We start from the raw sequence: 46,479 nt of genomic DNA on the forward strand, positions 1-46,479 counted from the left end.
GAATTGAAATAAGTCATTGTTTTAAATGGATTTTTGCAGGAATTGCTACGTTGCAGGGTCCTGTAGTTAGGATGACACTTTATTTTCCTCCCACAGCTGGCATTGGCCGGCGTGTGGGATCACTCCAATTTTCGCCAGGACCTGCTCGGTCGCCTGCGACGCACTGGGCAATTCATTTCCGGCACCACCTATGGTTCGCGCGCCGATGCCGAGTGGCTGATCGAAAAGGTCAAGACCATCCATCTCAAGGTTACCGGCAACGCCGCAGATGGCCGCCCTTACGCAGCCAGCGACCCGGCGTTACTGACTTGGGTGCATGTGGCCGAAGTCCACAGTTTTCTTCAGGCCCATCTGCGTTACCGCAACCCGCACCTCAGCGCCGCCGATCAAGACCGCTACTACGCCGAGATTGCCTTGATAGCCGAACGCCTGGGGGCCACCCATGTGCCTCGATCGCGCGCCGAAGTTGCCACTTATCTGCACGCAGTCCGCGCGGAACTGAGTTGCGATGAGCGCTCGCTGGAGATTCTGCGCATTCTGCTCGCCGCCCCCGCGCCAAGCGCCCTGGCGGTACCGGCAGGTAAATGGATGATGCAAGCCGGTATCGACCTGCTACCCGACTGGGCGCAGCACATGCTTGGCCAGACAGTGAGCCCGGCGCGCAGCCGGATCATCCAGGCCGGCGTACACAGCCTTGCGCCCACGCTGCGCTGGGCAGTGCGTGGCGGTGCGGTCAGTTGCGCCCGCCGACGGTTAAATCTGCCACCGTTGCAGTGACCGAGCAGTTCACACGCTGGCCGCCAGCAAAGCCGCTGTGCCACCATAGCGAACTTTCGCGGCCTGCCGCGCCTGTCATTTTGTGAGGATCGCGTTATGCAAGAGGTTGTCATCGTTGCCGCCACCCGCACCGCCATCGGCAGTTTTCAGGGTGCACTGGCTGCCATCCCGGCCCCTGAACTGGGCGCTGCGGTAATCCGCCAGTTATTGGCGCAAACAGGCTTGGACGGCGCACAGGTTGATGAAGTGATCCTCGGCCAGGTACTCACTGCAGGCAGCGGGCAGAATCCGGCGCGCCAAGCGGTGATTCTTGCCGGTTTGCCGCATGCCGTACCCGCACTGACCCTGAACAAAGTCTGCGGCTCAGGCCTCAAAGCTTTGCACCTGGCCGCCCAAGCGATTCGCTGCGGCGACGCCGACGTGGTCATTGCCGGCGGCATGGAAAACATGAGCTTGTCCCCCTACGTGATGCCCGGCGCACGCACTGGCCTGCGCATGGGCCATGCCAAGCTGATTGACAGCATGATCACTGACGGCCTGTGGGATGCCTTCAACGATTACCACATGGGCATCACCGCCGAAAACCTAGTGGACAAGTACGGCATCAGCCGTGAAGGACAAGATGCCTTTGCCGCTGCCTCGCAACAGAAAGCCGTAGCGGCCATCGAAGCCGGACGCTTCGCGGCTGAAATCACCCCAATCCTCATTCCCCAGCGCAAAGGCGACCCCGTGGCCTTCGTCACCGACGAGCAACCGCGCGCTGGCACCACCGCCGAATCGCTGGGTAAACTCAAGCCCGCGTTTAAAAAAGAGGGCAGCGTTACTGCCGGCAACGCCTCTAGCCTGAACGACGGTGCAGCAGCGGTGCTGATGATGAGCGCAGAGAAAGCCAAGGCACTCGGTCTGCCGGTATTGGCCAAAATCGCCAGCTACGCCAGTGCCGGTGTCGACCCGGCGATCATGGGCATCGGCCCGGTCGGCGCGACCCAGCGCTGCCTGGTCAAAGCCGGCTGGCAGCTGGATGAGTTGGACCTGATCGAAGCCAACGAAGCCTTCGCCGCACAAGCCTTGGCAGTCGGGAAAGAACTGGGCTGGGATGCCAGCAAGGTCAACGTCAACGGCGGCGCCATCGCCCTCGGCCACCCGATTGGCGCTTCGGGCTGCCGCGTGCTGGTCAGCCTGTTGCACGAGATGATCAAACGTGACGCCAAAAAAGGCCTCGCCACCCTGTGCATCGGTGGCGGCCAAGGCGTAGCGCTGGCCATTGAAAGGAACTGATAAGTAGGCCGGGTCACGCCTCACCGCTGTGGTGGATGTAAATAGCAACATCCGCCTTACGCGCTGAGGCTTTTGATCTTGCCGGAGGGGCTTTAGCCGCGCGCTTTAAAATCGTAAGCATCGCGGCTAAAGCTGCTCCCCTCGAAAAGCGCAGTGGTAAACTGCGCGCCCTTCTTTTTCGAGTCGCCGCGCATGCCCTCTCTCGATCAGGCGCTGCGCGCCGCACTGCATAACCGCCAAGACCTGATAACTGAACTGCATCAGCAAGGCACCGACTGCTATCGCCTGTTCCATGGCAGCCAGGAAGGCGCGGGCGGTCTGACCATCGACCGTTACGGTGAGCAATTACTGGTACAGACCTTTCACCAGCCACTCAGCCGTGATGACTTACTGGCCGCCCACGCGCTGATCTGCAGCCACCTGAATCAGCCGTTATTGCTGGTGTACAACGACCGCAGCCAAGGCAACTCGCGTATCGACCGCACGGACCCGGTCTACCAAGCCGAACCAGCCGCACTGGCCGATCTGGTCGGTCATGAATGGGGCCTCAATTACCGCGTACGTGGGCGTCATGCGGGACAAGACCCGCTGTTATTTCTCGACCTGCGCAACGCCCGTGGCTGGATCAAAGCGCACAGTGCGGGTCAATCCGTGCTCAATCTATTTGCTTACACCTGCGGTGTTGGCCTGAGCGCCGCAGCGGGCGGAGCCCGTGAAGTCGTTAACCTGGATTTTGCCGAAGGCAACCTGGCCGTCGGCCGCGAAAATGGCGCGCTCAACCCGCAGCTCGCACCCATGCAGTTCGTCCAATCCGACTACTTCCCAGCCATTCGCCAACTGGCCGGGCTGCCCATCACTGCGCGCCGCGGGCACAAACTGCCGCCGTATCCGCGCCTTGAACAACGCCAGTTTGACCTCGTACTGCTCGACCCGCCGGCCTGGGCCAAGAGCGCGTTCGGCACCGTCGACCTGCTGCGCGATTATCAAAGCCTGCTCAAGCCAGCGATTCTCGCCACCGCTGACAATGGTGTACTGATCTGCTGCAACAACTTGGCTAAAGTCGCCATGGCGGACTGGCGCGAACAGGTGCTGCGTTGCGCTGACAAACTCGGCCGCCCGGTGCGCGACTGCCAGGTGCTGCCACCCGCCGCTGACTTCCCGTCGCACGACGGCCAACCACCGCTGAAAACGCTGATTTTGCAGTTCTAAAGCACTGTACCGAACACAGAATCCGCTGCGGAGGTTCTGCGAAGCCGCGCGTGCATGCCATACTCCCAAGCACTTCTCGTCGGGAAAGATGACGTAATTATGCTTAAAGGAATAAAGCGCGCGGCCAGCGCAATGGCCATCGCCGTGACCCTCTACAGCCTGCTGGGCTTTCTGATTTTGCCGGGCATCGCCCTGCGCATTGCCAACCAGCAACTGGCCCAGTACGCGACCGTACCCGCCAGCCTGCAGCGTTTACAACTCAACCCGTTCAGCCTGGAGCTCAGCCTCTGGGGCCTGCGGATCGGCGAAGCTGACCAGCAGCAGATCGCTTTTGAGCGCCTGTATGCCAACCTGCAACTCGACAGCCTGTGGAACGGCGTTTTGCACCTGGCCGACATTGAATTGGACAAACCGCAAGGCGAAGTCCTGTTTGGCAAGGACGGACGGCTCAACCTGACCCAATTGTTCAACATACCGCCAAGTCCGCAACCGGCGGTCGATGAGCCAAGCGGCGAGCCGTTCCCGTTACGCATCGCACGGATCAAATTGAGCAGCGGTAACGTCCACTTTCAGGATCTGCGGCCCAGCGAGCCAATCGAGTTCCTTTACGACGACCTCAACCTTGAACTGTTCAACCTCAGCACCCTGCCCGACGACAATGCCGACATGAGCCTAGTGGCCACCGGGCCTACTGGCGGGCGGATTGACTGGACTGGGCGCATCAGCCTGGTGCCGATCAGCTCCAGCGGTAATTTAAAAATCACCGACGGCAAGCTGAAAGCCTTCTGGCCCTACGTGCGCGATGCGCTGCCTCTGGTCCTTGAAGACGGCACGGTCAACCTGAGCAGCGACTACAACCTAAACCTCGCCAATGGTACTGAACTGCTGTTGAGCAATACCCAACTGAGCGTCAGCCGTTTTGCCATCAAGAGCCCAGCGGACAAACCGCTGCTGCGCCTGGAAAGCCTGGATATCAGCGAAACCAGCGTTGACCTGGCCAAACAGCAGGTCATCATCGGCAAAATCAGAAGCCAAACGCTCGAAACTTGGGCGGCACGCGAAGCCGATGGTCAGCTCGACTGGCAAAAATTACTGGCCAGCCAACCTGCAAAACCAGCTCCAGCTCCAGCTCCAGTTGAGGCTGGGGCGGATCCCAGCAAGGCAACAGAAACTGAGGCGGTGAACGCGCCGACCACCGCAGAGCAATCTGCTGAGCTGGAAACCACCACGCAAGATCTGCCACAAACGTCTGATAAACCATGGCAAGTCATCCTGCGCGACATGCAACTGCGTAACTATCAGGTGCACCTGAGCGACCGCGCTGGCGGCGCAGAAGTCAAACTGGAGCTCGCGCCGCTCAACCTCGACCTGAGCGATTTTGACAGCCTGGGCACCTCGCCTTTCACGCTTAAACTCGACACCGGCGTCAATAAAACCGGGCAAATCAACGTCGCCGGCCAGGTGCAACTGACACCCACCACGGCCAAGCTACAAGTGGCCACCCGCGATATCGACCTGCGTCTGGCACAGAAGTACCTGACCCCCTTCGTGCGCCTGGAACTGCGCAGTGGGCGGCTTGGCAGTGATCTGGCAGTTGATCTGCAAAGCATCGAGCCGCTGGCATTTCGCATCGATGGTCAGGCCGAAATTAACCAACTGCACACCCTCGATACTCTCAAAGACCGCGACTTGCTCAAATGGCAGCGCGTGCTGGTGGAAGGGATCGACTATCAACACGGCAAGGGCCTTGCGATCGGCCAAGTCAAGCTGCAACAGCCCTATGTACGCTTCATCATCAACGAAGACCTGACCACCAACGTCAACGAGCTGCTGGTGCCTCAACCCGCTAGCTCCGAACAGAGCAAAGCAACAACCGAGAAACCGCTGCCTATCCGTATCGGAGGCATCAGCATTCAGGACGGCTCGGCCAATTTCGCTGACTTCAGCTTGCGTCCCAACTTTGCCACCGCCATTGGCCAACTTAACGGCAAGATCGGCACCCTGAATAATCAAAGCCCGAATGCTGCCAGCATTGATATCACCGGCAAGGTCGATAAATACGCACCGGTCAGCATCAAAGGCCAGCTCACACCGTTCGATCCGATGAACCGTCTGGATATCACGACCCGCTTCAAGAACGTCGAGCTGACAACCCTGACGCCCTACTCTGGCAAGTTCGCCGGCTTCCGCATCCGCAAAGGCCGCCTCAATCTCGATCTGCATTACAAAATCGAGAAAGGCAACCTCAATGCCGAAAACAAACTGCTGCTGGAAGACCTGCAACTGGGCGAGAAGGTCGACAGCAAAAACGCCATGGACCTGCCGATTCGCCTGGCCGTGGCTCTGCTTAAAGACACAGAAGGCAATATCGAGATCCAGCTACCCGTGCAGGGCAATCTAAACAGTCCTGAATTCAGCGTTATGCCCATCGTCTGGCAGACCCTGCGTAATCTGGTATTGCGCGCCGCGCAGGCACCGTTCAAGTTTATCGGCGGCCTGGTCAGTGGCGGTAGCGATGTTGACCTCAGTACGGTGCGCTTCGCCGCGGGTGATAGCTCGCTCGACGCGGACGCGCAAAAGGCCTTGGACATGCTGGCCAGCGCACTTAAAGAACGCCCGACGCTGCACCTGGAAATCGAAGGCATGAGCGCCCTGAGCAGCGACGGCCCACCATTGGCCGAGAACCGCTTGGAGCGTGAATACCAGGCCACGTGGTACAAAATCCTGCAACGGCGCGGCGACGAAGTTCCCGCACAACCCAGCGACCTGATCATTGATGACGACGACAAAGCGGTTCTCCTCGAGGGCATTTATCGCGTGCGCCTCAAACAGCAACCGCCGGCTGAATGGCGCGAACTGCCCGAACAAGAACGCCATAACAAGATGCGCGATGCAGTCCTGCAGTCCTGGGCGCAGAGCGAACTGTTACAGCGCCAACTGGCCCAGGCGCGAGCCGGTGAAATTAAGGACTACCTGGTTGACCGTGGCGGCCTGGCCGACGAACGAATTCACTTGTTGGATGTCAACAGTGTCCAGGCCGACACCGATGGTCGCGTCGCCTCCACACTGCACCTTGGCAGCCCATGAGCCTTGTACCTATGCGCACGTTATCCCGCATGCTATTACTCACCTTGCTAATCACACCGCTCATGGCGCAGGCCGACACCTTGCGCTGCGGCAGCCAACTGGTGAGCCTGGATGACCGACGTTTCGAGGTACTACAAAAGTGCGGCGAACCCGCCTTTCGTGACCTGGTCGGTTATTCACTCGGCCCTAACGAGCGCCGTGAATACCAGATTGAGGAATGGGTCTACGGCCCGGATAACGGCATGCTGAGCATTTTGACGTTCGAGGGCACGCGCTTGCGCGCTATCGAGCGCCGTCGTAGTCGTTAAAACAAGGAGCGTCGATTGAAAGCACTTATCTGCAGCCTATTAATTTTGCTGCCTACCGTGGCACAGGCCTCGTCGACCCTGCGCTGTGACAGCGGCCTGATCAGCGTGACGGACTCCTCCAGCGTGGTCGCCAGTAAATGTGGCGAGCCGATGAGCCGCGAGTTTGTCGGCTACCGCGAAGTGCTTGATGCCTATGGTTTTCGCAATGAAGTAGCCGTTGAAGAATGGGTCTACGGGCCACGCAATGGCATGTACCAATTCCTGCGTTTTGAAGGCAATCGCCTGGTCAAAATCGACAGCAAGCGCGGTCTTTGAGCGGCGTTTCGATACGCCAGTAAAACTCGGCAGCCACTCGTGTAAGCATCACATTCCGCGTGTCACCCCGCGATGCACACCCCACCGACAGCCAAGCTAAAAACCACTAGGTCTGACGCATAAAAAAGCCCCGCTGGCAAAACCAGCGGGGCTTTTAATTAACGAGTACAGCCGCTTGGGCTGCACTCAATCAAGGCATACCGGGGTGATTAAACGCCCGACACCTTGGCTGCAGCTACGTCTTTGATGGACAGCTTGATGCGGCCGCGGTTGTCCACGTCCAGTACCAACACTTCCACTTCCTGACCTTCTTTCAGAATGTCAGTCACCTTCTCAACACGCGCATCGCTGAGCATGGAGATGTGCACCAGACCGTCTTTGCCCGGCAGGATGTTAACGAAGGCACCGAAATCGACGATGCGCTCAACCTTACCGATGTAGATCTTGCCGATCTCGGCTTCCGCGGTGATGCCCAGAACGCGCTGACGCGCTGCTTCTGCGGCTTCCTTGGTTTCGCCGAAGATCTTGATCGAGCCATCGTCTTCGATGTCGATCGACGCTTTGGTTTCTTCGCAGATAGCGCGGATGGTTGCACCACCTTTGCCGATCACGTCGCGAATTTTGTCCTGGTCGATCTTCATCGCGATCATGGTTGGGGCGTTAGCCGACAACTCGGTGCGCGAGGTTGCGATGATCTTGTTCATCTGACCGAGAATATTCAGGCGCGCTTCCAGGGCTTGGCCCAGAGCGATTTCCATGATTTCTTCGGTGATGCCCTGGATCTTGATGTCCATCTGCAGTGCGGTTACGCCCTTGGCGGTACCAGCTACTTTGAAGTCCATGTCGCCCAGGTGATCTTCGTCGCCGAGGATGTCGGTCAGAACGGCAAATTTCTCGCCTTCTTTAACCAGACCCATGGCGATACCGGCTACCGGTGCCTTCATCGGCACACCGGCGTCCATCAGTGCCAGGGAAGCACCGCAAACGGATGCCATCGAAGACGAACCGTTGGACTCGGTGATTTCCGATACTACGCGGATGGTGTACGGGAACACGTCAGCGGCTGGCAGCATGGCCTGAACCGAACGACGGGCCAGACGGCCGTGACCGATTTCGCGACGGCCAGTAGCACCCATGCGACCACACTCGCCCACCGAGTACGGCGGGAAGTTGTAGTGCAGCATGAAGGGGTCTTTCTTCTCGCCTTCCAGGGTGTCGAGCAGTTGCGCGTCACGGGCGGTACCGAGGGTCGCTACAACCAGAGCCTGGGTTTCGCCACGGGTGAACAGGGCCGAACCGTGGGTTTTGTCCAGCACACCGACTTCGATGTTCAGACCTCGCACAGTGCGGGTATCACGGCCGTCGATACGCGGCTTACCGTTAACGATGTTCTCGCGCACGGTGCGGTATTCGATTTCACCAAAGGCTTCTTTGACTTCACCAGCAGAAGGCTGACCTTCAGCACCGGAAAGCTTGGCGACTACCTGATCTTTCAGCTCACCCAGGCGCGCGTAGCGGTCTTGCTTGATGATGATGGTGTAGGCCTGAGAAATCGCTTCACCGAATTCGCTGCGAATGGCATTGAGCAGTGCGGTGTTTTCCGCTTTCGGCTGCCAGTCCCACGTCGGCTTGGCGGCTTCAGCAGCCAGCTCGGTAACGGCCTGGATCACGGCCTGGAACTCGTCGTGAGCAAACAGTACAGCGCCCAGCATCTGGTCTTCGGTCAGCTCTTTGGCTTCCGATTCAACCATCAGCACGGCATCTTTAGTACCGGCTACAACCATGTCCAGGCTCGAAGCCTTGAGTTGCTCGTAAGTCGGGTTGAGCAGGTAGCCGGTTTCCGGGTGGAAGGCTACGCGCGCAGCACCGATCGGGCCGTTGAACGGGATGCCGGAGATGGCCAGTGCAGCGGAAGTACCGATCATCGCAGCGATGTCCGGATCAGTCTTCTTGCTGGTGGAGATCACGGTGCAGATAACCTGCACTTCGTTCTGGAAACCTTCCGGGAACAGCGGACGGATCGGACGGTCGATCAGACGCGAGGTCAGGGTTTCTTTTTCGCTTGGGCGCGCTTCACGCTTGAAGAAACCGCCGGGGATCTTGCCGGCTGCGTAGGTTTTTTCCTGGTAGTGCACGGACAGCGGGAAAAAGCCTTTGCTTGGGTCGGCAGTCTTGGCGCCGGTTACGGCGACCAGTACGGCGACGTCGTCGTCAACGGTGACCAGCACTGCGCCGGAGGCTTGACGGGCGATACGGCCTGTCTCGAGGGTAACGGTCGATTGACCGAACTGGAACTTCTTGATTACCGGGTTCACGGTGTTTTCCTTCTCTTTGTTGCCCTTGGGGAAAGCGGTTCTTGCACCGTTCTATCACGTCAACGTGAACAAACGGGTCTTGCAGAATGTGTGGGCGGTTACGGGAATCGGACCCGCTATCGTCCAAAACAGCTAAAGCAGAAAAGCAAAAGCTGGAAGCAGGGGCAAACCCCACTTCCAGCTTCGGCAGTCAGCTACGCGTAAGCATTGCTTAGCGACGCAGACCCAGGCGACCGATCAGGGCGCTGTAACGACTAACATCCTTGCCCTTCAGGTAATCCAGCAGCTTACGACGCTGGTTAACCATACGGATCAGGCCACGACGCGAGTGGTGATCTTTACCGTTGGCCTTGAAGTGGCCTTGCAGCTTGTTGATGTTGGCGGACAGCAGTGCAACTTGCACTTCCGGGCTACCGGTGTCGCCAGCAGCTTGCTGGTAGTCAGTTACGATTTGGGCTTTTTCTTCAACGCTGAGTGCCATGGGGCAATCCTCTCAGTTAGGCAACTGCCGAAACAGTCGCAATAGGCCGGGAATCGCTTCCCGTGTTTTTAAGTGAGGTATGACCGCGCCTATTAACAGCCACCCTCGATACACGCAGGCCAGAGCCGAAACCCTTTACCTGCGCTACGGCCAAACTGACCGAATCATCTACCACCGAACAGTGTTCAGCGGCTGCAACCCTGGCTATGCCTTGGTTGAAATCAAACGACGCGGCGCAATACGCCCGTCTTCGCTCACTTCACCGATACCGATAAAGCGACCGTTGTGGTCTTGCACCCGAACCATGCCGAACTTTGGCGCTTCGGGGGCGCGTACCGGCTGCCCTTGCAGCCAGTAAAACGAACTGTGCTCAGAGAACTGCAGCAATGGCCAATGTTGCAGGCCGCTGTCGGACGGCTGCAAAAACTGATCAACCGCTTCGTTGCCCCCTTCAGCATGCACCCGCTCCAGTTCTTCGAGCGTTACGGTACGGCTTAAATCAAAAGGGCCAGCTTTGGTTCTGCGCAACTCAGCAACGTGCGCACCACATCCCAACTGGTGGCCGATATCTTCGACCAGCGTACGAATATAGGTGCCCTTGCTGCAATCAACCGCCAGGCGCGCTTGCTCCGCCTCGCAGCTCAGTAATTCCAGGCGCGCAATAGTAACAGAACGCGGCTCGCGCTCCACTACTTCGCCAGCACGAGCGAGCTTGTAAAGCGGCTGCCCATCACGCTTGAGCGCCGAGTACATCGGCGGTATCTGGCTGATTTCGCCGCGAAATTGGGGAAGAACCGCTTCGATATCGGCGCGACCAACGGTCACTGGGCGACGTTCCAGCACTTCACCTTCAGCATCGGCTGTGGTGGTGGTAACGCCCAACTGCATCAGCGTTTCGTAGCCTTTATCGGCATCCAGCAGGTACTGGGAAAACTTTGTGGCCTCACCGAAGCACAATGGCAGCACGCCAGTAGCCAACGGATCAAGGCTGCCGGTATGCCCGGCCTTCTCGGCGTTGAGCAGCCAGCGTACCTTCTGCAGAGCGGCGTTGGAGCTAAAGCCTTTGGGCTTATCGAGCAGGATAATGCCATCAACGGCACGACGAATACGTTTGACCTGGGCCACGCGCTTACTCCTTAGCCTCAGGTTCGTCGTCGTGCTGACGGTCTTCGCTGACTGCACGCTCGATCAGGGCCGACAACTGCGCACCACGGATAACGCTTTCGTCGTAATGGAAACGCAGGTTAGGCACGCTGCGTAGCTTCATCGCCCGCCCCAACTGCATGCGCAGGAAGCCGCTGGCATCGTTGAGCACCTTGATGCTCTGCACCACGGGATCAACGCCTTCTTCCGGCTCGCCACCCATGATGGTGACAAACACCTTGGCATGACTGGAGTCGCGACTGACTTCTACGGCGGTGATGGTCACCAGACCGCCGAGACGCGGGTCCTTGATTTCCATGCGGATCAACTGCGCCAGTTCGCGCTGTATTTGGTCGCCGATGCGCTGGGCCCGGCTAAATTCTTTGGCCATTTCTACTACCTTCACTCGTCACGCGGCTCGAAAAAGCAGCGGACCTAAAAGCGGCAAACGCCCGGCCGCGCAAAAGCGGGGCCGGGCGCTGCGTGTTGCGGCTCGTGCTTACAGGCTACGGGCCACTTGGACTTTCTCGAACACTTCGATTTTGTCGCCGACCTTGACGTCGTTGTAGCTCTTCACGCCGATACCGCACTCCATGCCATTACGCACTTCGGAGGCATCGTCTTTAAAGCGACGCAGGGATTCCAGCTCGCCTTCGAAGATCACCACGTCGTCGCGCAGTACGCGGATCGGACGGTTACGGTAAACCGTACCTTCAACCACCATACAACCGGCAATGGCACCAAACTTCGGCGAACGGAACACGTCACGCACCTCAGCGATACCCAGGATGTTCTCGCGAACATCACTGCCGAGCATGCCGGTCAGCGCTTTCTTCACGTCTTCGATGATGTCGTAGATCACGTTGTAGTAACGCATATCCAGACCTTCCTGCTCGACGATCTTGCGCGCACCGGCATCGGCACGCACGTTGAAGCCGAACAGTACAGCGTTGGAGGCCAGCGCCAGGTTAGCATCGGATTCGGTGATACCACCGACACCGCCGCCGACCACACGCACTTGCACTTCATCGTTACCCAGGCCGCTGAGCGAGCCTTGCAGCGCTTCCAGAGAACCACGGACGTCGGATTTGAGGACGATGTTGAGCGTCTTTTTCTCTTCCTGACCCATGTTCTCGAAGATATTTTCCAGCTTGCCGGCGTGAGCACGGGCCAGCTTAACTTCACGGAACTTGCCTTGGCGGAACAGTGCGACTTCGCGGGCTTTCTTCTCGTCAGCCAATACGCTCATGTCATCGCCAGCATCCGGCGTGCCGTCCAGGCCAAGAATCTCGACCGGAATCGACGGACCAGCTTCTTTGATTGGCTTGCCATTCTCGTCGAGCATGGCGCGGATACGACCGAAGTTGGAACCGATCAGCACCATATCGCCTTGACGCAGCGTACCGTCCTGAACCAATACGGTGGCAACCGGACCGCGACCTTTATCAAGGCGCGACTCGACCACAACACCACGACCTGGGGCCGATGGCGTGGCTTTCAGCTCAAGAATCTCGGCCTGCAGCAGTACAGCTTCAAGCAGCTCGTCAACACCAGTACCGACCTTGGCCGAGACAGAAACGAACGGCGTATCACCGCCCCACTCTTCCGACGTCACGCCATGCACGGACAACTCGCTGCGAATGCGGTCGAGGTCAGCGCCAGGCTTGTCGATCTTATTCACTGCCACTACCAGCGGAACACCGGCGGCCTTGGCGTGCTGAACGGCTTCAATGGTCTGCGGCATCACGCCGTCGTCCGCTGCAACCACCAGGATCACAATATCTGTCGCCTTGGCACCACGGGCACGCATCGCGGTGAACGCGGCGTGGCCCGGGGTATCAAGGAAGGTGACCATGCCGCGCTCGGTTTCTACGTGGTAGGCACCGATATGCTGGGTAATACCACCGGCTTCGCCAGCAGCTACCTTGGCGCGACGAATATAGTCGAGCAGCGAGGTTTTACCGTGGTCAACGTGACCCATGACCGTCACAACCGGCGCACGGGAGAAGGTCTCACCTTCGAATTTCAAAGACTCAGCCAAAGAATCTTCCAAGGCCGTGTCGCTGACCAGGATGACTTTGTGGCCCAGTTCTTCAGCAACCAGCTGGGCAGTTTCCTGATCCAGGACCTGGTTAATGGTCGCCGGAGTACCCAGTTTGAACATGAACTTGATGATTTCAGCGGCTTTAACCGACATCTGCTGAGCAAGATCGCCCACAGTGATGGTTTCGCCGATCTTCACTTCACGCACGATTGGACCGGTCGGGCTCTGGAAGCCATGGGCATTACGCTTCTTCAGCTTGCCCTTGCCACGACCACCGCGACGGAAGCTGTCGCTTTCTTCGTCAATAGAGCGTGGTGCAACACGTGGCGCCGGGGCTTTTTCCTTAACGCTCGGACGATGCTGGGTGGTCTTACGATCACCACCACGACGCTCGGCATCATCGTTGCGTGCTTTATCTGGGCGGCGCGGCTCTTCCTTCTTGCGCTCCTCAACCACTGCAGCAACAACAGGCAACTCAACAGCTACTGCTGCAACCGGCGCTTCTGCTGCGGGTGCTTCAGGCTGAGCAGGAGCTGAAGCCGCGCGTTGCGGTTCAGCAACCGCACGCTGCTTGGCTTCTTCTTCAGCTTTCAAGCGAGCGGCTTCGGCAGCTGCGCGATGCTCTGCGAGCTCACGCTGCTTCTCGGCTTCAATTTCTTCGGCGCTGCGTTTAACGAAGGTTTTCTTCTTACGTACCTCAACGCTGATGGTCTTGCTACCGGCAGCACGAAGGGTGCTAGTGGTTTTGCGCTGCAAGGTAATCTTACGCGGCTCTTCCACTTTGTCGCCGTGGCTGCTTTTGAGATAAGCCAACAGGGCTTGCTTCTCACTGTCGGTCACCGCTTGCTCGGCACTTTTGTGCGGCAAACCTGCCTCACTCATTTGCTGCAGCAGGCGTTCAACCGGCGTATTGACCACTTGGGCCAGTTCTTTAACCGTGACTTGCGTCATGCATTTCTCTCCTCAGGCCGCAACTGCTTACTCGAACCAATGGGCTCGGGCGGCCATGATCAACTTGCCGGCTCGCTCAGCGTCGATACCGTCGATGTCGAGCAGGTCATCAATCGACTGCTCGGCCAGGTCTTCGCGGTTAACAACGCCGCGCACTGCCAGTTCATGCGCAAGCGCCTTATCCATCCCCTCTAGCGAGAGCAAGTCTTCGGCTGGGTGGGCATCTGCCAGCTTTTCCTCGTTGGCAATGGCTTTGGTCAGCAAGCGATCTTTGGCGCGAGCGCGAAGCTCGTTGACGATTTCCTCGTCAAAACCATTGATGCTGAGCATCTCTTCCATCGGTACGTAGGCAATTTCTTCAAGGCTGGTGAAGCCCTCTTCGACCAACACCTGAGCAAGCTCTTCATCGACTTCAAGATCGTCAATAAAGCGCTGCAGGATGTCGCCTGTTTCAGCCTGTTGCTTGGCTTGAATATCCGCTTCAGTCATGACGTTTAGCGTCCAACCAGTCAACTGACTGGCCAAGCGCACGTTCTGACCGCCACGACCAATGGCCTGAGCAAGGTTGTCAGCGGCAACGGCGATATCCATGGCATGGGCATCTTCGTCGACGATAATGGCGGCGACTTCAGCAGGCGACATGGCATTGATGACGAACTGAGCAGGATTGTCATCCCACAGCACGATATCAACACGCTCACCCGCCAGTTCACCGGAAACGGCTTGCACGCGCGAACCGCGCATGCCGATACAGGCACCTTGCGGGTCGATGCGCTTGTCTTTGGAACGCACAGCCAACTTGGCGCGCGAACCCGGATCACGGGAAGCACCCATGACTTCAATCAGCTCTTCGGCAATTTCTGGCACTTCAATGCGGAACAGCTCAATCAACATCTCAGGCGCAGTACGCGAGAGGATAAGCTGCGGGCCGCGGTTCTCGGTGCGGATTTCCTTGAGCAGGGCGCGCAGACGCACACCGACACGGAAAGTCTCACGAGAGATAATGTCTTCGCGAGCCAACATGGCTTCTGCGTTGTTACCCAGGTCAACAATGACGCTGTCGCGGGTCACTTTTTTAACGGTGCCAGAGATGATTTCGCCCAATCGCTCACGATAGGCTTCAACCACCTGGGCGCGTTCAGCTTCGCGAACTTTCTGGACAATCACCTGCTTGGCGGTTTGCGCAGCGATACGGCCGAACTCGATGGACTCGATTTTCTCCTCGAGCACATCACCCACTTTTGCGTTGGCTTCGACGGCGCGCGGCATATCGGTCGTGACCTGGTGCGCAGGGTCATCGAAGTCCGCTTCTTCAACCACTGTCCAGCAGCGGAACGTCTCGTAGCTGCCTGTTTGACGATTAATCGCCACACGCAGTTCAACTTCGTCCTCAAAACGTTTTTTTGTTGCAGTCGCCAGAGCCAACTCCAACGCTTCAAAAATCACGCTGGCCGGAACGCCCTTTTCGTTGGACACCGACTCAACAACCAGCAGTACTTCTTTGCTCATCGTACGCCTCGCCTTTCGCAATCCATTGGACACTGCGCAATCCGCGCAGCTCTCGCGGGATCCGCGCTTCAATCAAACCTGGGGATAATGTTGGCCTTGTCGATCATTTCAATCGGCAACAGGAACTCGTGGTCATCCACCAGCACCACCACATCCTGTTCTTCTACACCGCGCAGAAGGCCCTGAAAGTTGCGTCGCCCTTCAAAAGGCGAGCGCAGCTTGATTTTTACTTGCTCACCGGCATGACTGGCGAACTGCTCAATCGTGAACAACGGCCGATCCATACCTGGTGATGACACCTCAAGGGTGTACTCAGCAGTGATTGGATCCTCGACATCGAGGACACCGCTGATCTGCCGACTGACAATTTCGCAGTCTTCGATAACAACGCCATCAGGCTGCTTATCAATATAAATTCGCAGCAAAGAATGCCGCCCTTGTGACAGGAACTCGACACCCCAGCATTGATAGCCAAGAGCCTCGACTACCGGAGCCACCAAGGCCTGCAACTGTTCTAGCTTGCTCGACACCTGAACCCCTCGCGCATGCTGTAAAAATAAAAAATGGGCGAATCGCCCATCATCAAACCGCCCTATAAAGGCCGGCAAAGCTGTCGTCCAGCTAGCAAAAAGCCCCTTTCAAGGGGCTCCTCTGCAATTCAATGCGGGGGCTGGTTAACCCAGCCAGCGTCGGGGTTTAATCCGAGGAGCGACTTTACTGCTCAATCCCACATCAAAGCTGGGGCCGGATTATACGACCGAACCTCATCCAGGGTCAATCGACACTCCAGCAACAAAAAGGCCCGCATTTAGCGGGCCTTTTTGAAAATTGGTACCGAGGAGGGGACTCGAACCCCTACAGCCTATGGCCACTACCACCTCAAGGTAGCGTGTCTACCAATTCCACCACCTCGGCAAAATCGTTTACAACATAAAGCGTGTTGCTATTACTGCTGCTCAGGAGCTTGAGGTACGTCCACCGCATCAACCGCCGGCTTAGTTGCTTCCAGAACAGGTACATCTTCAACAGCTGGCTTAGCCTGTTGCACTTCTAGCACAGCTGGATCAGGCAAACCAACCTGAGCCAAGCCGTCAGCTTTATCTTTAGCAAAGAACGCTAAACCCAAGCTAGTCATGAAAAAACCGGCTGCAAGTATAGCAGTAACTCGACTCAAAAAGGTAGCACTTCCTTGACTGCCGAATACGGTAGTGGACGCACCACCACCAAAAGATGCGCCTGCATCAGCACCCTTACCTTGCTGCAAGAGAACCAGAACAACAACGGCAATAGCGCCCAGCAGATGAAGTACAACGATGACTGTTTCCAGCATTTTCTTAACTTCCTGCGGCGCGACAGATCGCACCGAACTCATCCGCATTCAGAGAGGCTCCACCCACAAGCCCTCCATCTATATCAGGCATACCGAAAAGCTCGGTAGCAGTTACGGCCTTAACACTGCCGCCATACAAAATTCTTACTTTGCTCGCCAGTACCGCATCGCACTTGGCAAGCTGCTCACGAATAGCCGCATGAACTTCTTGCGCCTGCTCAGGCGAAGCAGTCAGACCCGTACCAATCGCCCAAACCGGCTCATAGGCAATAACAGCACAATCAAACACTTCCACACCCAAAGCACCAATCACTGCAGAAACTTGCGAAGCAACAACAGCTAGGGTTTCGCCAGCCTGACGCTGCGCAAGCGTCTCACCCACACACAGCACCGGAATAAGACCTGAAGACTGTGCAGCGGCAAACTTGCGCACCACAAGCTCATCAGACTCACCCAGCAAAATCCTTCGCTCCGAGTGACCGACCAGCACGAGCACACATCGAGCATCTTGCAACTGACTCGAAGCCACCTCACCGGTCAACGCACCCTGCTGTGATTCAACGGCACAATCTTGCGCACCGACCATCACAACACCTCCCGACAACCCCTCAACTGCCTGAGAGACATGCAGCATGGAAGGGAAAACCGCTACATCCACACCTGCAGGAAACACCTGCTTGCAAAGACCGTCGATCAGCTCTGCGACGCTAGCGCGGGTACCGTGCATTTTCCAGTTACCAGCAACCATTGGGCGACGCATGCTTTACCTCGTCGGTCAAAGAGGGCGCAGATGTTACCCAACAGTTTTCAGACTGGCAAGCCAAATCAAGCACATACGTGCGCAACAACATCAGCCAATTCATTGGCATAGCTACGGACCTGCGCCTCATCCTCACCTTCAACCATCACACGCACCAGCGGCTCAGTGCCAGACTTGCGCAACAGCACACGCCCGCGCCCCGCCATTTGCGCTGTGACGCGCGAACTTGCCTCTTGCACTAAGGGATGCTCAAGCGGATCCAACCCACCCGCAAAGCGAACATTGATCAACACCTGCGGACACTTCTGCATGCCCAGCCGCGCTTCAGCTAATGTTTGCCCACGACGCTTTAATGCCATCAACACCTGCAACGCCGCAATGATGGCATCCCCTGTGGTCGTATGCTGGAAGCAGACCAGATGCCCTGAACCCTCGCCACCTAACTGCCATTCCCGCGCCAACAACTCTGCGATGACATAACGGTCACCGACCTTGGCCCGCACAAACGGAATACCCAGATCTGCCAGCGCCAACTCCATGCCCAAGTTGCTCATCAAGGTGCCAACCACTCCACCCTGCAACTTGCCGCGCTCCTGCAGATCACGGGCGATAATGAACAACAGCTCATCGCCATCCACCACGACGCCTGCGTGATCAATCATCAACACCCGATCAGCATCACCATCAAATGCGATACCCAGATCAGCCTTCTGCGCCAAAACCTCAGCCTGCAAGGCCTCAACATGGGTCGAGCCACAACCGTCATTGATATTCAAACCATTAGGCTGCGCAGACAACACGGTTACCTGCGCCCCTAGCTCGCGAAAAACACTCGGCGCAACCTTATAGGCGGCACCATGAGCGCAATCGACTACAACCTTCAAACCCGCAAAACTTGTACTGCTAGGCACACTGCTCTTACAGAACTCGATGTAGCGCCCCGCCGCGTCATTGATACGCGAAACTTTACCAAGCTGATCCGACTCCACCACGGTCATGGGCTGATCAAGCAGCTCTTCAATCATCATCTCAATCTCATCCGGCAACTTAGTGCCCTGACCTGAGAAGAATTTGATGCCGTTGTCATGATGTGGATTATGCGACGCACTGATGACAATACCTGCCTCGGCCTGAAAGGTTCGCGTGAGATAGGCAATGGCCGGCGTAGGCATCGGCCCGAGCAGCATAACGTCAGCACCCGCCGCAGAAAGCCCAGCCTCAAGCGCTGACTCAAACATGTAACCGGAAATGCGCGTGTCTTTGCCAATCAAAATGCGGCATTTGCCTTGCTTACGAAACGCCATACCGGCCGCCCAACCGAGCTTGAGCATAAAGTCAGGAGTAATTGGGAAATCGCCCACACGACCCCGAATACCATCGGTGCCAAAAAATTTTCTACTCATTGCGCAAATCCTTCTAACTTATTCAGCCGCTTCAACCGCAGCTATCATGCGAACAACATCAACCGTTTCCGCAACATCGTGAACTCGCAGTATGCGAGCTCCCTTGCTAATACCTAATGCAGCCAACGCCAGACTGCCAGAAAGACGACCACCCACCTCACGCCCGAGCGCTTGCCCAATCATGCTCTTGCGCGATACCCCAACCAGCAGTGGACGCCCGAGCACATGCAGTTTTGCTAAATGTTTAAACAGCGAGAGGTTGTGCTGAAGATTTTTTGCAAAGCCGAAGCCCGGGTCGAGAATGATGCGGTCACGTGCAATCCCTTCGGACTCACACGCGATCATGCGCTCAAGCAAAAAATCACTGACTTGCGCGACTACATCGGCGTATTGAGGACTGTCCTGCATGCTGCCGGGCTCGCCACGCATGTGCATGAGGCATACAGGCAATCCTGTATCGCGCACTGCATCAAGTGCGCCGTCGCGCTGCAGGGCGCGAACGTCATTGATTAATCCAGCACCTAAGCGAGCCGCCTCACGCATAACCGCTGGCGTCGAGGTATCTACCGAAATAATGACATCAAGCTCCGCCGCAATAGCTTCAACAACAGGCGCAACCCGCTCAAGCTCTTCAGTCGTCGACACCGCACGCGCACCTGGACGCGTTGACTCGCCACCCACATCAATGAGCGTGGCACCTGCAAGCAGCATGGCTTCGGCATGTCGCAAAGCCATGTCACGCTGACCAAAACGCCCCCCATCAGAAAACGAGTCGGGCGTGACATTAAGAATGCCCATCACATGCGGACGGCTTAAATCAAGAAGCCGGCTACCACAAGGTAGCCGGCCGAAAGGTGACACATCAGACATGAAGAACCTTAGAGCTCAGCGGCCGGACCACCGATGGGTTTTTCCACAGACTCGACCACGGCTACAGGCGCAGTCGGCGTGCCACCACCGCTGTCATTACCCTGCCAGCCTTTGGGATCACGAGGGTCTAGGCCATTCATGATGTCGTCGATTTGTTCGGCATCAATGGTTTCATACTTCATCAGTGCTTCTGCCATGGCGTCGAGCTTGTCACGGTTTGCTTGAAGCAACTGCTTGGCAGTGCCGTAGCACTCATCAATGATGCTGCGCACTTCCTGATCGATCAACTTGGCGGTTTCAGAAGAAACGTTGCTCTGGTTGCTACCCATACTGCGACCAAGGAAGACTTCACCCTCCTCCTCCGCATACATGAGCGGGCCAAGCTTCTCGGACAGCCCCCACTTGGTCACCATGTTCTTGGCAAGCTGCGTGGCACGCATGATGTCGTTGGATGCGCCAGTGGTCACACCATCAAAACCCAACGTCATTTCTTCAGCGATACGGCCGCCGAACAACGAGCAAATCTGGCTGATCAGCGCGCGCTTGGAGAGACTGTAACGGTCCTCCTCAGGCAGAAACATCGTTACGCCCAGCGCACGACCACGGGGGATGATCGACACTTTGTAGACGGGATCATGCTCAGGCACCAGACGACCCACGATGGCGTGACCCGCCTCGTGATAAGCCGTGTTCAGTTTCTCTTTGTCGGACATGACCATTGTTTTACGCTCAGCGCCCATCATGATCTTGTCTTTGGCCAGTTCGAACTCTTTCATTTCGACTACGCGCTTACCAGCACGCGCAGCAAACAGTGACGCCTCGTTGACCAGGTTAGCCAGATCAGCACCAGAGAAACCTGGCGTACCACGAGCAATAACGGCAGGAGCAACGTCTTCGCCCATAGGCACTTTGCGCATGTGGACTTTGAGAATCTGCTCGCGACCGCGAATGTCAGGCAAGCCAACCACAACCTGACGGTCGAAGCGACCCGGGCGCAGCAACGCAGGGTCGAGCACATCCGGACGGTTAGTGGCGGCGATCACGATGATGCCGTCATTCATTTCAAAGCCATCCATCTCAACCAGCAACTGGTTGAGTGTTTGCTCACGCTCGTCGTGACCACCGCCCATACCTGCGCCACGATGACGACCTACAGCGTCGATCTCATCGATAAAGATGATGCAGGGTGCGTGCTTCTTGGCCTGCTCGAACATGTCACGCACACGGGACGCACCGACACCGACGAACATCTCGACAAAGTCCGAACCCGAAATGGTGAAGAACGGCACTTTGGCTTCGCCGGCAACAGCCTTGGCAAGCAATGTTTTACCGGTACCTGGCGAGCCAACCATCAACACGCCACGCGGTATGCGACCACCGAGACGCTGGAATTTGCCAGGATCACGCAGGAACTCAACCAACTCACTGACTTCTTCTTTAGCCTCGTCGCAACCGGCAACGTCAGCAAAAGTTGTCTTGACCTGATCTTCGGAGAGCAAACGCGCCTTAGATTTACCGAAGCTCATCGGCCCACCCTTGCCGCCCGCACCACCTTGCATCTGACGCATGAAGAACATAAAGACAGCAATAATCACCAGAATCGGGAAGCTGGCTACCAGCAACTGCGTCCAAATGCTCTGTTGCTCAGGCTGCTTGCCGACGATCTCGACGTTATTGTCCATCAGATCCTTGATCAGGCCATTGTCCTGAATCGCAGGCCGTACGGTTTCGAATGACGAGCCGTCAATGCGTGTGCCGCTGATAATGAAACCATCGACGGTGACTCGCTTGACACCGCCATCCTGCACCTGCTGGATGAACTGCGAGTAATTGAGTTTGTTCGTCTCACTCGGGCTGGAGAAATTGTTCATCACCGTTACCAAAACGGCTGCGATGATCAACCACAGGACCAGATTCTTTGCCATGTCGTTCAATTTACTACCCTCTGAAGCAGGCCCCTTGCTGAAGCGCGCTTCGCATGACGACCAGTTATGTACCGGTCTAACTTACTACACAACGCCCACCCCTGGCAGGCACCGTCTGTAACCCTTTATTTGCATTAGGACCGCGTACGCGCAAAACAATTCGCAGAGTCACTCAGCAGCCTTCAAATACCGCGAAAGCCACGCGCGAGCATGTACTGCTCTCGCGAGCGATCACGTGAAGAAAGCGGCTTGCGCATCTGCACCTTGTCGAACATCTGTCGCACCTGCTTGTGGTAGAGATCAAAGCCTTCGCCTTGGAAGATCTTGATCAGAAAATCACCGCCTGGCCGCAACACCCGAGACGACAAATCCAGCGCCAGCTCGCAGAGGTACATCGCGCGAGGCTGATCCGACTCTCTCACCCCACTCATATTGGGGGCCATGTCTGAAATCACAAGGTCTACCGGCTGATTACCGATTGCCTCAAGGATCTTTGCGAACACCTCATCGTCGGTAAAGTCACCTTGGATGAAATTGACATCGGGAATGCTGTCCATTTCCAGAATATCTGACGCGATCAGCCGCCCCTTGTCACCGATCACTCGACTGGTGACCTGAGACCAACCACCAGGTGCGGCACCAAGATCGACTACAGTGATGCCAGGCCTAAGGATGCGATCCTTCTCCTGAATCTCAAGCAGTTTGTAACTGGCGCGCGAACGATAACCATCCTTTTGCGCCATTTTGACGTAGGGGTCGTTGAAGTGCTCTTTCAGCCAACCTTGACTGGTCTTGGAACGGGCCACGCAATACCTCGAACTGTGCAACGCATGAATATCTGGGCGGTCCCGAAGACGCTCGGGTAAACTAATCGCCGTTTTTTATCAGATTAAATGCAGGAATCAGATTATGCCGCTCACTCAAGAGCAGAAGAAACAATTCAAATCTATCGGCCACCACCTAAAGCCTGTATTGATCGTGGCCGACAATGGTTTGACCGAAGGTGTGCTCGCCGAACTGGAGCGCGCACTGAGCGATCATGAACTGATTAAAGTGCAATTGCGCATCATTGAGCGTGAAGATCGCTTGGCGGCCATTAGCGAGCTGTGCAAAGCCGGCAAAGCCGAAACCGTACAAGTGATCGGTAAAATGGCACTGATCTATCGCAAAAATCCTAAGGTCAACAAGAACCTGTCAAACGTGCATCGCCACCAAGGCTGATGCATTTGCCGCGCAAGGTGCGTCAAGCACCTTGCAGGCAAGCTCTTGCTACACTTCGTCTTGCGCTCTTACTGGCGGAGGCTGTAACACCAGCAGTAAGCCGCAGAATGCCACCGCCAAGTAGCTGAACATCAGCCAGAGGTCGGCCGTAGCAACCAACTGGCGTACAGCAATGTAACTGCCAGCCATCACCTCGACAGCTATCAGCAAATGCCCACGGGTATCGCGCCACAAGCTGCTCAGCCCCTTAGCGCGCACCAGCACAAACACCTGCAGACCTGCACAAACAGCCGCCAAACCCATCAGCAGTGGCCGTAGCGCATTACTGATTTCTTCCACCAGCAACGACGCCAAGCCTGCATGGGCAATGGCCGGCAGCAGCAGAAAATGCAGCAACCAGAGGCCACCGACCCAGAGCGTCTGAGCCAGCAGCCAACTGATTGATCCGGCATCACGACCAGCGGGCTTAGAGATGACGAACCTCAACGATCTCATACTCGAGCGCGCCACTGGGCGTTTGCACGACCACTACATCGCCTTCGCTCTTACCGATCAAGGCGCGAGCGATAGGTGAGCCAACGGATATCTTGCGTTGCTTGATGTCCGCCTCGTCCTCACCCACGATCTGGTAGATCACGCTCTCATCGGTTTCGCAGTTGGCAATCTCAACAGTGGTGCCAAAGATCACTTTGCCGGTGTGCTCAATGGTGGTGACATCGATGATCACTGCATTCTGCAGACGACCTTCGATATCGCGGATACGCGCCTCGACCATGCCTTGCTGCTCGCGTGCAGCGTGGTACTCGGCGTTTTCCTTAAGGTCACCCAACTCACGGGCAGTACCAATGTCTTGACTGAGCTTGGGGCGCACAACCTTGGTCAAGTGCGCATGCTCTTCTTCCAGGGCGCGAGCGCCCTGAACGGTCATGGGGTATTTAGTCATGCCTTGATTCCTGCATGCAGATCCTGCAGCCGACGCACGGTCTTCTCGGGACCGAACTTCAGCGCCTCACAGATCGCCTGACCCGCCGCAATAGTGGTGGTGCAGTAAATCTTGTGCTGCAGGGCGTTACGACGAATGGAGTAGGAATCAGCAATCGACTGACGCCCCTCAGTGGTGTTGATGATCAACGTGACTTCGTCATTCTTGATCATATCGACCACGTGCGGGCGGCCTTCGGTCACCTTGTTCACGCGGCGCACAGGCAAGCCTGCGGCCTCAATCAACTTGGCAGTACCGGCAGTCGCCACCACTTCAAAACCCAACTCGATCAAATCACGCGCCACGTCTGCCACCAAGGGCTTATCGTCGTCGCGCACACTGATAAAGGCCACGCCGGCGTTCGGCAGAATTTCGCTGGCACCCAACTGAGCTTTGGCGAAGGCTTCACCGAAGGTATCGCCCACGCCCATGACTTCACCCGTGGACTTCATTTCTGGGCCAAGAATAGGGTCGACGCCGGGGAACTTGGCGAACGGGAATACCGCTTCTTTCACACTGAAATACGGCGGGATGATTTCTTTGGCATACCCAGCCTCAGCCAGCGACTTACCGGCCATGACGCGGGCAGCTACTTTCGCCAGGGAGACACCCACACACTTGGAGACGAACGGCACGGTACGCGAAGCGCGCGGGTTCACTTCGATGACGAAGATATCCTCACCCTGAACGGCCATCTGCACGTTCATCAAGCCGACGACACCCAGCTCCAAGGCCATTTTCTTGACCTGCTCGCGGATCTCATCCTGGATGTGCATCGGCAACGAGTAAGGCGGCAACGAGCACGCCGAGTCGCCGGAGTGCACGCCAGCCTGCTCAATGTGCTGCATGATCGCACCGATCACTACAGTCTCGCCGTCACACACCGCATCCACATCCACTTCAATGGCGCAGTTGAGGAAGCGGTCGAGCAATACGGGGCTGTCGTTGGAAACCTTCACCGCTTCACGCATGTAACGCTTGAGTTCGTCTTCCTGGTAGACGATTTCCATCGCCCGGCCGCCCAGTACATAGGACGGACGCACCACCATCGGGTAACCGATGCTTTTCGACAGCGCCAGCGCTTCATCTTCACTGCGCGCAGTGGCGTTAGCCGGCTGACGCAGGTTTAGACGCTGCACCATCTGCTGGAAGCGCTCACGGTCTTCGGCGCGGTCGATGGCGTCAGGGCTGGTACCGATGATCGGCACACCAGCTTCTTCCAAGGCGCGGCAAATTTTCAGCGGAGTCTGGCCGCCGTACTGCACGATCACACCTTTCGGCTGCTCGACACGGACGATTTCCAGCACGTCTTCCAGAGTCACCGGCTCGAAGTACAGGCGATCAGAAATGTCGTAGTCGGTCGATACGGTTTCCGGGTTGCAGTTGACCATGATGGTCTCGTAACCGTCTTCACGCAGCGCTAGGGCCGCGTGCACGCAGCAATAGTCAAACTCGATACCTTGACCAATGCGGTTAGGGCCGCCACCGAGGATCATGATCTTGTCGCGCGTCGACGGATTGGCTTCGCACTCTTCCTCGTAGGTCGAGTACATGTAAGCCGTGTCAGTGGCGAACTCAGCGGCGCAGGTGTCCACGCGCTTGTACACCGGCAGCACTTTCAGCTTGTGGCGCTGGCTACGCAGGGTTTTCTCGGTCACACCCAACAGCTTGGCCAGGCGAATATCGGAGAAGCCTTTGCGCTTGAGCTTGTACATCGCATCACGATCAATGCTCGACAGTGCCAGCGTTTTGATGCGTTCTTCGTCCTTGATCAGATCTTCGATCTGCACCAGGAACCACTCATCGATATTGGTCAGTTCGAAGACTTCGGCAACCGTCTTACCTGCACGGAAAGCATCACCGATGTACCAAATACGGTCAGCACTTGGCACGGTCAGTTCGCGACGCAGGGTGCTTTCGGCTTCAGGATCGGCCAGATCGAGCATCGGATCGAGGCCCGAAACGCCGACTTCCAGACCACGCAGGGCTTTCTGCAAGGATTCCTGGAAGGTGCGGCCGATGGCCATGACTTCACCGACCGACTTCATTTGCGTGGTCAAGCGGGCGTCGGCCTTGGGGAACTTCTCGAAGGCGAAACGCGGGATCTTGGTGACAACGTAGTCGATAGCCGGCTCAAACGAGGCCGGAGTGCGGCCACCGGTGATGTCGTTGCTCAGCTCATCAAGGGTGTAACCCACAGCCAGCTTCGCGGCGATCTTGGCGATCGGGAAACCGGTGGCCTTGGAGGCCAGCGCCGAGGAACGCGACACGCGCGGGTTCATCTCGATCACCACCATGCGGCCGGTGTTCGGGCAAATGCCGAACTGCACGTTGGAACCACCGGTTTCCACACCGATCTCGCGCAGCACAGCCAGCGAGGCGTTACGCAGGATCTGGTATTCCTTGTCGGTCAGGGTTTGCGCCGGCGCAACAGTGATCGAGTCACCGGTGTGCACGCCCATCGGGTCGAAGTTTTCGATGGCGCAGACGATGATGCAGTTGTCCTTTTTGTCGCGGACAACTTCCATTTCGTATTCTTTCCAGCCGATCAGCGATTCATCGATCAGCAACTCGCTGGTCGGCGACAGATCCAGGCCGCGGGCGCAGATTTCTTCAAACTCTTCACGGTTATAAGCAATACCGCCGCCAGTGCCACCCATGGTGAAGGACGGACGGATAATGCAGGGGAAACCCACCTTCTCCAGCACGCCGTAGGCTTCTTCCATGTTGTGCGCAATGCCGGAAACCGGGCAGGCCAAGCCGATGTCTTTCATCGCCTTGTCGAAACGCGAGCGGTCTTCAGCCTTGTCGATGGTGTCGGCGTTGGCACCGATCATCTCGACGCCAAATTTTTCCAGAATGCCGTGCTTTTCCAAGTCCAGTGCGCAGTTCAGCGCAGTCTGACCGCCCATGGTCGGCAGCAGAGCATCAGGACGCTCCTTCTCGATGATCTTGGCCACAGTGGACCACTTGATTGGCTCGATGTAGGTGGCGTCGGCCATGGCCGGGTCGGTCATGATGGTGGCGGGGTTGGAGTTCACCAGAATGACGCGGTAGCCCTCTTCTTTCAGGGCTTTACACGCCTGGGCACCGGAATAGTCGAACTCGCAAGCCTGGCCGATAACAATCGGGCCAGCGCCGAGGATCAGGATACTTTTAATGTCTGTACGCTTTGGCATGTTCTCTCTCTCGAATCCTTGGGTCAGTCGGCTGGCTTAACGGCGCTTGGCCATGGCTTCGATAAAACGGTCGAACAGCGGTGCCACATCGGCTGGGCCGGGGCTCGCCTCGGGGTGACCTTGGAAGCTGAAGGCGTCCTTGTCGGTACGCTCGATACCCTGCAGGGAACCGTCGAACAGCGACTTATGAATGGCGCGCACATTGCTCGGCAGGCTGCTTTCGTCCACGGCAAAACCGTGGTTTTGGCTGGTGATCATGACCACGCCGGTTTTCAGATCCTGCACCGGGTGGTTGGCACCGTGGTGGCCGTGGCCCATTTTCAGGGTCTTGGCACCGGAAGCCAGCGCCAGCAACTGGTGGCCGAGGCAGATGCCGAATACCGGAATATCGGTCTCCAACACCGCTTTGATCGCAGCAATGGCGTAATCGCACGGTTCTGGATCGCCCGGACCGTTGGACAGGAAAACACCATCTGGATTCAGCGCAAGCACATCGCTAGCAGGCGTTTGCGCCGGCACGACCGTTACGCGGCAACCGCGCTCGACCAACATGCGCAGAATGTTCCACTTAACGCCGTAATCGTAGGCGACCACGTGGTGCGGCAATTCGCTTGCTGGAATTTCCGGATGGCTGTCATCCTGCAAATTCCACACACTGGAGCGCCACTCGTAACGCTCAGTACAGCTAACCACTTTAGCCAGGTCCATGCCTTTAAGGCCTGGGAAGCTGCGCGCCAATTCCAGCGCTTTTTCTTCGGTGGCGTCATCGCCGACCAGAATGCAGCCGTTTTGCGAGCCTTTCTCACGCAGGATGCGGGTCAGGCGGCGGGTATCAATACCGGCGATGGCGACAGTGCCGTTTTCCTTGAGGTACTCATCAAGCGGCTGTTTGTTACGCCAGTTGCTGGAGGTCAGCGGCAAGTCGCGGATAATCAAGCCGGCTGCCCATACGCGGTTGGACTCGGCGTCTTCCGGCGTGGTGCCGGTGTTGCCGATGTGCGGATAGGTCAGGGTGACAATCTGCTGGGCATAGGAAGGATCGGTAAGGATTTCCTGATAGCCGGTCATGGCGGTGTTAAAAACCACCTCTCCAATAGTTTGGCCATCGGCACCGATGGCCTCGCCGCGAAAAATACTGCCATCAGCAAGAGCCAAAATGGCAGGTTTAAGGGCTGGCTTACTCAAGAAAACCTCCGAAAATTAAAACGTGAAGCAAACGCAGGTTGTAAAAAAGCGGGATGACGTATCAACCGTCACCCCGCTTTTTTATCTGATTCATTCTGCGCAACTTTAGTGGACACACTAAAGCAGAAAGCTTACAGGAAAGTCCCTTTTTGGTCCACCGCCAGTTGCACCCAAGACGCAGTTAACTGTCACACCTGCGACAGCATGACTCAGTTCAAACCAAGCACATCCTGCATGTCGTACAGCCCTGGCTGGCGATTTTGCAGCCACTGCGCCGCGCGCACAGCGCCTTTGGCGAAGGTCATGCGACTCGACGCTTTGTGGGTGATCTCTACGCGCTCGCCATCGGCGGCGAACAACACGGTGTGATCGCCGACCACATCGCCAGCGCGCACGGTGGCAAAACCAATGGTTTCGCGCTCACGCGCGCCAGTCTGGCCTTCGCGACCATAGACCGCGACCTTTTGCAGATCGCGCCCCAAGGCATTGGCCACCACCTCCCCCATGCGCAAGGCGGTGCCGGACGGTGCGTCGACCTTGTGCCGGTGATGCGCCTCGATAATTTCGATGTCCACATCATCACCCAGCACACGCGCCGCAGTGTCCAGCAGCTTCAGGCACAGATTGACACCAACACTGAAGTTGGCGGCAAACACGATGGAGATCTGCTTACCCGCTTCAGCCAGCAATTGCTTTTCATCCGGGGAAAAACCGGTGGTACCAATCACCATGGACTTGCCGGCCTGACGGCAGATTTCCAAGTTCTTTAGGGTGACCGAGGGATGAGTGAAATCGATCAGCACATCGAACTGATCGAGCACCGCACTCAGATCGCCGGACAGATTGACGCCGATTTTGCCCTGCGCCACCAACTCACCGACATCCGCCCCAACCAAACTGCTGTCGGCACGATCAATCGCCGCACTCAGGCTTGCGCCATCGACCAGTTGCACGGCCTCGATCAGGGTCTTGCCCATGCGCCCGGCGGCGCCCATCACAGCAATACGTTGCATAGCTATCAGCTCCAAGCTGTCGCAACAGGCTGCCGCAGCCGTTTAGCGACCGCGCAGCCTGTCAGCGGGATTTACAGATCGCCAAAGAAGCGCTTTACACCCTCGAACCAGCCATTGGCTTTCGGCGAGTGCGAGCTGTCACCTTCCAGGGTTTTGCGGAACTCATCGAGCAACTCGCGCTGACGACGATCCAGGTTAACCGGCGTCTCTACCGCCACCTTGCACATCAGGTCGCCCGCCCCACCGCCGCGCACAGGGGCCACGCCCTTGCCACGCAGGCGGAACATCTTGCCGGTCTGCGTGCCTTCCGGAATCTTCAGCTTGACCCGACCGTCCAGCGTCGGCACTTCCAGTTCACCACCCAGAGCTGCATCGGCAAAACTGATTGGCACTTCGCAGTACAGGTGCTTGCCGTCGCGTTGGAAGATGGCGTGCTCGCGCACATTCACCACCACATACAGATCGCCGGAAGGGCCACCCATGGTGCCCGCCTCACCTTCGCCGGTCAGACGAATGCGATCGCCGGTATCCACGCCCGCAGGCACTTTCACCGACAAGGTTTTATGTTCTTCCACCCGGCCTTGGCCGTGGCAGGAACCACAGGGATCAGTGATCATCTTGCCGGTGCCGTGGCAGCGCGGACAGGTTTGCTGCACCGAGAAGAAGCCCTGCTGCATGCGCACCTGACCGATACCGCCACAGGTGGTACAGGTCACCGGCGTGGTGCCTTTCTTCGCGCCCGTGCCATCGCACGGTTTGCAATTAACCAGTGTCGGCACACGGATGGTCACTGTCGTGCCGCGTACGGCCTCTTCCAGATCCAACTCCAGGGTGTAGCGCAGATCACTGCCGCGCTGGGCGCCCCCGCGTTGACCGCCGCGACCACCGCCCCCGAAGAAATCGCTGAATACATCGCCGAAAATATCGGAGAAATTCGCACCACCTGGGCCACCGCCACCGCCGCCGCCCATCTGCGGATCGACACCAGCATGCCCGTATTGATCATAAGCCGAACGCTTGGCGGCATCGGAGAGCACTTCGTAAGCCTCATTGGCTTCCTTGAACTTCTCTTCGGACGCTTTATCGTCAGGGTTGCGATCTGGGTGGTACTTCATGGCCAGGCGGCGGTAGGCCTTTTTCAGCTCCGCTTCACTGGCACCGCGCTCAACACCGAGCACTTCGTAAAAATCGCGTTTAGCCATAAGTCTTCAACACCTTTAAATCGTCTACTCCAGACACGCCAACGCGGGAGCAAGCTCCCGCGCGACGGATCATGCCGGGCGCAACCTGCGCCACGCCCGGCCAGAGCGGTATAAGCTTGCGCTTACTTGTTGTCTTTGACCTCTTCGAACTCAGCATCGACTACGTCGTCTGCGGCGTCCTTGGCTTGTTCACCACCTGCAGGCTGCGCGCCTGGCTGTGGCTGCTCGGCATACATCTTCTGCGCCAGCGGTGCGGTCACTTCAGACAACGCGGTCATCTTGGCTTCGATTTCGGCCTTGTCGTCGCCTTTGACTGCCGCTTCCAGAGCAGTCAGTGCGGCTTCGATGGCTGTTTTCTCATCGGCAGTGGCCTTATCGCCCGCCTCGACAATCATCTTGCGGGTGGCGTGCACCAGTTGATCACCTTGGTTGCGCGCACCGGCCAGCTCTTCAAACTTGCGGTCTTCCTCAGCGTTTGCTTCGGCGTCACGCACCATCTGCTGGATCTCTTCCTCGGACAGACCCGAGTTGGCCTTGATCACGATGGACTGAGTCTTACCGGTGGCTTTGTCCTTGGCACTTACATGCAGGATACCGTTGGCGTCAATATCGAAGGTTACTTCGATCTGCGGCACGCCGCGCGGCGCTGGCGGAATCTCGGCCAGGTCGAACTTACCCAGCGACTTGTTACCGCTGGCTTGCTTGCGCTCGCCCTGCAGTACGTGAATGGTCACTGCGCCCTGGTTGTCGTCGGCAGTCGAGAACACCTGCGATTTTTTGGTCGGGATCGTGGTGTTTTTCTCGATCAGTGCGGTCATCACACCGCCCATGGTTTCAATACCCAGGGTCAGCGGGGAAACGTCCAGCAGCAGTACGTCCTTGACGTCACCAGCCAGCACCGCGCCCTGAATAGCTGCGCCCATGGCCACGGCCTCGTCCGGGTTGACGTCTTTGCGCGCTTCTTTACCGAAGAAATCGGTAACCAGCTTCTGCACCAACGGCATGCGGGTCTGACCGCCAACCAGGATCACATCATTGATCGCAGCGATGTCGATACCAGCGTCTTTCAGCGCGATACGGCAAGGCTCAATGGTGCGCTGCACCAAGTCTTCAACCAGCGATTCCAGCTTGGCACGCGAGATCTTCACGTTCAGGTGCTTAGGACCGGTGGCATCTGCAGTGATGTACGGCAGGTTGACGTCGGTCGACTGGCTCGACGACAACTCGATCTTGGCTTTCTCAGCAGCTTCTTTCAGGCGCTGCATGGCCAGCGGATCACCTTTGAGGTTCATACCGCTTTCTTTCTTGAATTCGTCGACGAGATAGTCGATCAGACGAATGTCAAAGTCTTCACCGCCGAGAAAGGTGTCACCGTTGGTGGCCAACACTTCAAACTGGTGCTCGCCATCAACTTCGGCAATCTCGATCACCGACACGTCGAAGGTACCGCCACCCAGGTCATAAACGATGACAGTGTGGTCGCCTTTGGCTTTGTCCATGCCATAAGCCAGGGCAGCCGCAGTCGGCTCGTTGATAATGCGCTTAACGTCCAGACCGGCAATGCGACCGGCGTCTTTAGTGGCCTGGCGCTGGCTGTCGTTGAAGTAAGCCGGCACGGTGATCACCGCCTCGGTCACTGGCTCGCCGAGGTAGTCTTCGGCGGTTTTCTTCATCTTCTTCAGAATTTCAGCCGAGATTTGTGGCGGAGCCATCTTCTGGCCGTTCACTTCAACCCAAGCGTCGCCGTTGTCTGCTTTGGCGATCTTGTAAGGCACCATCTGGATATCTTTCTGTACGACGTCTTCATCAAAACGACGACCGATCAGACGCTTCACCGCATACAGGGTGTTGTGCGGGTTGGTCACTGCTTGGCGCTTGGCCGACTGACCGACGAGGATTTCACCATCGTTGGCATACGCAATGATCGACGGCGTGGTACGCGCGCCTTCAGCGTTTTCGATTACTTTGACGGTGCCGTTTTCCAAAATCGAGACGCAGGAGTTGGTGGTCCCCAGGTCGATACCAATAATTCTGCCCATATTCATTCTCCCGAAACTTTGATAATTGCGCCGCTGTAACTGGTCAGCGGCGGTAGCACTAAAACGCTTGACTGTTTAATGGGGGCGGCTTGGTAAATTTCAAGCCTGCTCATCAATCGAAGGAGGCGTTTGCGCCGGTGCCTTGCTGACCACCACCATGGCGGGGCGCAGCAGGCGACCATTGAGCATGTAGCCCTTCTGGAACACCTTGAGCACGCTGTTAGGCTCAAGATTGGTACTTTCCTGCATCGCCATCGCCTGGTGATGCTCGGCATTGAACGGCGCACCGTGCGGATCAATCACTTCCAATTGATAACGCTTGAGCGTGTCGTTAAACAGCTTGAGCGTCAGCTCCATGCCCTCACGTACAGCCTTGATGGCCTCGTCATCCGGGCTCGACAGCTCAAGGCCGCGCTCCAGGCTGTCGACCACCGGCAGCAAGTCGCTGGCAAACTTCTCTAGGGCAAACTTGTGCGCCTTTTCGACATCCTGCTCGGCGCGGCGGCGCACGTTCTGCAAATCGGCAGCCATGCGCAGCGACTGATCCTGCGCAGTGGCCAGTTGCTCTTCCAGCGCGTGCACGCGGGCAACCAGGTCATCGCCCGCAGCCGCTTCGGCAGCTGTTTGTACATCGGGATTCTGCGTATCCAGGGTCTGTTCGTCAGCCATGAGTCTCTCCTCGTAAAATTCGACGCGAGCCGCAACTCACGTGTCTGACCGGTATATGGGGTCAAAAAAAATGCTTTCAAGGAGAAAGAGCGGATTGTCAGCCCACAAAAAAACACTGTATAAATAACCAGACATGAACTTGGGAGGCCCTCGCCATGCTGGTGCACCTGTCCGTACACAACTACGCCATCGTTGAACACCTTGATCTAGAGCTGGATGCAGGCATGAGCGTGATCAGCGGTGAAACCGGTGCTGGCAAATCCATTATGCTCGACGCCCTTGGCCTGACCCTGGGTGATCGCGCCGACAGCGGCGTGGTGCGCCCAGGCGCGGACAAAGCCGACATTCTTGCCAGTTTTGACTTGTGCGATATCCCTGAAGCACGCGCTTGGCTGGCCGAGCGCGATCTGGACAACGATGGCCCGTGTATTTTGCGCCGAGTGATCACTGCCGAGGGCCGATCGCGCGGCTATATTAACGGCGCACCCTGCCCGCAAGGTGACCTCAAGGCGTTGGGCGAACTGCTGATCGACATTCACAGCCAACACGAACATCAGTCCCTGCTCAAACCTGACACCCACCGTCGCCTGCTCGATGAATATGCTGGCAGCCAAGAGCTGGCACGCCAGGTACAACTCGCCGCCCAACGCTGGAAGCAAACCCGCAACGAACTAGAACGCATTTCCAACATCGGCGACGAACAGCGCGCGCGCCATCAATTGCTCAGCTATCAACTGGAAGAACTCGATAATCTCGCATTGGGCGAAGACGAGCTTGAACAGCTGGAGTCAGAACATAAAAACCTGACCAACGCCGAAAGCCTGCTTAGCGCCTGCCGCCTAGTGATAGAACAGTGCAGCGAAAATGACGCCGGCAACGTGCTGTCAGCCTTGACCAACAGCCTCAACCGTCTGAGTGCATTCCAGGGTCAACCCGGCGCATTGAGCGAAGCCATTAATCTGCTGGCCAGCGCCCAAATCCAAGTTGAAGAAGCGGTCGGCGAGCTAAATCGCTTTCTTGATCACTTCGAAGCCGACCCACAACGCCTGCAACACATGGAAGAACGCCTGGACGCGATTTATACCCTGGCACGCAAGCACCGCATCCAGCCCAGCGAACTGGGAGCGATGCAGCAGCAGTTATTTGAAGAGCTGGAAAGTCTGAATGCCGATGATCAAGCCGCTGAACGCCTGAACGAAGAGCTGGCGGCTTTTGAGCGTCATTACCAGGAAAAAGCAGCGGAGCTCAGCACGCTGCGCAATAACGCGGCCAATCAACTGGCTGGCGCGGTCGAACAAGAAATGCAGACGCTGGGCATGCCCGGCGGGCGTTTCACCATCAAATTGACCGCGCACACCAGCCATGAACCTCACCCCAACGGCCTTGAGCAACTCGAGTTTCTGGTCAGCGCCAACCCCGGCCAACCCCTCAAGGCACTGGCCAAAGTGGCTTCCGGCGGCGAGCTGTCACGCATCAGTCTGGCGATTCAGGTGATCACCGCACAGACTTCACGCGTGCCCACATTGGTATTCGATGAAGTGGACGTGGGCATTGGCGGCCCGACAGCCGAAGTCGTCGGTCAGTTGCTGCGTCGCCTCGGCGAGCGTGGTCAGGTGTTAACGGTTACCCACTTACCGCAGGTCGCCGCGCAAGGGCATCAGCACCTGTTTGTGCACAAAGTGCGTGAGCGCGACGCCACCCGCACCGCGGTTAGCAAACTGAGCCAGACTCAGCGCGTTGAAGAAATAGCACGCATGCTGGGCGGCGTTGACCTGACCGATGAATCATTGGCGCATGCCAGGCAGATGGTTAGCAGCGCTCAGACTTGACCGCATAATGCAAAAAACACAAAGGCGACCTAGATCGCCTTTGTTTGTTAAAGCCAAAATCACTCTGCTTTTTTGCGCACGTACAGCACCAAGTTGTGGTCGACCAACTCAAAACCGTGCTCTTTGACGATTTCTTTCTGGCGGCGCTCGATCTCAGCATCGAAAAACTCGATTACCTCGCCCGAATCCACACACACCATATGGTCGTGATGGCCGCTATCAGCCAACTCAAACACAGCGTGACCGCCATCAAAGTTATGGCGCACCACCAAGCCTGCAGCTTCAAATTGAGTCAGAACCCGGTAAACGGTCGCCAGACCAACATCGTCACCGGCTTCCATCAGGGATTTATAAACGTCTTCTGCACTCATGTGGCGCTGACCAGCCGAGTCGAGCATCTGCAGAATTTTGACCCGTGGCAGGGTTACTTTCAGGCCAGCCTTGCGTAGTTCGCTATTTTCAACCATGGTCTGCTTTCTCGCGGAAGCCGCTTCGCAGCTTCTCTTATTGCGGGTATGATCCGGGATTATATTGCCCAGCCAAGATAGTGGAAGTCGCCCACCGATGCAAAAAACCAAACTCCTGCTGACCAGCCTCTCACTTACGGGGCTACTCGCACTCGCCGGTTGCTCATTCCCCGGGGTTTATAAAATCGACATTCAACAGGGCAATGTCGTCACGCAGGACATGATAGACCAGTTGCGGCCAGGAATGACCCGCCGACAAGTACGGTTTATCATGGGCAACCCGCTCATAACCGACACGTTCCACGCCAATCGCTGGGATTACCTCTACAGCATCCAGCCGGGTGGCGGTAAGCGCCTGCAGGAGCGTGTGAGCGTCAACTTCAACTCGGATGACCAATTGGTTGGCTTGTCGGGTGATTTTATGCCCGGCGTAAGCCGCGACCAGGCGATTCTGGGTGAAGACAGCGATGTCAGTACTGCGCCTGCCCGCCCTGCTGTTCAGGTCGAAGAAAAGCCTGCTGCAGGCTCACTGCTTGAACAAATTCAGCGCGAAGTAGACGACGTCAAAGTAGTACCGGTACCGACGCCAGAGCCGCTGGAAAGCGCACCGCAGTAATATTCTGTGAATAAAAAAGCCCGGACTTGTCCGGGCTTTTTTATTTGCGCAAAAACAATACGCTATTTTTCCGCCTCATCCGTGCGTGCTTGTGCGGCTTTTGCAGCACGCTGTTTACGCACCTCTTTCGGGTCGGCAATAAGCGGCCGATAGATTTCTACTCGCTCACCATCTTCCAGCACCCGCTCATCCGGCTTACTAACCGCCTTACCGAAAACTCCTAACGGACTGTGCGCCAGATCCAGCCCAGGAAAATGCACCTGCATACCGGATTGCAGAGCCGCCTGCCGCACAGTAGTGCCGTGCGGCAAGCTCAGGCGAAGCAACTTTTGCTTTTCGGCCAGGGCATAAACAACCTCAACCACGATATTGGGCTTATCCATAGAGCTGCTTGGCCCTCTGACAAAACGCATCAACCAAGGTGTTGGTTGCTTGATTAAACAGCGGCCCAAGGGTGGCGCGCACCAATGGCCCGGCATAATCAAACGTCAAATCCAGGCTGATTTTGCAGGCCTTATCGCCCAGCGCCTTGAACTGCCAGTGGCCGTAGAGCTGAGAAAACGGCCCTTCGACCAGGCTCAACTTGATCAACTCGCCCGGCACCAGTGTATTGGCGGTGACAAAACGCTGACTGAGACCGCCCTTGGCAATTTCAAGACGGGCACGCATGTGGGTCTCACTCACCTCCAGCACCTCACTCGCCGCACACCACGGCAGGAACTGAGGGTAACTGGCCACATCGTTAACCAAGTCAAACAGCGCACGAGCCGGATACGGCAGCAGCGCAGAGCGCTGAATATGAGTACTCATTTAACAACCACTTGTTTAAACGAGCCGCCGAGCATCACTTGCTCAACTCAGCGATAAAGACGATCAGCACGCCAATGGGTGCAACCACACGAATAAGCCAGTAGACCACACTGAACAGCAGCGGGCTTTTCATCGCCAACTCGTCGCGTACCACTTCACGCTTGAGTACCCACCCTGCAAAAATCGCAAAGGCCAAGCCACCCAGCGGTAGAAGAATGCGACTGGTCAGGTAATCGATGGTGTCAAAGAAGTTTCGACCGCCTTCGGCGCCCCACTGGAACAGATGGAAGCCATCGTCGGCGAAGACAAAAAACTTGGCTTCAGCGCCCAGGTTGAAAGATAAAACCGTCCCCATACCCACTACCCAGCACAACAGGGCCAGTACGCTGGTCACGAGCACTCTGCTGCGCTTGGTGCGCTCAACCAGATAGGCAACAGCGGGCTCCAGCATTGAAATGGAGGAAGTCCAGGCAGCGATCAGCACCAACACAAAGAACACCGTGCCCATCAACTGCCCGAAGGCAATGTTGCCGAACGCCACAGGCAACGTGACAAACATCAGCCCAGGCCCGGCACCAGGCTCAAGACCCGCAGCAAAAACAATCGGAAAGAGCGCTAACCCGGCAGTCAACGCCACCAAAGTGTCGAGAATGCCAACAGTCAAAATCGTGCCGCCAATCGATGCATTTTTCGGCATATAAGCGCCGTACACCATGATCGAGCCCACCCCGACACTCAGCGTGAAAAAAGCGTGCCCCATTGCTGCCAGTACGCCATCCAGCAATCGCTCTGGCTGGAAATCAAAGAGAAAATGGAAACCCTGCATAAAGTGGCCAGTGGTCATGCTGTAAGCCAGCAACACCAGCAACAACACAAACAGCAGCGGCATCATGATGCGCAGGCTGCGCTCAAGCCCAGCCACCACTCCACGGGCGATGACAAAAGCGGTGATTACCATAAACAGCGTATGCCAGAGCGTCAGACGCACTGGATCAGCCGTCAACGCGCCAAAGGCTGCGCCGGCAGCATCACCACTGGCCCCGGTAAACTCACCGCGGCCCATGCTCAAGATGTAATCAAAAGACCACCCCGCCACCACGCTGTAAAAAGACAAAATCAGCAAAGCGGCGATCATGCCCATCAGCGCTGCCCAAGACCATTTCGGCGAAGCACCTGACTCAAGCGCCAATGTCTTTAACGTGTTGACCGGACTCTGCCTGCCACGCCGGCCAATCAGCGTCTCCGCCAGCATGATCGGCAAGCCCACCATAAAGATGCACACCAGGTACATCATCACGAATGCCCCGCCGCCATACATGCCCGTCATGTAGGGGAACTTCCAAATATTGCCCAAGCCCACGGCCGAACCGGTTGCTGCCAGAATAAAAACCCAGCGACTGGCCCACGCGCCGTGTATTGAAACCTTGTCGTTCGCCATGCTCGGCTGATCCGCTTTACGAAAAAAAGATCGTGCATTGTCGAGGATTCACCAGAGCGGCTCAAGCACGGCTGCCAACCCTGAGTAAATCCATACGCGTTTTGCCGCACTGCACGCATAGCGCGCAGGCTGACGACTCCCTATAATGCGCGCCCTATGGCTAAACAAAAGAAACACCCGCAAGGCACCATCGCGCAAAACAAGAAGGCGATGCATGACTACTTTGTCGAATCCCGCTTTGAGGCAGGTTTGGTCCTGTCTGGTTGGGAAGTGAAGAGTCTGCGCGCTGGCAAGGCCCAACTGGTCGACAGCTACGTGCTGCTCAAAGACGGTGAAGCCTGGCTGATGGGTTGCCACATTACCCCCCTGAAAACCGCCAGCACCCACGTGATCGCGGACCCTATCCGCACGCGCAAGCTGCTGCTCAACAAGCGCGAGCTGGACAAACTGTTCGGCGCCGTACAGCAGAAGGGCTACACCTGCATCGCCACTTCACTGTATTGGAAGGCTCACCTGATCAAGTGCGAAATCGCCCTGGCCAAGGGCAAGAAGGACTTCGACAAGCGCCACACCGAGAAAGAACGTGACGCCGATCGCGAAGTGCAGCGCGCTATGCGCAGCAAAGGCAAAGACGAGTAACAGCACAGAATGAAAACGCCCCGCTGATGCGGGGCGTTTTCATTTAAGCAGATTGTCTAACGTAATTCGCTAAATGCCAGCTTCACACCCAACCCCACCAGCACGACGCCCATCAGCCGATCAAACCAATGCCCTAGCCGCGAAAAGCCTGCGCGCACGCGTTGGTGACTAAATAGCTGAGCAACCAAGCAAAACCACAGCGCCGTGGCCAAAGCCAGATAAACACCATACCCCGCCTGCACTGGCAACGGCGTGTGCGGGTTAATCACCACGGTAAACAACGACAGAAAGAACAACGTTGCCTTGGGATTTAGACCATTAGTCACAAAGCCGGCTGTAAAGGCCGCGCGAGCCGTTCGCGCACTCCCGAACCGATTCAACTCAGCCTGACCAGCACTGACCGGTTTAGCCCGCAACGCTTTGATCCCGATGTACAGCAAGTACGCCGCCGCCAGCCACTTTAAGGCGTTAAAGAGCACAATCGACTGCGACACGATCAAGCCTATGCCGAGCAGCGAATACGCTACGTGAATGAAAATCCCGCACCCCACACCCAGCGCACTGAACACACCCGCACGCCGCCCATACGCCACGCTTTCTCGCACCACAATGGCAAAGTCAGGCCCTGGGCTGGCCACAGCCAGCAGGTGAATAAGGGCAACGGTAAAAAACTCAGGCCAGTACATGGGCGCTCCACGACAGAAGATGATTTGTTAGGCTCACCACTGTACCCCTCGCCCAAACCAGCAGGATAGATACAGCTGATGCCTTACAGTCTCCGCGCCGCCTTCCTTGATCACAGCTCGCTCGACCTAGGTGATTTGGATTTATCCAACCTGCGCGCCTGCTTTGCCGACTTGCACCTCTACCCAAACAGCCACCCAGAAGACGTGATTGAACGCTTGCAAGACGTTGAAGTGGCGATCAGCAACAAAGTCCCGCTGACAGCCGAAGTCTTCGCCGCCTGCCCGCAACTGAAGCTGATTCTGGTGGCGGCGACCGGCACCAATCCGATTGACCTTGAGGCCGCGCGCACTCATGGCATCGTTGTCAGCAATTGCCAAGGCTACGGCACGCCGTCGGTGGCGCAACACACATTAATGCTGCTTCTGGCGCTGGCCACGCGCCTGAGCGAATACCAACAAGACGTGCGCGCCGGGCGCTGGCAACAGGCCAAACAGTTCTGCCTGTTGGATCACCCGATCGTCGAACTGCACGGCAAGACCCTTGGCCTACTTGGCCATGGCGAGTTGGGAAGCGCTGTTGCCCGCCTGGCAGAAGCCTTTGGCATGCGCGTGCTATTAGGACAATTACCCGGCAGACCACCCCGCGCAGACCGCGTGCCGTTGGACGAACTGTTGACGCAGGTCGATGCCCTAACCCTGCACTGCCCGCTGAATGAACACACCCACCATCTGATCGGCAGCCGCGAACTCAATTTGATGAAACCTTCGGCCTTTCTTATCAATACCGCACGCGGCGGTTTGATTGATGAGCACGCCCTGGCTGACGCGCTTCGCGCCGGACATTTGGGCGGTGCGGCCACTGACGTACTGAGCCAGGAGCCCCCAAAAGACGGCAACCCACTGCTAGCAAGCGACATCCCCCGGCTGATCATTACGCCGCATAGCGCCTGGGGCAGCCGGGAGGCAAGGCAACGAATCGTCGGCCAGTTGGCGGAAAATGCTCACGCATTCTGCAATGGTGCGGCCATACGGGTCGTCAATTAGAGCCTGCTAACACCGCACTCGGTTTGCGCTGAAACGCCATCACACCCTACTCTACGCGACTTTTTTCAAGGAGCGCTTATGGACCCGCGAAGCGAAGTACTGCTGCGCCAAGCCGAACTGTTCAGCGGCCCGCTGCTGCTTGCCGGGCTACCCGCGGATGATCTGCTTAGCCACTTACCCGACGCCCACGGCTGGAGCTGGCACGCCGGGGAGCACGCACTACTCGCGAACCGCTTCACACAACGCTGCCACTTTGGCACACAGCCAGGTGAGCGTGAATTTCAGGCGGCCGTGGTATTTCTGCCCAAGTCTCGCGAACTGACCGACTACCTGCTCAATGCCCTAGCGGCGCGGCTGGCGGGGCGCGAACTGTTTTTGGTCGGCGAAAAACGGGCTGGCATAGAGCGCGCAGCCAAACAATTGGGCGTTTTTGGGCAAGCGCGCAAGCTCGACAGTGCGCGCCACTGCCAGCTCTGGCAAGTGCGCATTGAACACGCGCCCGCAGCGCCGGATCTGCACAGCCTGGCGCAACGCTATCAACTGCAACTGCCCGACGGGCCGCTCAACGTACTGAGTCTGCCTGGCGTATTCAGCCACGGCCGCCTGGATGTCGGCAGCGCCCTGCTGCTTGAGCACCTTAACGACTTACCAAGCGGGCATATTCTCGATTTCGGTTGCGGCGCAGGCGTACTCGGCGCGGCGCTGAAACGTCGCTACCCGGACAGCGAGGTAACGCTTCTCGATGTCGATGCCTTTGCCGTCGAAAGCAGCCGCCTAACCCTGGCTGCCAATGCCCTGCAGGCCGAGGTCATCAGTGGTGACGGGATTGACGCTGCACCCTCGGGCCTGAGCGCCATCCTCAGCAACCCACCGTTTCATCAGGGCGTACATACGCACTACCACGCGTCCGAGCATTTACTGCGCGAGGCCAGCAAGCACTTGGCGTCGGGCGGAGAATTGCGACTGGTGGCCAATAGCTTTCTTAAGTACCCACCGCTTATTGAGCAACACCTGGGCCCATGCCGGACCCTGATAGACGCCAAAGGCTTTCGCATCTATCGCGCCCTTAAAGGCTAAATCAACGCTTGCCCCAGAGTTGCTGCGCGGGCAGAATGCGCCCGTCCTAGGGGAGTAGTCTCCCGCGAGCGCCAGCTCGCCCGGCACGCGTCAACATACTTGCTCAGCAGAGCATGGTGCGTGCGACCCAAGGCCCACACAGTTGTGGCCTGCGGTTTGACAAGACCTATGACACGCACACCTTACCCGGGGCGGGGAGGCTGTACGTGTCATAGCCATGTCGACCTGCCCCGTTAGGAAACCTAATGCTCGAATCCCTCCTTGTTCCAACTTTTATCGTTGCCTTGGCTGAAATTGGTGACAAAACGCAATTGCTCGCACTACTGCTTGCAGCCCGTTTCCGCAAGCCGTGGCCCATTATCTGGGGCATCGTCGTCGCCACACTGGCTAATCATTTTGCGGCAGGCGCTATTGGCAACTGGGTCGCAGGTTTCTTCTCGCCCGCCACTTTGAGCTGGATTTTGGCTGCCAGTTTTATCGCCGTGGCGCTCTGGGCGCTGGTGCCCGACAAACTGGATGACGATGAGAACTCCAACTTTCGGCGGTACGGCCCGTTTGTAACCACGTTGATCGCATTCTTCCTCGCTGAGATGGGCGACAAAACGCAAGTGGCCACTGTCATGCTCGCCGCCAAGTACCCGCACTTCATCATGGTGGTGATCGGTACCACCTTGGGCATGCTGATTGCCAACGTGCCCGTGGTGCTGGCAGGTAATTTTGCCGCCGAACGCTTGCCCCTGACATTGATTCGCCGGCTGGCCGCCTCTGCATTCGCAGTACTGGCCCTTTACGCAGGCTATCAAGCCATGAAACTCAGCGGCCTGATTTGACCTGTATTTGACGTCAACACCCCGGCGCTTCGGCCAATCCATCGGTATCGAGACGGCTGCTAAAGTGCGCAACAAGTTGCCACTCAGCCGTCAGGGAGACACGCATGTCATTGGACGATCGCAAGAAACGGGTACGCCATCATATCGACCTGTCATGGAACCGAGGCCGTGTAGCACTGGCCGAGCAACTCCATAGCCCAGATTTCCTCTACAAAAGCTCGTTTATCGGTAATCCACTCAACAGCGCTGCGTTCAGCCAAATGGTGCTGCAGATACGCGACGCCATGCCTGACCTGCAGGTCGTGGTTGAAGAATGCATAGCCGAAGACTTCAAAGTGGTGACCTGGAGCACGCTCATCGGCACCATCCAGAAGCCGGCCTTGGGCTACCCGCCCAGCGACAAGGTGCTGAGCATTTCCGCCATGGCCTTTTGGACACTCACGCCGAGCAACGAAATTCAGGAAATCTGCACCATGTTTGACATGGAAAGCTTTCGCGCCCAACTCGGGCTGGCCACTCAGCCTTACGCAGCTAAAGCCCTACCCTAAAAAGCGCCCAAAAAAAAGCCCCGCTCATGAGCGGGGCTTTTGCGCGCCTAAAGCACCGATCACTTAGCCTGCTGGTAAAACGGCATCACCTTGGGGATGGCCGCCTGCAGCGCCGCAATCCGGCTGGTGGAAGATGGGTGCGTACTCATGAACTCCGGCGGCGCACCTTCGTTGGCAGCAGCCATCTTCTGCCACAGGGTCACGGCTGCATTTGGGTTGTAGCCTGCACGAGCCGCCAACTCCAGACCGATCAGATCCGCCTCATTTTCATTGCCACGGCTATTAGGCAAGGTCAAACCATACTGAACCGCTGCATCAGCCATCGCCATGCTGTCAGCACCCAACCCTAGCAGGGCACCAGCCCCCTGTTTGGCCAGCTCGATGCCATACGCCTTGGACATAGCTTCACGGCCATGCTCGCGCAACGCGTGAGCCATTTCATGCCCCATGATGGCGGCGATTTCATCATCGGTAAGTTTCAGCTTCTCGATGATGCCACTGTAAAAAATGATCTTACCGCCAGGTCCACAGTTAGCGTTTAGATCAGGGCTTTTGATCAGATTGACCTCCCACTGCCACTGCGCGGAGTCGGGACGAAACAGCGGCGCTTGCTTAATCAAACGGTCAGCAATCACCCGCAAACGCTTGGCGTTAGGGCTGCTGGTATCCAACACCCCCTGCTTAGACGCAGCATTCAGGGTCTGCTGATAAGACTGCGCGTACATCTGGTTGACTTCCTGAACCGATAGCATGCTGAACATGTACTGCTTTCGCTCGACCCCCACGGCTCCCCCGCTGGTGGTGTTAACGGCCTGGCATCCAGCCAACAATAAGGCGGCGCTCAGAACGGCAACTGATGACAGCTTTAACATGCGAAAACTCCTTATGTAATCGCTGACATCCTAGGCTGCGCAGTGATGCCGAACAACCACCAGCTTGATCAAAGCCATTAAGCCATCTTTAGTTGCTAATGGCGGTTCAAGATTTTCTCTGCAGGCCGATAGAGAAATACAGCAACTTTTTACTGCGTGGAGCACTCATGACATTTCGCTCAATCCAGACCACCATCGCCACCCTGGCAGGCGCCTGCATACTGGCTATCGTTGCAGCCCTTGTCTTGTACGGGCTTTATGCCAGCGGGCGAACGCAAGAGCTGACCCAAGAGCGCACCCAAATTCTGCTTGAACAGGTCATCGAGCAACGTCTCAGTGCGCTTGCTCAGAATCAGACCCTGCAAATTCAGGCGGAACTGGAATACCCGCTGATGATCACCGCCGAATTGGCGAAAACCAATCGCCTGCTTGGCCTCAAAACAGAGGACGGCAGCGCCATGCTGTCCATGGGACGCGAAGAGCTCAACAATCTGGTCCGCGAAACACTCGTTCAGCACCCCAAACTCCTGGGCGCTTACATCGGCTGGACGGTAAACGGCTTGGATGACAGCGACGCCATCTACGCCGGCATTGGCAATACGAGCGTCAATGAAAGTGGGCGTTTCATGCCGTGGTGGTACCGCAGCGATGGCGGGAAACTCACACAAGAGTTACTGACAGATATTGAAAATGAACAACCACTGCCAACAGGCGTGCGCGCAGGGGAGTACTACTTATGCCCACGCGACAATAAAAAGGCCTGCGTCATCGACCCCGCGCCCTATGAGATGAGCGGAAAAATGGTGATGCTGGCCTCTTTTGTTAATCCAATCCTGGTGGATGGAACATTTAAAGGCATGGTGGGGGCCGATTTAAACGTTAATTTTATTCAAGACCTTCTGCTAAGCGCTGACAGTCAGCTGTATGACGGCGCCGGTGAACTGGCTTTAATCTCCAACCACGGCCGGTTAATTGCGTCCACTCAGGCACCCGACAAACTTGGCAGCCCAGCTACCGAACTGCTGGATGCCAATGAACTCGATAACCTGAAAAAACTAATGCCGGGACAAATCATCTACGACACGCACCACGAAGCGAACCCCGCTGACAGCCATATCGAATTGTTCCTGTCGTTCGGCATCGGCGATACCGATGCGCGCTGGACCTTGATGCTGGTATTACCGCTTAACACGGTGATGGCTGAACTGCAGCAATTGCACAGCGACCTGAGCGAACAACGCCAAACAGATACCTTTAGCATGACTCTGGTCGGCTTGGTGATTGCTGGACTCGGCTTGTTGGTGATCTGGCTGGTCAGCCTTGGAATAGCCCAACCATTGCGCCAGATGGTGGGAATGCTGGATGACATCGCCAAGGGCAACGGCGACCTTACGGTTCGCCTTAAGGTTGATCGCAAAGATGAACTTGGCCAAATAGCCCAAGGTTTCAACACCTTCCTCGGCAAGCTGCAAAGCATGATTACGCAAGTGGTCACTTCCGTGCAGCAAGTCAGTGACTCTTCTGAACATACCGCAGACATTGCCATTCGCACCAACCAAGGTGTGCAGAAACAGATGGCCGAAATCGAGTTGGTAGCGACCGCCGTACATGAGATGACCGCGACGGCTCAAGATGTCGCGCGCAACGCCACACACGCAGCAGAGGCAGCCAACCACGCCGATCAAGCGGCCAATCAAGGCAAGCAAACCGTTCAGCACACGGCTGAAGCCATCACTGCACTGGCCCAGGAAATCGGCCGCGCCGTGACCGTCGTGCAAACCTTGGCCAAGGACAGCGAGAACATCAACGCGATCCTAGTGGCTATTCGCGGGATTGCCGAGCAAACCAACCTGCTTGCCCTCAACGCTGCGATCGAAGCCGCACGCGCTGGCGAACAGGGCCGTGGCTTTGCCGTGGTCGCCGACGAGGTGCGCAACCTGGCGCAGAAAACGCAGAAGGCCACCGAAGAAATTCAGAACATGATCCAACAACTGCAGCAGGGTACGCGCGATGTGGTCAAGGTCATGGAAGACAGTCAAAACAAGACGCAAGTCAGCGTGCAGCAAGCCAGCCAGGCCGCAGTGGCGCTCGATGCCATTACCCAGGCTGTATCGGTGATCAACGACATGAACACGCAAATCGCCAGTGCTGCGGAAGAGCAAAGCGCGGTGGCAGAAGACATCAACCGCAACGTCACCAATATTGGTCAGGTGGCCAATGAAGTGGCCGGCGGAGCCGATGAAGCGAGCCAAGCCAGTGCGGAACTCACCAAACTGGCTGAACAGCAACGTCGCCTGATCAATCAGTTCAAGGTGTAGGGTAGGCAATAAAAAAGGCTATGTCTGAGTTAACTGTTGCCGCTCGTATAACCCAGCGATTCACTCAGGCAGATCAATGGGTTGAGCTGCGCTTTGTAGCGCTCAAGCAG

General features: G+C 57.1%; 41 protein-coding genes, 1 tRNA gene, 1 pseudogene and 1 riboswitch. Of the genes and pseudogenes, 15 read left to right on the forward strand and 28 right to left on the reverse strand.

Translation table 11 applies throughout. The features are described from left to right. Positions 1-96: 96 nt before the first annotated feature. The 6 genes and pseudogenes from AUK77_RS16710 to AUK77_RS16735 all read left to right on the forward strand — a co-directional run. Positions 97-777 (forward strand): annotated as a pseudogene (locus AUK77_RS16710) (oxygenase MpaB family protein); the annotation flags it as partial. 96 nt (positions 778-873) lie between these two features. After that, a complete protein-coding gene (locus tag AUK77_RS16715) occupies positions 874-2,055 on the forward strand; it encodes an acetyl-CoA C-acetyltransferase (protein WP_296131922.1) in 1,182 nt (393 codons plus the stop codon). 192 nt (positions 2,056-2,247) lie between these two features. Next, complete coding sequence (locus tag AUK77_RS16720; RefSeq protein ID WP_296131925.1) at positions 2,248-3,264, forward strand: class I SAM-dependent methyltransferase; 1,017 nt, start codon at positions 2,248-2,250, stop codon at positions 3,262-3,264. A gap of 99 nt (positions 3,265-3,363) precedes the next feature. Further along, a complete protein-coding gene (locus tag AUK77_RS16725) occupies positions 3,364-6,351 on the forward strand; it encodes a DUF748 domain-containing protein (protein ID WP_296131928.1) in 2,988 nt (995 codons plus the stop codon). 11 nt (positions 6,352-6,362) lie between these two features. Next, a complete protein-coding gene (locus tag AUK77_RS16730) occupies positions 6,363-6,659 on the forward strand; it encodes a DUF2845 domain-containing protein (protein WP_296131930.1) in 297 nt (98 codons plus the stop codon). A gap of 15 nt (positions 6,660-6,674) precedes the next feature. Then, entirely contained in the window at positions 6,675-6,974 is a 300-nt protein-coding gene (locus tag AUK77_RS16735; RefSeq protein ID WP_296131933.1) for a DUF2845 domain-containing protein, read from the forward strand. 209 nt (positions 6,975-7,183) lie between these two features. On the opposite strand, the gene pnp is transcribed toward AUK77_RS16735, so the two are convergent. The 14 genes from pnp to rlmE all read right to left on the reverse strand — a co-directional run bounded on the left by pnp (position 7,184) and on the right by rlmE (position 22,511). Continuing rightward, the gene (gene pnp, locus AUK77_RS16740) at positions 7,184-9,289 is read right to left on the reverse strand and encodes a polyribonucleotide nucleotidyltransferase (protein ID WP_296131936.1); all 2,106 of its coding nucleotides are present in this window, start codon (positions 9,287-9,289) and stop codon (positions 7,184-7,186) included. 211 nt (positions 9,290-9,500) lie between these two features. Continuing rightward, positions 9,501-9,770, reverse strand: a complete 270-nt coding sequence (gene rpsO, locus AUK77_RS16745) for a 30S ribosomal protein S15 (RefSeq protein WP_275961681.1) — start codon at positions 9,768-9,770, stop codon at positions 9,501-9,503. Positions 9,771-9,974: 204 nt separating this feature from the next. Then, positions 9,975-10,895 carry a tRNA pseudouridine(55) synthase TruB gene (gene truB, locus AUK77_RS16750; protein WP_296131938.1) on the reverse strand — a complete coding sequence of 307 codons (921 nt, stop codon included), beginning with the start codon at positions 10,893-10,895 and terminating at the stop codon, positions 9,975-9,977. Positions 10,896-10,899: 4 nt separating this feature from the next. Next, complete coding sequence (gene rbfA / locus AUK77_RS16755; protein WP_296131941.1) at positions 10,900-11,304, reverse strand: 30S ribosome-binding factor RbfA; 405 nt, start codon at positions 11,302-11,304, stop codon at positions 10,900-10,902. A gap of 108 nt (positions 11,305-11,412) precedes the next feature. Next, complete coding sequence (gene infB, locus AUK77_RS16760) at positions 11,413-13,908, reverse strand: translation initiation factor IF-2 (RefSeq protein WP_296131944.1); 2,496 nt, start codon at positions 13,906-13,908, stop codon at positions 11,413-11,415. Positions 13,909-13,935: 27 nt separating this feature from the next. Then, a complete protein-coding gene (gene nusA / locus AUK77_RS16765) occupies positions 13,936-15,417 on the reverse strand; it encodes a transcription termination factor NusA (protein ID WP_296131946.1) in 1,482 nt (493 codons plus the stop codon). A gap of 68 nt (positions 15,418-15,485) precedes the next feature. Continuing rightward, positions 15,486-15,947, reverse strand: coding sequence for a ribosome maturation factor RimP (rimP, locus tag AUK77_RS16770; protein ID WP_296132031.1), 462 nt, complete (start codon positions 15,945-15,947; stop codon positions 15,486-15,488). A gap of 299 nt (positions 15,948-16,246) precedes the next feature. After that, a tRNA-Leu gene (locus AUK77_RS16775) sits at positions 16,247-16,332 on the reverse strand. A gap of 31 nt (positions 16,333-16,363) precedes the next feature. Further along, entirely contained in the window at positions 16,364-16,747 is a 384-nt protein-coding gene (gene secG / locus AUK77_RS16780) for a preprotein translocase subunit SecG (protein ID WP_296131949.1), read from the reverse strand. A gap of 4 nt (positions 16,748-16,751) precedes the next feature. Continuing rightward, positions 16,752-17,507 (reverse strand): triose-phosphate isomerase, encoded by a 756-nt coding sequence (gene tpiA, locus AUK77_RS16785; protein WP_296131952.1) that lies wholly within the window; start codon positions 17,505-17,507, stop codon positions 16,752-16,754. Between the two features lie 65 nt (positions 17,508-17,572). After that, positions 17,573-18,910 (reverse strand): phosphoglucosamine mutase, encoded by a 1,338-nt coding sequence (gene glmM, locus AUK77_RS16790; RefSeq protein ID WP_296131955.1) that lies wholly within the window; start codon positions 18,908-18,910, stop codon positions 17,573-17,575. Between the two features lie 18 nt (positions 18,911-18,928). Continuing rightward, positions 18,929-19,780: a dihydropteroate synthase gene (gene folP, locus AUK77_RS16795; protein ID WP_296131957.1), complete on the reverse strand. Its 852-nt coding sequence runs from the start codon at positions 19,778-19,780 to the stop codon at positions 18,929-18,931. A gap of 8 nt (positions 19,781-19,788) precedes the next feature. Continuing rightward, a complete protein-coding gene (ftsH, locus tag AUK77_RS16800) occupies positions 19,789-21,705 on the reverse strand; it encodes an ATP-dependent zinc metalloprotease FtsH (protein ID WP_296131960.1) in 1,917 nt (638 codons plus the stop codon). A gap of 182 nt (positions 21,706-21,887) precedes the next feature. Beyond that, on the reverse strand, positions 21,888-22,511 hold the full coding sequence (rlmE, locus tag AUK77_RS16805; protein ID WP_296131962.1) for a 23S rRNA (uridine(2552)-2'-O)-methyltransferase RlmE: 624 nt from the start codon (positions 22,509-22,511) through the stop codon (positions 21,888-21,890). 103 nt (positions 22,512-22,614) lie between these two features. Here rlmE and yhbY point away from each other — a divergent pair, with 103 nt between their 5' ends. After that, positions 22,615-22,926, forward strand: a complete 312-nt coding sequence (yhbY, locus tag AUK77_RS16810; RefSeq protein ID WP_296131965.1) for a ribosome assembly RNA-binding protein YhbY — start codon at positions 22,615-22,617, stop codon at positions 22,924-22,926. A 48-nt stretch (positions 22,927-22,974) separates the two neighbouring features. Here yhbY and AUK77_RS16815 read toward each other — a convergent pair whose 3' ends face one another. From AUK77_RS16815 to grpE, 8 genes are all read right to left on the reverse strand, one after another. Next, complete coding sequence (locus AUK77_RS16815; RefSeq protein WP_296131967.1) at positions 22,975-23,421, reverse strand: DUF4149 domain-containing protein; 447 nt, start codon at positions 23,419-23,421, stop codon at positions 22,975-22,977. Beyond that, positions 23,393-23,869, reverse strand: coding sequence for a transcription elongation factor GreA (gene greA / locus AUK77_RS16820; RefSeq protein ID WP_296131970.1), 477 nt, complete (start codon positions 23,867-23,869; stop codon positions 23,393-23,395). Before greA ends, AUK77_RS16815 begins: the two co-directional genes overlap by 29 nt. Beyond that, positions 23,866-27,087 (reverse strand): carbamoyl-phosphate synthase large subunit, encoded by a 3,222-nt coding sequence (carB, locus tag AUK77_RS16825; protein ID WP_296131973.1) that lies wholly within the window; start codon positions 27,085-27,087, stop codon positions 23,866-23,868. Before carB ends, greA begins: the two co-directional genes overlap by 4 nt. A 36-nt stretch (positions 27,088-27,123) precedes the next feature. Beyond that, complete coding sequence (carA, locus tag AUK77_RS16830) at positions 27,124-28,272, reverse strand: glutamine-hydrolyzing carbamoyl-phosphate synthase small subunit (RefSeq protein WP_296131978.1); 1,149 nt, start codon at positions 28,270-28,272, stop codon at positions 27,124-27,126. Positions 28,273-28,481: 209 nt separating this feature from the next. Next, a complete protein-coding gene (gene dapB, locus AUK77_RS16835) occupies positions 28,482-29,285 on the reverse strand; it encodes a 4-hydroxy-tetrahydrodipicolinate reductase (protein ID WP_296131980.1) in 804 nt (267 codons plus the stop codon). Between the two features lie 71 nt (positions 29,286-29,356). Then, the gene (dnaJ, locus tag AUK77_RS16840) at positions 29,357-30,487 is read right to left on the reverse strand and encodes a molecular chaperone DnaJ (protein WP_296131983.1); all 1,131 of its coding nucleotides are present in this window, start codon (positions 30,485-30,487) and stop codon (positions 29,357-29,359) included. Positions 30,488-30,609: 122 nt separating this feature from the next. Next, positions 30,610-32,526 (reverse strand): molecular chaperone DnaK, encoded by a 1,917-nt coding sequence (dnaK, locus tag AUK77_RS16845; protein WP_296131985.1) that lies wholly within the window; start codon positions 32,524-32,526, stop codon positions 30,610-30,612. A 99-nt stretch (positions 32,527-32,625) separates the two neighbouring features. Further along, positions 32,626-33,195: a nucleotide exchange factor GrpE gene (gene grpE, locus AUK77_RS16850; protein ID WP_296131988.1), complete on the reverse strand. Its 570-nt coding sequence runs from the start codon at positions 33,193-33,195 to the stop codon at positions 32,626-32,628. A gap of 155 nt (positions 33,196-33,350) precedes the next feature. Here grpE and recN point away from each other — a divergent pair, with 155 nt between their 5' ends. After that, on the forward strand, positions 33,351-35,024 hold the full coding sequence (gene recN / locus AUK77_RS16855; protein ID WP_296131991.1) for a DNA repair protein RecN: 1,674 nt from the start codon (positions 33,351-33,353) through the stop codon (positions 35,022-35,024). A gap of 59 nt (positions 35,025-35,083) precedes the next feature. On the opposite strand, the gene fur is transcribed toward recN, so the two are convergent. After that, entirely contained in the window at positions 35,084-35,491 is a 408-nt protein-coding gene (gene fur, locus AUK77_RS16860) for a ferric iron uptake transcriptional regulator (RefSeq protein ID WP_296131994.1), read from the reverse strand. Positions 35,492-35,588: 97 nt separating this feature from the next. Between fur and AUK77_RS16865 the strand changes: the two genes are divergently transcribed. Beyond that, complete coding sequence (locus AUK77_RS16865; RefSeq protein WP_296131997.1) at positions 35,589-36,107, forward strand: outer membrane protein assembly factor BamE; 519 nt, start codon at positions 35,589-35,591, stop codon at positions 36,105-36,107. Positions 36,108-36,169: 62 nt separating this feature from the next. Here the strand turns inward: AUK77_RS16865 and AUK77_RS16870 are convergent, their stop codons facing one another. The 3 genes from AUK77_RS16870 to AUK77_RS16880 are packed head-to-tail and all read right to left on the reverse strand — an operon-like array spanning position 36,170 to position 38,355. Then, positions 36,170-36,490 carry an RnfH family protein gene (locus AUK77_RS16870; protein ID WP_296132000.1) on the reverse strand — a complete coding sequence of 107 codons (321 nt, stop codon included), beginning with the start codon at positions 36,488-36,490 and terminating at the stop codon, positions 36,170-36,172. Beyond that, a complete protein-coding gene (locus tag AUK77_RS16875; RefSeq protein ID WP_296132002.1) occupies positions 36,483-36,917 on the reverse strand; it encodes a type II toxin-antitoxin system RatA family toxin in 435 nt (144 codons plus the stop codon). Before AUK77_RS16875 ends, AUK77_RS16870 begins: the two co-directional genes overlap by 8 nt. 34 nt (positions 36,918-36,951) lie before the next feature. After that, entirely contained in the window at positions 36,952-38,355 is a 1,404-nt protein-coding gene (locus AUK77_RS16880; protein ID WP_296132004.1) for a sodium-dependent transporter, read from the reverse strand. 156 nt (positions 38,356-38,511) lie between these two features. Between AUK77_RS16880 and smpB the strand changes: the two genes are divergently transcribed. Then, positions 38,512-38,994 (forward strand): SsrA-binding protein SmpB, encoded by a 483-nt coding sequence (gene smpB / locus AUK77_RS16885; RefSeq protein ID WP_296132006.1) that lies wholly within the window; start codon positions 38,512-38,514, stop codon positions 38,992-38,994. A 56-nt stretch (positions 38,995-39,050) separates the two neighbouring features. On the opposite strand, the gene AUK77_RS16890 is transcribed toward smpB, so the two are convergent. Beyond that, entirely contained in the window at positions 39,051-39,680 is a 630-nt protein-coding gene (locus tag AUK77_RS16890; protein ID WP_296132010.1) for a LysE family transporter, read from the reverse strand. A gap of 78 nt (positions 39,681-39,758) precedes the next feature. On the opposite strand from AUK77_RS16890, the gene AUK77_RS16895 reads away from it, so the two are divergent. The 4 genes from AUK77_RS16895 (at position 39,759) to AUK77_RS16910 (ending at position 43,179) form a co-directional block, all read left to right on the forward strand. Continuing rightward, positions 39,759-40,724: a 2-hydroxyacid dehydrogenase gene (locus AUK77_RS16895; protein ID WP_296132012.1), complete on the forward strand. Its 966-nt coding sequence runs from the start codon at positions 39,759-39,761 to the stop codon at positions 40,722-40,724. Positions 40,725-40,802: 78 nt separating this feature from the next. Further along, a complete protein-coding gene (locus tag AUK77_RS16900) occupies positions 40,803-41,801 on the forward strand; it encodes a class I SAM-dependent methyltransferase (RefSeq protein ID WP_296132015.1) in 999 nt (332 codons plus the stop codon). A 37-nt stretch (positions 41,802-41,838) separates the two neighbouring features. Further along, positions 41,839-41,971, forward strand: a riboswitch (yybP-ykoY riboswitch). A gap of 75 nt (positions 41,972-42,046) precedes the next feature. Beyond that, a complete protein-coding gene (locus AUK77_RS16905) occupies positions 42,047-42,631 on the forward strand; it encodes a TMEM165/GDT1 family protein (RefSeq protein WP_296132019.1) in 585 nt (194 codons plus the stop codon). A gap of 104 nt (positions 42,632-42,735) precedes the next feature. Then, positions 42,736-43,179, forward strand: a complete 444-nt coding sequence (locus tag AUK77_RS16910; protein WP_296132022.1) for a ketosteroid isomerase-related protein — start codon at positions 42,736-42,738, stop codon at positions 43,177-43,179. A gap of 59 nt (positions 43,180-43,238) precedes the next feature. Here the strand turns inward: AUK77_RS16910 and AUK77_RS16915 are convergent, their stop codons facing one another. Further along, positions 43,239-44,051 carry a M48 family metallopeptidase gene (locus AUK77_RS16915; protein WP_296132025.1) on the reverse strand — a complete coding sequence of 271 codons (813 nt, stop codon included), beginning with the start codon at positions 44,049-44,051 and terminating at the stop codon, positions 43,239-43,241. A gap of 167 nt (positions 44,052-44,218) precedes the next feature. Here AUK77_RS16915 and AUK77_RS16920 point away from each other — a divergent pair, with 167 nt between their 5' ends. After that, positions 44,219-46,369, forward strand: coding sequence for a methyl-accepting chemotaxis protein (locus AUK77_RS16920; protein ID WP_296132029.1), 2,151 nt, complete (start codon positions 44,219-44,221; stop codon positions 46,367-46,369). The last annotated feature ends 110 nt before the right edge of the window (positions 46,370-46,479 follow it).

It is taken from the genome of Pseudomonas sp. Ga0074129, assembly GCA_001465025.1.
Taxonomy (GTDB): domain Bacteria; phylum Pseudomonadota; class Gammaproteobacteria; order Pseudomonadales; family Pseudomonadaceae; genus Aquipseudomonas.

Coding starts and splice junctions, on each gene's coding strand:
- dapB (WP_296131980.1), bottom strand. CDS start 29,285: ATGCAACGTATTGCTGTGATGGGCGCCGCCGGGCGCATGGGCAAGACC.
- greA (WP_296131970.1), bottom strand. CDS start 23,869: ATGACTAAATACCCCATGACCGTTCAGGGCGCTCGCGCCCTGGAAGAA.
- folP (WP_296131957.1), bottom strand. CDS start 19,780: ATGTCTGATGTGTCACCTTTCGGCCGGCTACCTTGTGGTAGCCGGCTT.
- AUK77_RS16730 (WP_296131930.1), top strand. CDS start 6,363: ATGCGCACGTTATCCCGCATGCTATTACTCACCTTGCTAATCACACCG.
- AUK77_RS16865 (WP_296131997.1), top strand. CDS start 35,589: ATGCAAAAAACCAAACTCCTGCTGACCAGCCTCTCACTTACGGGGCTA.
- AUK77_RS16815 (WP_296131967.1), bottom strand. CDS start 23,421: ATGAGATCGTTGAGGTTCGTCATCTCTAAGCCCGCTGGTCGTGATGCC.
- secG (WP_296131949.1), bottom strand. CDS start 16,747: ATGCTGGAAACAGTCATCGTTGTACTTCATCTGCTGGGCGCTATTGCC.
- grpE (WP_296131988.1), bottom strand. CDS start 33,195: ATGGCTGACGAACAGACCCTGGATACGCAGAATCCCGATGTACAAACA.
- AUK77_RS16920 (WP_296132029.1), top strand. CDS start 44,219: ATGACATTTCGCTCAATCCAGACCACCATCGCCACCCTGGCAGGCGCC.
- rpsO (WP_275961681.1), bottom strand. CDS start 9,770: ATGGCACTCAGCGTTGAAGAAAAAGCCCAAATCGTAACTGACTACCAG.
- tpiA (WP_296131952.1), bottom strand. CDS start 17,507: ATGCGTCGCCCAATGGTTGCTGGTAACTGGAAAATGCACGGTACCCGC.
- nusA (WP_296131946.1), bottom strand. CDS start 15,417: ATGAGCAAAGAAGTACTGCTGGTTGTTGAGTCGGTGTCCAACGAAAAG.
- AUK77_RS16870 (WP_296132000.1), bottom strand. CDS start 36,490: ATGGATAAGCCCAATATCGTGGTTGAGGTTGTTTATGCCCTGGCCGAA.
- ftsH (WP_296131960.1), bottom strand. CDS start 21,705: ATGGCAAAGAATCTGGTCCTGTGGTTGATCATCGCAGCCGTTTTGGTA.
- recN (WP_296131991.1), top strand. CDS start 33,351: ATGCTGGTGCACCTGTCCGTACACAACTACGCCATCGTTGAACACCTT.
- AUK77_RS16915 (WP_296132025.1), bottom strand. CDS start 44,051: ATGTTAAAGCTGTCATCAGTTGCCGTTCTGAGCGCCGCCTTATTGTTG.
- AUK77_RS16720 (WP_296131925.1), top strand. CDS start 2,248: ATGCCCTCTCTCGATCAGGCGCTGCGCGCCGCACTGCATAACCGCCAA.
- smpB (WP_296132006.1), top strand. CDS start 38,512: ATGGCTAAACAAAAGAAACACCCGCAAGGCACCATCGCGCAAAACAAG.
- AUK77_RS16715 (WP_296131922.1), top strand. CDS start 874: ATGCAAGAGGTTGTCATCGTTGCCGCCACCCGCACCGCCATCGGCAGT.
- AUK77_RS16895 (WP_296132012.1), top strand. CDS start 39,759: ATGCCTTACAGTCTCCGCGCCGCCTTCCTTGATCACAGCTCGCTCGAC.
- AUK77_RS16905 (WP_296132019.1), top strand. CDS start 42,047: ATGCTCGAATCCCTCCTTGTTCCAACTTTTATCGTTGCCTTGGCTGAA.
- AUK77_RS16900 (WP_296132015.1), top strand. CDS start 40,803: ATGGACCCGCGAAGCGAAGTACTGCTGCGCCAAGCCGAACTGTTCAGC.
- infB (WP_296131944.1), bottom strand. CDS start 13,908: ATGACGCAAGTCACGGTTAAAGAACTGGCCCAAGTGGTCAATACGCCG.
- dnaJ (WP_296131983.1), bottom strand. CDS start 30,487: ATGGCTAAACGCGATTTTTACGAAGTGCTCGGTGTTGAGCGCGGTGCC.
- AUK77_RS16890 (WP_296132010.1), bottom strand. CDS start 39,680: ATGTACTGGCCTGAGTTTTTTACCGTTGCCCTTATTCACCTGCTGGCT.
- yhbY (WP_296131965.1), top strand. CDS start 22,615: ATGCCGCTCACTCAAGAGCAGAAGAAACAATTCAAATCTATCGGCCAC.
- AUK77_RS16875 (WP_296132002.1), bottom strand. CDS start 36,917: ATGAGTACTCATATTCAGCGCTCTGCGCTGCTGCCGTATCCGGCTCGT.
- carB (WP_296131973.1), bottom strand. CDS start 27,087: ATGCCAAAGCGTACAGACATTAAAAGTATCCTGATCCTCGGCGCTGGC.
- dnaK (WP_296131985.1), bottom strand. CDS start 32,526: ATGGGCAGAATTATTGGTATCGACCTGGGGACCACCAACTCCTGCGTC.
- AUK77_RS16725 (WP_296131928.1), top strand. CDS start 3,364: ATGCTTAAAGGAATAAAGCGCGCGGCCAGCGCAATGGCCATCGCCGTG.
- glmM (WP_296131955.1), bottom strand. CDS start 18,910: ATGAGTAGAAAATTTTTTGGCACCGATGGTATTCGGGGTCGTGTGGGC.
- fur (WP_296131994.1), bottom strand. CDS start 35,491: ATGGTTGAAAATAGCGAACTACGCAAGGCTGGCCTGAAAGTAACCCTG.
- AUK77_RS16880 (WP_296132004.1), bottom strand. CDS start 38,355: ATGGCGAACGACAAGGTTTCAATACACGGCGCGTGGGCCAGTCGCTGG.
- rbfA (WP_296131941.1), bottom strand. CDS start 11,304: ATGGCCAAAGAATTTAGCCGGGCCCAGCGCATCGGCGACCAAATACAG.
- AUK77_RS16910 (WP_296132022.1), top strand. CDS start 42,736: ATGTCATTGGACGATCGCAAGAAACGGGTACGCCATCATATCGACCTG.